Raw genomic sequence first — 57,671 nt, forward strand, 5'->3', positions numbered from 1 at the left:
TGGTGAAAAACTATTTCCTGACCAGCGAAAGAACTTTCAAAAGAAAATACAATGAATTCATCATGTCGATCTTGTTAGAGTCGCGCTTTAACAAAGACGAAATTCTAGAGACTTACCTGAATGTCATCTACATGGGACAAAATGGTTCGTTCCAGGTGCGTGGCTACGGAGCAGCGGCACGTTACTACTTTAATAAAGAAGTTTCCGATTTAGATCTGTCAGAGTGTTCTTTGTTAGCTGCCATTGTGAATAGCCCGGGCCTTTACAATCCGTTCAAAAAACCCGCGAACGCAGAACGCCGGCGCCACCTGGTTTTGGATAAAATGAAGGGTTTAGATTATATTACTGAAGCACAAATGACGGCTGCGGATCACATGCCTTTGCCAAGCGCTCCGATCACACTGGCGACAGAAACAGCTCCGTACTATCTGGATGCCGTTCGCAAACAATTGGACTCGTTAAAAATTCCAGTGGAAGGACTGCGCATCTACACCGCTTTGGATCTGGAAGCCCAACAAGCGGCGCAAGAATCTTTGCGCAATCATCTGGATGGACTTGAAAAGACCAATAAACACATCAAAAGCCTGAAAGAAAAAGGCAACAGCCTGGAAGGCATTGTCTTGGTCGGTGACAATCGTTCTGGCTTGGTAAATGTGGTGGTTGGCGGTCGCAATTATCGCATGACTCAGTTCAACCGCGCGATCGATGGACATCGTCAAGTGGGCTCGACCATGAAGCCCTTCGTTTATTTGACGGCGTTGATGAATGAGACCCCCGAGGGGAAACCTTACTCTCCGATCACGCTGCTAAATGATGAAAAGCAGCAGATTAAGTACGAAGGACAAACATGGGCCCCGGAAAATTATGGCAAAAAATATTACGGCCAAGTTCCGATGTTCTATGCTTTGAAAAACTCCATGAATGCGGCAACCGCCAATCTTGGCATGCAAGTCGGTATCGGTAACATCGTCGATATCGCTCACAAATTCGGGATCGACTCGGAATTAAAAGCCTTCCCATCTCTGACTTTGGGTGCATTTGAAATGTATCCCCGCGAAGTTTTACAAAGCTATATGACTATCGCGAACATGGGACTTCGTCGCGATATTTCCTTTGTTCGCAAAGCCGTGAATGCCGAAGGTAACGAAGTTTACACTTTCGATGCGCACGAAAGACAAGTGGAAGACCCTGCCACGGTCGCAAGCCTGATCAGCATGATGAAACAAGTGATCGTATCGGGTTCGGCGCGGGCGATTCCTTTGAATGGATTTACAAATCCTGCCGCAGGAAAAACCGGCACCACAAATGACAATAAGGATGCCTGGTTCAGCGGTTTCACACCTTATCTGACAACGATTGTGTGGGTTGGATATGACAACAACCTTCAACACAAATTGACGGGTTCAAGTGGTGGCGTTCCAGTATGGACTGACTTTATGAAGAAAATTGGAAGTCGCTATCCGGCAGATGATTTCGCTTGGCCAGAAGGCACCGTGAAAGTGACTTTGGATGAAGAAACACTAAAAGCCTTGAACGCTGTTCAAGCTCCCTTCGATCCGACTTCAGTTGAATTGATCTTCAGAAAAGGTACCGAGCCATAACTCCTAAAGAACGACTTCCAGTCCTTCGTGGGCGAAATCCCAAGAGACATTCGGAAGAGTCTCGTTGTTCGCAGCTGAGGCACGAGCCACCGCTTCATAGTATTCCCGAGTTTGACGACGCAATTCCAAAACATGATCCGTGCGAGCGCCCGGGTCATGATGCGCAAATAGAACTCGCTTGATGCCTTCACGGAATGCGATTTCTAATCCCACTTGCGCGGCACTGTGCCCCCAGTTGGCCTTTTCCGCCAACTCCGGCAACGTGTACTGCGCATCGAAATACATCAAATCGATATTCTGATACAGAGGCAAATCCGCACCCAACTCTTCTTGAGTCACCCGCGTGCCTTCTGTATCCACACAATGTGCATAGGATTTACCATTCGCTTGAACTTTGAAACCCCAACAAGGATCTGGATGGTCGAGCTGATAAGGTGTCACCTTGAATTCGCCGACTTGAATCATTTTGCGCGGCTCTAAAACATGGAAATGAATTTTCGCCTGCAAGGCTTCAAACGGCACCGGGAAGTAAGGTTTTTTAAACAAACCACGAATCAAAGATTCCAGCTCCGGCTGCACAGCATAGTAGTGAATTTCTTCGCCAGGAATAAAATGCGGAACAAAGAACGGCAAACCGATCACATGATCCCAGTGAAAATGAGTCATGAAGATATGATAAGGACCTTTTTTGCGAGTCGCTGTGCCTTTAAGAATTCTTTCGCTGATCGAACGAATGCCGCTGCCACCATCAATGATAATTTGATCATTGCCATAGTTCAGCTCCACACAAGTTGTTGCGGATCCGTAACCACCAACAACAGGCTCTTCCATTCCCCGAATGTACATGGAGACCTGATCGGCACTGCGATGACCAGCAGTGAAAAAGTTCTGAAGAACTCCCTCAATGTGTTGTGCCCAAACTGATGGTGGTGGAGACGATGGCAAAGAGCCACGAACGCCCCAAAATTTTATGGAGAATGACATACCTTCTAAGGATGCCTCAGAATAAACACGAAACAAATTAATATTTTGTCCCGGGACCGACCTAGGTAGGTGACCCTCACTAAATTGGAATAAATTCGGGTAAATACAGAAGTTCGACTTAGATATCGCAACCATTCTAACGGTGTCATCGCGCCCTCTCGAGTAAGGATTACTCGAATGGCGGTTCCTTTTGCACCCACCTATAATACGTCGCAGCCAAAAGTGGTAACGTAAGTAGCTGAAATTACTTAAATAATTTTATATATCTGGGGCTTTGAATTGGTACGCCTATTGCTTACTTCTGCAGTATGGAAATTCGGAGACAAAATGACATCATTGCTTTTCGTGCGCCTGGGGAAACCCCAGTGGCTTTTCATGCGCGAAATCTAGAGGTCGCCGACATCTCCGAAGAACTTTGGGGCGAGATGACCCAAGCGTCCAACGACTCCCTTCAGTCCGTGTTGACTGACTGGAACAACGAAATCAACCCCCAAACAACAACGACAGTTCCCGGTAAAGAAATTCGCGCGCTGACCATCAACGTTACGCAAATTTGCAATTTGAAATGCACATACTGCGCAGCTGGTGGCGATGGGACCTACGGTGCTGCTCAAACTAAAATCTCGGTTGAAAAAACCCTACCGCAGCTAAAATATTTCCTGGAGAAGGTTTCTGATTCAGGAACATTCCGCATCGGCTTCATCGGTGGCGAACCCCTGCTTTATCCAGATGGTATTCGTGCCATCGCAAATTATGTGAAATTGATGACGGCAGGAAAAAATATTCGCGCGCAGTTTTCTATTGTGACGAATGGAACTTTGCTGACGGATGCAAACATCGCTTTGCTTGAAGAAATCAAATGCAATATCTCCGTAAGCATTGATGGCCAAGCTAAGTACAACGATGCGGCTCGCCCTATGAAAAACGGTCAAGGCAGCACCGCTGTTGTCGTTGAAGGCCTTAAAAAACTTTTTGCTCGTAAAGAAAATTTCGGTTCCATCACTTTGCATGGTGTTTTCACAGCTGAAAACATGCACGTGGCGGAGGCTTATGAGTTTTATCGCCAATTCCCAGCGGATGCGTACGAATTCACTTACAGCGTTTCTGATTTGAATCAGGAAGCCAGTGATACTTTCACGCGCGAGATGCGCTTGATCGCGGCCATGGCTTACTCCCAAGGTGGCGAGACTGCACTTCGTAAGATCAGCTTTTTTAATCGCATTTTCTCGGCGTTGGATGAACAACGTCGTACGGAAAACTTCTGTGGCGCCGGGAAATCCTTCCTGGTCGTTGATGCCCGTAACAACCTCTTTACCTGCCCTTGGGACGTTGGCAACAACGCCATGAAAGTGGGTCAAGGCACAGAGGTTTCCGAGGCCGCATTAGAAGAGTACTCAAGCCCCCTGATTGAACAAAACAACTGCCAAAGCTGCTGGGCCAGATTCCTTTGCGGCGGTGGCTGTATGTATGTTCACAAGGAAGCTACGGGTTCAAAACATCAAAAAAACGGTCAATTCTGCGAAAGAACGCGCAGCTTGGTCGGAACAGCAATTTTATACTTTAAAAAAAGTCGTCAGACTGATATTCAAGAGGACAGTGACTATGGAAAACACTAAAAAAACTACGACCCACATCAAGAAAGTAAAGCCTCGTGGCAACGTGCTTTCTGCCGTACCCACAGCCAGCGAATGCATCCCCGTTAAATAACCAGCTAAATAATCTGGAGCTATCTAAAACTATATGAAACTGCCAAGTCCATTCGAGGAAACAACGAACTCCTCGAAACCAGTGCAATACCGCGTTTACGCGATCAGAGCTGTATTAGCTATGATCATGGCGTTCCTTATTGCGCAAATCAATTTGGACTATGTGGAATCATGGCTTTACGACTTCCGCATCCGCTCGCAGCTCTTCCAAAGAACTTCCGAAAAAATTGAGCTGGTTTATATCAAACCCTCAACGGTTCAGGCTTTCAAAGGCCAACCTAACGCCAAGGACCAGACGGCTATTCTTTATAACCTGCTTGCCGCTCACCCGCGCGCCGTGGTCTATGACTTTGCAATCGACGATGCCCAAGGCAGCGAAGAAGACAAAGCTGAATGGGCGAACCTGATCGTTCAAAGCACGAATGTCTATGTGGCCACTCCCGACACCCCATTAAAGGGCGAGGAGCGCAGCCTCTATTTACCTCTGCCGTTTGATCATGTGCGCATGGTTTCGGCTCCTAAGACTTCTGATACCATTAACTTTGCCAAAGACCGCGTCACTCGCCGTATGCTTTTGTCTTATCAGGATTCATTGATGCTTCCTGTGACTTTGGCGGGCTTTTATAATCCTGATGTTTTAGATTTCAGAAATATCCGGGGTTATTTTGATTTCTATGATACCAAGCAATCCTTTATCGACTACCGTCGCCCCGGCTCGTTCCCGTCGACCGTATTTGACGATCTTGCCAATGGCAAAGTGGATTGGACTAAATTCGAAGATAAGATCGTTATCATCGGCACTGATTTAAATATCAGCGAGTCGGACTATATTCTGACTCCCTACAGCCGTATTCCTTCGGCTATGACCCGCATTGAAATGCAGGCAAATATTATCGATACCCTGATCCGTAATTCCAGCCCGGTCAGAATGCCCACCTATGTGAATTGGATTCTGCTGACTTTGATTTCCATCTTGGCGATTCAAATCGTCCTGAGCATGAGCCCAGCAATGGGTTTGGTGATTTTAGTGGGAACACTAACAGGATTTTCGGTTATCTCGTTCACGCTGTTCTGGTTATTTGGCTGGTGGATCACGATGGCCGCTCCGCTGCTGGCGGGTTTCCTGGTTTACTATTTCTTTATCCCTTACCGTCTGATCATCGAAAACCGTCGTAGCTGGGAATACTATCAAAAGAATAAACTTTTAAGTCAGGTGGAAGAGCTTAAGACGAACTTTATCTCGATGATGTCCCATGATTTGAAGACGCCGATTGCGCGTATTCAAGGGATGACGGACGTGATCCTGGCGGATCAGGTGCAATTGAGCACGCAACAGCGTGAAGCCGTTGATACGATCAAGCACTCGTCGGACGACCTATTGAAATTTATCAGCTCGATTTTGAATTATGGAAAAATTCAAAGCGAAGGCGTGGAACTGCACATGCAAACCAAGGACATCAACAATGTCCTGCAGGAAGTCATCCGTAAGCATGAGTTCCTGGCAAAAGTAAAACGCATCCAAATCGTGTCAGAGCTTGAACCACTGTTCCCTATTCGCATGGATCCGGATTTGATGCGCCAAGTGCTTTCAAATCTGGTGGAAAATGCGATCAAGTACAGCCCGGATGACACGAAAATTCTGGTTACCAGCGAGGAAAAGGATGAACGAGTTGTCATCCAAGTTTCTGACCAGGGACCGGGAATTCCAGAGGACGAACTGAATAATATTTTCATGAAGTTCTTTAGAAGCAAAAACGTAAAGAGCACGCAGATCAAAGGCTCTGGGTTGGGCCTTTACCTGGCTAAATATTTTACAGAACTACACAAGGGACGCATCTTTGTGGAGTCGAAAGATGGAAAAGGTTCCACATTTACGGTAGAACTGCCGATGGAACAAGGGGGCGTAAATGCTTAAGGTTTTGGTAGTAGACGACGATCAAGGGTTAAGACTGTCCGTTAAAACAGCTCTTACAGCCAACCAACGTTTTGACGTCGACGAAGCATTCGATGGCATCAACGCCATGGAAAAAATTAAAGCCGGCACGACGAAGTACGACCTTGTTATTCTTGATGTCGACATGCCTCGCTTGAATGGTCTTGAAACTCTTCGCGCCATCAAAGAATACGACTCTGGAATCATCGTGATGGTCATGACAGCGCACGCGACTTTGAATGATGCTGTTCAAGCAGTTAAAGACGGCGCATACAACTATCTTTCCAAACCAGTTGCGGGTGATGAGTTACTGGCTTTGATCGACAAAGCCGTGAACGCCCACAACTTGATTTCCAATATCGCATTCTCTGCACCGGTGATGGTAGAAGAAGGTCGCAAGATCATTGGTCACACATCCCAAATGCAAAAAGTATTTAACATCATCCACCGCCTTGCCAAAGTGGACACTCCGGTTTTGATCCGTGGCGCTTCGGGTACGGGTAAAGAGTTGGTCGCAAAAGCGATCCACTTTAACTCTGCCCGCAAAGACGAAAAATTCGTGGCAATCAACTGCTCTGCAATTCCAGAGAACTTGTTTGAATCTGAATTGTTCGGTCATGAAAAAGGGTCCTTCACAGGCGCTGACCAACGTAAAATCGGTAAATTCCAATTCGCTGAAGGCGGCACTTTGTTCTTGGACGAAGTGGGTGACATGCCCCAGCTGATGCAAGTTAAAATCTTGCGCGTACTTCAGGAAAAACTATTTACGCCAGTGGGTTCGAACCGCGAATTCGCCAGCAACGTACGTATCATCGCTGCGACAAACCGTCCTTTGGAAGACATGATCAAAGCGGGAACTTTCCGTGAAGATTTGTTCTATCGCCTGAACGTCGTACCTATATTCTTGCCAGCTCTTCAAGAGCGCAAAGACGACCTTGAGCACATGATCAACATCTTCATTAAGAAGTTCAATCAAGCTCAAGGCAAACGCATCAATGGAATCACTCCGGATGCCATGGCGGTTCTTAAAAAGCATTCTTGGCCAGGAAATATTCGTGAGCTTGAGAACGTGATTGAACATGCTTTCGTTCTGGAAACGAGCAACCTCATCACTTTGGCTTCATTGCCAGAGGCTTTGTTGATCGCAACAGGGACTAACTTAATCGACCTTTCACCGTTTGAAACGGCTCAAAATGTGGCTTCTGCTGGCATCGTTAAGGCAGCAAAGGCGCATGTGAGCTTGGGTGAAGACGATGAAAACGCTGGCAGTGATATCGACTCCGAAGACCTTGAGGGTGAAGAGATCGTTCCTTACTCTGGCGAGAATCTTGATTTCAACGCGCAAAAAGAAGCGTTCGAAAAAGAATTCATCATCAAGGCACTTAAAACTTTCCGTGGTCGCATCAATCAAACGGCACTTCACGCGAACATTCCGAAAAAAACTTTGCTACGCAAAATTGAAAAATACGGAATTATCGCCAAAGACTACGCAAACTAAATTCATTCTTTTCAGCTCCAGCAAGGCCTTCCATCCCCGGAAGGCCTTTTTTATTTCCGGCTGATGCACGATAAAAATAGGTGCCTAACTAAAAGTGTCTGCCCTGAATGCAAGTGAAAGTTATCAATAAAAAATCGGTTTCTGCATCGCCTCTAGTTATTTAATCCAAAAACAATCACCAGATCTAGTGTTGCATGTTTTTTAAGCACAATTTGTTTAAGAATCATGTCGACGATACATTGACTCGATGTTGTGAAATTTGTAACGTCAGCCCCTCGACCCCGGAGAAATTCAAAGACATGACCATGAACCCCTTGCCACCGCAGGCTTACACAAAAGAGACGCTGCTGAAAGCCTACCAATGGCTGATGTCGCAAAACTCTAATATCAAGGAGATCGCAACGACTCCTGATATGCTGGTAAGTCTTTATCTAAAATCGGTGCGTGATGGTGAAAGCGCTTTGGAGCGCCCAAGTATCAAGAATTTCAAATCCGAATTAAAAAGCTTGTCAGCAATGATGGGCGAGTTGGATCGTCCTAATCAAAATCACGGAACGGGCGCGACTTATCATCAGCAAGCTCCACAGCCTCAACCTCAAGCCGTCCAGCAACAGCCCGTTCAACAGGTTTTGCACGCTCAACCGATCCTGCAACCGGCTTCGCCGATTCAAACTGCTGTCCAACCACAGATGGTTCAGGTGGCGCCGGCGATGGTTCCTCAAACTCAAGTTTCTTACACAGAGAAGACCCTGACCACGACCACTCAAGGTTCCGACGTCATGGAGCTTTTTGATTGTGGGACTAAATCAATGATTCAGGAAGTCAAAGACGAGTTCAATTTGAGTTCTGAACTAGAAGCCTTGCGCATGCTCGTAAAAATCGGTTATGTGAAGTCTAAAGGCATGCTAAAATAGTTTAAGAGGCCCACACATGAACAAAAAATACATCTGGCTGGCAGCGATTGCAGGCTTTTTGGTCGCTTTAGACCAAGTAACGAAACTCTACATTCACACACACTTTCACTTGGGTGAATCCGTTGTTGTGATTCCAAACTTCTTTAATTTTACTTACGTTAGAAACTTTGGTGCGGCGTTTGGATTTTTGGCTGAAAGCCATCCCTCTTTCCGTGAATTGTTCTTTCTAAGCATGCCACCGATCGCTTTGATCATCATCATGGGGATCTTGCGTGGAGTGAAAAACGAAGACACGAAACAAATCGTCGCTCTTTCCAGCATCTTTGGTGGCGCGATCGGGAACTACATCGACCGTATCCGCTTCCGCTACGTGATCGACTTCCTGGACTTCCATATCTATGGAAAGTGGAGCTGGCCAGCGTTCAATATCGCTGACATGGCGATCGTGGGCGGTGTGGGACTCCTACTTCTGTTAATGTTCCTAGAGAACAGCAAAAAGAAAGAATCAGAAAAAGGCGCTTAAAGGCGCCTTTTTTTTGCTCGTTAACTTTACGGATTCAGTATTTGGCAAACAGGACTAGACCTGGCCCTAGACATATTTCTTTTCCCCGCCGAAAATTTATTTATGAAAATAAGTCGTTTTTTGGTGGCGCTCGTTTCATTACTTTCAATAATTTGTATCGCCTACGAGGTGGATAACTTCACTCTTCGCTATAAGTCCTTGCCAGACTCTAGGGATGCGATGAACGACGAAGTGAATCGCATGCTTCAAGAGGCTCAAGCAAAGCTCGAAGGCAAGGGCTGCAGCCCAGACAAATTGGTCACAGCTGTGCATGACACATTAGGTGGCTGGGTGGTGGGTAAACTGGAAGAATTTGCTTCGGATTCAGATACCGTAAAAAAGCATCAATCCCCTTCTGACAATATTTATTCAAAACGAAGTGCGAAATCAAAACTCTCAGGCTTCATGATGACCTTTGCAGGTCTTAATGACTCTGTGAATTTGAATGGCCAATATGTGGGTGCTGACAAGTTCGGTCACTTTATCGATCAGGGTTGGGAATACTATAAAGAGTATGAGAGCAGACCATCCCCAACAGAAGGTACTGCGGCTGCCTTGAAGTATGGAGTCGGCCTGGAAGAAGGCGGATTCGGCTTAAAAGCGACGGGAGTTAAATCCCACGGCGATCTTGCTGCGAACTATTCTGGATTTCGTTTTTGGTTAAACCTGCATAAAGGTGATGTGCCATATTTCAAGTGCGAGAACGATCAATGGACGCAAGTTCGCCAATTTGATTTTATTGATTACGTAAATCCAGCTTGGGATGAAGCGATTAACTGTAGTGATTTTAAATCGGATGACATGGCAACTTCGGTTGTCGAGCGTGCCACTGAACTGGAAGAAACAGCCTCGAAAAATGGTAAAACTCAGCGCTATGTCTGCCCAGTTTCTCCCAATGATTGTGTGAAAATGAAAAAGTACTATGGCGACAAGGCTCCGATGATTCTTTCTGAGAAATGCTTGAACGCAAAACCAGAGGCAGATAACACTCGTCACTCGGCTCAAGTTTCTGCTCAAGAACTTGGTACATCCAAATATAGCAAACGCGCACCTAAAACAACTGAAACGCCTCAACCTACACAGGGGACACGATGAAACACGTAATTCTTATCTCTCTTTTGATTAGCCAAGTGTCTTTCGCGGTGACAATGAAACCAGCGCCAAAGGCAGCACCAACTAAAAACAGAATGACAGCAAACACGGAATATTCTGCGGAAATTAAAGTGCTTTCGTCTCTGATTGGCTGTGTGAAATCCGGGACGAGCCCCGAGGGCATCCGTGCCTGCAGCAAAGACTTGCTTTCTGAATCTTTGAAACAGAAACACCGGGATTTGGTTTTAACTTGGTTCGAGCAGCAAGTGGAAATCAGCTATCCGGCAGCTTGCCCAGCGTCTGATTTGGAATTCATCGATAAAGCAGTTTTAGCAAAATCCAAAGCGACTTTGTGCTCGAACTTTTCTCGTGGAGATCAGACCAGACAAGTCATGTTCTTTATCAGCGAAGAAAAAGGCCAACCGCGCCTTTTGAATCTTAAAGAAAGATAGAATTAAAAAGGCGCTTAAAGGCGCCTTTTCTTATTTATTGGGAATGTTCTTGCGAAGCTTCCGTTGCAGGCTCTGCCTGTGAAGTCCCAATTTTTTTGCGGCTTGAGTGATATTGCCGTTCGAAGTATTCAAAACGTAATCAATATATTCCCGCTCCATGCGCGCCAAGGAAATCTCGGATTCATCTTTAGGTGCTTCTGAAACCTGTTCCTCGGTAAAAGCACGAACAATCATATCTGGTGTCACTGGTTTTGCCAGGAAGTTTTCAGCTCCCAGCTGCATGGATTTTACCGCAGAAGCCACCGACCCAAAGCCACTCATCATCACCACGCGAGCTCCAGGAAATTTTGCCGTCAGCAGCTTAATAAAATCTAAACCGTTGTCGTTACCGACACGCAGATCCAGCAAAACTCCATCGGGCGGAATCACACGGTCCAGATCAGGAAGCTCGCCATAACTTTCCACGTTGAAATCACGTTCTTCCAGTTCCTGATGCAGAACTTCTCTTAAACGAGTATCGTCTTCGATCACTAAAAGGTTTTTTACGATTTTTTTCATTTCGACTCCTCGTAAGGAATCGACAGACGCGCCGTCGCTCCTTTGGCGGGACTGTTATTGCGAAGGCTGAACTCGCCCCCCATAGATTGCGCCGTCATCATGGCAGAGTAAACTCCCAAGCCATTGCCGTTTTGTTTGTTCGTATTGAACGGCTCACCCAAGCGTTCGATAATTTCTGCAGACACACCAGAACCTGCATCGACCACTTCGATCACGATCTCACCATTATTTTGATAGACGCGCAGGGAAATATCGGTGACGGAACCGGAAGCTTCCTTTGCATTATCCAATAGATCGAAAACTGTTTGCGCAAAGGATAGCGGCTGCAGACGGCAAAAAAGTTCACCGGGCGCCCATTCTTTATTCAGGATGATTTTATTGTCGGCTTCCCAGGATTGTACAATGTCCTGCAAAACAGAATGAACATTGAGTTTTTGCAAATCACCTTCGGCAGATGTAGCAAATACGCCCACCATTTTTTGAAAGATCGAAATACATTCATCCAAAGACAACTGTGCCTGTTGAATTTCGGCGTGGGCTGCCACGGGATCACCCAGCTTGCGAACGCCACGATCCAAACGCAGCTTAAGCGAGTTCAGCGGAGTCGCCATCTCATGGGAAAACCCTGCAGCCAAGGCCCCCAAAGATTTCAGACGATCAGCGCGGTGTTGGCGGTTTTGCAAACTGCGAATACGCTCTTCTTGTTTTTCCAACAAGACGGAAAACAAACGCGCGACAAACCAGGCCCCAACAACAACGACCCATTGAAATAGAAAATGGAAAGCCATTTCTTTGCGATCCACATTCAACGTCACTGCAAGATCTTTGTTCGTCTCGCTTTGCAAGATTCCCAACAACCCTAAAAGAATCACGGCAAATAAAAGACTGCGTTTATTTATAAGAAGCATGCCTCCTAAAAACGCATGCAGCGTGAGTACTGCGATGAATGGATTCGCAGCTGATCCACTGACAAATAAAAGTCCCGCGACGGCCAGCAAATCCACCAACAGCTGAACAAATAACAGGGACTGCTCTTTGGCGGCGGAAGTTTTGCTCCAGATACCTTGAGTAAGGCCATTGAAAACCGCAAGCAATGCCACCACGGCCATAAAGTAAAAAAGCTGCTCTTTTAATAAGTATCCAGATTCCAAAAGAGGAACTGTTCCAACCATCATGAAAATGATCGCGATCCATCGGAAGCGCACGATTCCCTGAATCAGGGATGTATCGGGCCAAAATGATTTAACGACAGAGGATAACATGGGCCTTTCATAGTCCAGAGAGGCAGACACAGCAAGCTCTTGCGTATTTCCGCAACTATCCGCTGCACTGACGCACCCGCGAAAATCATTTGGGTTTCTAATTGCAAATTACTTGCGTTTAAGAAAGGTCCACGTTAAACGCTATTGCAGATAGACCCTGGAGGAATTGAATGAAGAGATACCTTTTGCCTTTAGCATTGTGCCTGGCAAGTACATCGACTTATGCCCAAACAACCTCACCTTTGGTGCAAAACTTAAATTTTTCTGCGGCGATTGATGCCACCGCACCAGTTAATTTTGATGATTCTTCGGAAAACCAATTGGGAATTCGTTCGGCAGAGCTGATGCTTTACGCCCCTGTTGATCCCACCTTTGATGCCATGATCAACTTTGCGGCTCACAATGAAGACGGCGAATACCATGCGGAACTTCATGAAGGTTATATCTCTTCTTCGAAATTAATTCCGAATTTGCGTTTTAAAGTCGGAATGTTTTTCTTAGGCGTGGGTCGACTGAATCAATTCCATCAACATGATTGGGCCTTTATTTCTGCACCGAAAGTACAATCTGAATTCTTTGCCGACGAAGGCATTCACGATACGGGAGCTGAAGCGACATACATTCTGCCAACAGATCACTATTTTGATGTCACAGTGGGCGTGACTGATGGTTACAAATGGCATGAAGACGATACGCCGGAAAGACCCAAGGCGCCGGTTCACTATATCCGTCCGTCGACGTTCTTTAGTATCGGCGACAATGGCGGCCTGCAAATCGGCTTGAACTATTTGGGTCGCACCGATGCCGCGGGACTGCAAACACAACTGACAGGCCTTGATTTGGTCTATAAGCAAAAAGAAGGCAAATTCAATCGCTGGTTGTTCCAGTCAGAAATTTGGAATCAGGTGCAAAACAGTGATCTGACAGATCGCTCGAATAAAATGGGCGCGTATTTTTATCCAGAGTATGGTTTCAATGAACGTTGGTTCCTGGGACTTCGCCTGGATGCATTTACTGATATGAGTTTGAAGTATGACGACGGAGATCGCCGAGACAATCTGGATTACGCCTTCGTACCAACGATCACTTTCAGAAATTCAGAATTTGTGACTTGGCGTTTGGCTTACACACATGAAGTAAATTATGTAGCTATGGAATCAGACCAAACAAACCGCGTACTTGAATTGCAATTCATCGCGATTCTTGGCGCCCACCCTGCCCACGCATTTTAGAGGTGATTATGAATAAATTGATTTCTATCCTGGTACTTTTTGTTTCTGTAAATGCCTTCGCAAAAATCAAAGTCGTTGCGACGTTGCCAGATATCGCTGAAATCGTGAAGGCGATTGGACAGGATAATGTTGAAGTTTCCTCTTTGCTTGCTGGTGGGACAGATCCGCATTTTGCAGATGCTCGCCCCGACTATATTTTGAAAGTGAACCGCGCGGATGTGGTTTGCTCAGTGGGTCTTGATTTGGAAATTGGCTGGCTGCCAAAAGTTCTGGAAAAAGCCGCAAATGCCAAAGTCCAAGCTGGTGGCACGGGCTTTTGTGAACTGGGTGATGCGATCAAGCCTTTGGAAATCCCAACGGGCGTGATCAATCGTTCGTTAGGCGATGTCCATCCTCATGGAAATCCGCACTTTACATTAGATCCTTTGAAAGTGGCTGAATCCGGCGCTGAAGTCGTTCGGGTGCTGTCAGCTGTCGATGCGGGAAATGCGGCTGTCTACCAGAAAAATTATGATGCATTCAAAAAACAGATGGAGACTTTACACACTCAGCTAAAAGCAAAAGTTAAAAAAGCAAAAGTGATGGAGTACCACAAGGAATTTACGTATTTCTTTAATTCCTATGGTTTGGATTCAGCTGGTTCTTTAGAAGAAAAACCGGGAATGCCACCTTCTGCGACTCGCATTGCTCAGGTGGCTCAAGCCGCAAAAGCGAACAAGGTCCAAGTTTTGTTTGCGACGGCTTCCGCTCCCCATCAAACATTGGAACGCTTCACAGAACTTTCAGGAATTCCAGTTGTCACTGCGCCTTCCTATATTCAATCATCAGGTGACGCAAAGACCATTGAGGCTTTGCAAAACTTGTTGGTAAAATCTATTCCATGAACAAGCTTTTAAGCGTTTCCAGTCTGCAGGCCTTGAGTAAATCAGGCACACAACTTTCCCCTGCTGTGAATTTTGAACTTCACGCGGGGGATATTCTTTTTCTGCGCGGAGAAAATGGCGCTGGCAAAAGCACGATTTTGAAAACGCTGCTAAAGCTGCATGCTTACTATTCCGGTAAGTTTGAGTTCAATGTTAAGAATGAAGAAATTGAATATCTGCCTCAGCTGGGAAATTTAAATTTCCATCTGCCACTGACATTGGCGGATATGTTGGGGGAAGCGACGACGTCTCCCTTGCTGGCTGGTCTTGATCTGAATAAAAAATGGAATACGGCCAGCGGTGGCGAACGTCAGAAGATTTTGTTTTCTGCTGCTTTGGCGAAAAAACCCAAAGTTTTGATTTTGGATGAGCCCTTTAATCACGTCGATAAAGATGCCGGTCTTTTACTGGAGCAGGGACTGCTGCAATTCTTAAATGAAAATCCGGAAAGTGCGTTGATATTGGTGTCTCACCGTTCATTGACGCAAAACCATGCCCGCATGCGTTTCCTGGAGATTCAATGACGGCATTCTTGTCTTTATTAGGAATTTATAAGTGGTCTCTTCCAGCCAGCACGTTGATGGCGGGAACTTTGTGCCTGATTGGTGCGCAGTGGACGGCGCGTGAAAAAAGCTCACAGATCTTCGTTTTGGGACAAGGTTCCTCCCTGGGTATCGTCTTAGGGTTGGTTTTAAATATTCTATTGGGAACTGATTTTCACTGGCTAAGTCTGGCGGGTGGATTAGGCGTAGGTGCACTTACTTTGATTCTTTCCGATCTTTTGATTCAAAGAAAGTCCGATCGTAACCATGTGTATCTGACCTTATTTGTTTTGTTCCTGTCTTTGACTTATCTGATGTCTTCGCTCACTCCGTCACTTGAAAGCCATATGGCGGCAGCTTACTTTGGTGATTTGGCCGTTATGAGTGATACGGCGGCAGCGATTGCGATGTTTGCAGCGGTTCTATTCATGGGTTTCATTTTGATGAATTGGCGAATTTTGACTCAAATCAGTTTTCAACTGGTGAATCAAAGCTTGATTCACCGTCACTGGAAAAATCGCCTCTTTGATGTGGGAACACTGGTAATCACGACAATTGCCATTCAAAGTATGGGCTATTTATTCACCATGGGCTCATTGTTTATTGCGACAAGCTTTGCTTCGCAGCGAAGCCGTAATTTGAGCAATTACACTCAAAGAGTGTTAGTGATTTCTATCGTGGGATGCTTATTGGGTTTCTTGGTTTCCCTTTTGTCTACCAATCTGCCCACAGTTCCATGCGTGATGCTGGGACAGATTGCAGTGGGAATTCTGACTTACATGAAAAAGTAATGGAAAGACGGTTGAGCCAGGCGCTTTTGACCGTCCAAATTGAACAGACAAATCACTTCCGTGCGCACACCTTGTTTCACATTGAAAATCGTCAAATCTGAATTCTCGATAATCTGGTGAAGACCGCGACCTGCGCCACCCTTTGTAGTGTTCAAGCTGCCGGCTGTTCCATTGTAACAAGTTTGCAGATAATCGATAATCACGTCTCTTTGCAGAGCGCCAAATGGATCAACCACGGCAACTGCCGCCATCACCCCATCCGTCGCATATCTAAAGACGGATTGTTGGTGAGTTTCCAATTGCACTTCTTGTTTGCGGCTGACGTGATTAAAGATAGCTTTGCCATGGGAATCTACAGGTGCATCATAAATCGCGTTCATCAGCATCTCTTCAGCCACCGTATTCACACGATCGATAACCGACGTGCGCACACCCGCTTTTTTCAAGTAAGTACACATATCATCGCGCAACTGTTCACGCTGCCCTGAATGTGTGACCACTCTTTTTTGAATATCGACCCCCCAAGTAAGGTACTTGTCGATACCAAAAAGGTCTTTGTTCAAAAGTTTGCCTAAGGCAGTCAACACAAAGCGAATTGTCGCATTTTTATCTTCCGCATCGCGGGAGATAATGTTTTTGATGAAACGATTCGGAACCAGAATCCCCAGGTTGCCCTGAACATCATGACTGGTTAACAAAATCACATTCGGACTTAGCTTTTGTTCTTCAACTTTACGAAGCACATCAACGCAGCTGTCTTCACCGACAACGACATCGTATTTGCCACCTTTTAAAAGCTCTTCAGCTTGGGCCGCATCACTCGCGATATCCAAATGAACACCCGTACTGCCCAAAGCCATACGCAATGGCATTTGCTGCTTTTTGTCTGGCTCGATCAAAAGAACACGTCCACCGGCGCCACGTTGCAAAGCATTTTGGGCTTCATGCAATTCGCGGTTCAGGATTTCAAACAAACGAGCTTTTTCGTTCGTTTTAATCAGGCGCTCGGTCAAAATCATACAGTAGATTTGATAGAGCAATGCTTGAAAGCGGTCTTTGTCTTTAGGGTGAACGTGGGCAAAGTCTTCATCTTTGATCACATAGCACGTCACTTCTGTGATTGCGCGGACCGATGTGGAAGCTGGATTTGATGTGATAACACTCATCTCTCCCCAAACTTCACCGGGAGTATCAAAAGAGGCAAGCACTTCACCAGCCAAAGAAATTTCCAATTTTCCAGATCTTAGAAAGTAAAGATTGCGATTGGTTTGGCCTTCTTTAAGAACCACTGTCCCAGCAGGAAACACTTCATTGTGCATCATCGCTGCTACTTGCAGTAACAGGTCGGTGCTGAATGATTTAAAAAAGGAGTAGCCCTTAATTTCCTGAACTATATCTGCTGGGTGCATTTTCATATGCTACAATTATGTAGTCAGACATCTGTATATGGGTAGTTTCGCTTGAAAATTCTTCGGAATTTTTTAAAAATTAAGTCTATCGTCGGTGTCAGGAGTACTGTGTTTCCAACGATCGAAATCTCATCTGAAATCCACGTTCCCACATATTATCTTGTAATATGTGTTGTGGTCGCAATTTGCCTTATCTGGGTCACACGACGGAGTCAGCAACAGAAACTTTCTGTCCCCCACACCCTCGACCTAAGTCTTCTGATCATGGCGTTTGGTTTCATTGGTGGACGCCTGTTTCACGTATTTTATGAAAGTTTCAGCTATTACCAAAACAACCTGATGCGCATCCTTTATTTCTGGGATGGTGGTTTTGTATTTTACGGAGGCGCTTTGTTAGCAGCCTTCGCTGGGATGACGTACCTGTATTTCAAAGCGCACGATCAGCTGGAAAATTACCTGGATTTGCTCGCTCCTGTTTTAGCCTTGGGTTACGGCCTGGGGCGAATTGCCTGTTTTCTGGCGGGTTGCTGCTATGGGCGCGCCTGTGACCTGCCTTGGGCCATTGCCGGAAAACATCCTTCGCAGCTCTATGCAGTTTTGTGGGAATTGGGCGTGGTCATGGTCCTCCTCGGCTTGGAAAAATCCCGCCGGCCATTGAAGTTCTTTCGAACTCCAGGAAGACTCTTTTATGTATGGATGATCCTGCATGGAAGCGGCCGCCTTATTATGGAGTCCTTCCGTGATGACTTCCGCGGTCCTACTGTGGGCTTTTCAATCTCCAGCTGGATTAGCTGGGGGATCATTGTTCTCGGCTTAACGCTGCTTTCAAAAAAGCCCGTGGATTCCAAGGTTTAAAGTGTCTCATGTTGAGACTTTAGACAAAAGGTGACACAAATTGGCGAAGTGTCTAAAGAGTTCAACACCCTCACCCCTCTCAAATCGTAAATAACAAATCTCTGCGCATAGTTGGCTGTGGCACGTCCCGTGTATTGCATCTGTAGTGAAGAAGCTTATTTAATGAGAGAGGTATTTATGAAAAAGCTCATCCTACTATTAGTAACGACGGCATCGATGCTGACGTTTGTTGGTTGTGGCAACAATGACAGTGGCGGAGGCGGTGGAACCGTAATCCCAACATGTAATTACGGCTCTACATGGAATGGCCAATACTGTGTTACTTCAAACGGTAACATTGTTAGCCCTGGTGTAACGACCATGCGTTTTGGTGACTATAAATATTGGTTCCAGATCGACTATTACACACGCATGCCGGTGCAAGTCGTAACAAGTGAAACAGGTAACCTACAAATCACGAATACGACTGTGTATGCAAAATTCCTTAAAGAAGCGATGGCTGTATGTGATCGCACGATCTGGGGTTGGAACACAGGTTACGCGAATTGCAGTTCTTGGACGACAGGTTCTTTGATGGTGCAACTTGATATGAGCAACAGCTTGAAACCATCTTTGTACTTCACGGCGATTCCATCTCAGCAGTATTTCAGCTTTAACATTGGTATCAACGGTGGCGGCATGGCTTACAACCCACTGGCTTTGGTTCAAAATACGACTTACAACTTGATCAACCAAAACAAAGGCTTTGAGATCCGCACCAATGGATCTTCCATGAACGGTGGCGGTTTGCACTTGATCCAACTTCAAGTACCAAACGGTTCCATCAACGACAGCCAAGTGACTTACCAACTTGCTTATCCAGATGCTAACGGTAAAGGCACTGTGTTCGCGACAGGTGTCTTGAAAAAGTACTAATAGTTAATGAAATGAATTTTAAGCAACCGATTGACGTAACTTCGCAAGTCGCATGGCGGAGTTGCACAATCGGTTGATCTCGTTTCAACTCTGCGCAATTATCCTACCATGAGTGAATCAGAAAAACCCCAAGGTAAAATGGTAAAGTGTCCACAGTGTGGCAAGCCTGCTTTGTACTCACCTGAAAATCCTGCGCGCCCTTTTTGCTCTGAACGCTGCCGCCTGATTGACCTTGGTGAGTGGGCTTCTGAGGGATATCGCATTCCTGTGAACAATCAATCTTCAAGTGATTCTTTAACTTCCATCGACGATGCATACGATGATGAAGATGGCAGCAACGACCCACGACACTGATGCGCACATTATAAATCTGTTTCGTGAAAATGGCTGTGCGAGCGTTTTTCGTAAATAGCCGTTGACGAAGCAGCGTTTTTAATTTGTTATTTGAAAGTCATCGGAAGACGAGAATTTATCATCAGGATTTTAAACAACTGAGACACACACATGTGTCACTAAAGAGGAGTTCAAATGAACAAGGCTCAATTGATCGAAAAAATCGCTGGCGAAACTAAAGTTTCTAAAGCTCAAGCTGAAGCAATCCTTGACTGCGCAGTAGAAAACATCAAAAAAGCAGTTAAAAAAGGCGACGACGTTAAACTTGTTGGCTTCGGTACTTTCACTAAAGCTAAACGCAAAGCTCGCACTGGTCGCAACCCACAAACTGGTAAAGCAATCAAAATCCCAGCTGCATGGGCTCCAAAATTCCGCGCTGGCGCTGAATTCAAATCAATGGTTAAGTAATTAGTTTTACAACTAATCACTGATTTAAAAAGGCGTTCGCAAGAACGCCTTTTTTTATTCTCAAAACCACTCCCTCATCTCCCCCCAAAAAAAACTCCTTGTTCCCCCAAAGACTCCAAAAAACGTACTCACACCGTACACACCACAGGATCTACCACCAACGCAGGAAACAACACCCCGCTCCAAATCTCTTATGAATTTGTCATAGTAGTTTAGCACTGAAGAGGAAATTTCAAAGGGAATCCCCTGTGGAGCGTGAGTGCAGCAACCTCCGGTGGCGCCCGGATGGCGCGAACTCGCCGAAGGCGAGCACCGGTTGAGCCACGATGGCGTGTTGCGGAACACACGCTCCACAGGGGATTCCCTTTGAAATTTCCGGCTCCCAGAGCTAATCTTCCCTTCATGGCAACTTTCAATAAAAAGATCAAAAGATTAGGTGTGTATACAAGTGGTGGCGATGCGCCGGGGATGAATGCTGCTCTAAGAGCGGTGGTTCGCGCAGGTATCGCAAACAAACTCGAAGTTTTCGCGGTCATGCAAGGTTATGTGGGCATGATTGAAAATCATATCGAATCGATCGATCAACGTTATGTTGCCAACATCATCCAGCGTGGTGGAACTGTTATTAAAACAGGTCGCTCGACTGAATTTACAAAACCTGAGGGTCGCGCGAAAGCTGTCGCGAATTTGAAAGCCCACGATATCGATGCTTTGGTTTGTATCGGTGGTGATGGTTCTTTCCGCGGAGCCCATGCTTTGTGGGAAGAACATCAAATTCCTATCGTCGGTGTTCCGGGCACCATTGATAATGACGTTTATGGGTCTGATAAAACGATTGGTTTCGACACGGCTGTGAACACGGCTCTAGAAGCTATCGACAGAATTCGCGACACGGCGGCTTCTCATGACCGTTTGTTCATCGTTGAAGTGATGGGCCGCAACTCTGGCTTTATCGCTTCTGCTGTGGGTCTTGCGGGTGGAGCGGAAGAAATTTTCGCACCGGAATCATTGACGACTGTTGATAAAGCTGTGGACCGCATCAAAGACGGTATTGCTCGTGGCAAAACTAGCTCTATTCTTGTGACAGCCGAAGGCCAAAAACCAGGCCGCGCTTATGATTTAGCGGATGCTATTCGTAAGAAAACCGGCTGGGATGCAAAAGTTTGCATCTTGGGTCACCAACAACGTGGTGGCTCTCCGACTGCTGCTGACCGCATTCTTGCAAGCCGCATGGGCGCCGCCGCTGTGGATTCATTGCTGAAAGGTCATTGCGACATCATGATCGGCACTGAAGGGGAAAAATTGATTGAAGTTCCTCTCGATATTGTAACGAAAAATGAAAGAAAAGCGCATCTTGACTTGATCAGTCTTGCAAGTGTTTTGGCCACTTAAAAACTCTTGACCTCTTTTGTAGATACTTGAATTCTAAACGCTATTCGCGTTTTAGAATTACAAAAGAGGTCAACATGAAACGTCTGGTACTTTCCCTATTACTAGTACTTCCTTTACTAGCGAGCTGTACAAAAAAAGAAAACGAAATCGTGATCGGTGAATACGACTCCTTGTCTGGAAGCGATGCCACTTTTGGCTTGAGCTCTAACAAGGGTGTTCGTTTGGCATTTGATGAAATCAATGCTGCTGGCGGTATCAAAGGTAAAAAAATCGAATTAAAAACGATGGACGATCAAGGTAAGAACGAGGAAGCCGCTGCTGCGACAACTCGCTTGATCACACAAAATAAAGTTGTTGCGATTATCGGTGGCGTTGCCAGCGGTCGTTCTAAAGCAGCCGCTCCAATTGCTCAGGCAAAAGGTGTTCCTTTTGTATCCCCGGCTTCCACAAATCCTGATGTGACCAAAATCGGAGATTACGTTTTCCGTATTTGCTTCATCGATCCGTTCCAAGGTTCTGTGATGGCGAAATTTGCCAGCGAAAATCTTAAGATCAAAAAAGTCGCTATTCTTCGCGACGTTAAAAATGATTACTCAGTAGGTTTGGCTGATGCCTTCCTGACTGACTTCAAAAAACGCGGTGGCGAAATCGTAGCTGATGTTTCCTACCAAGCGGGCGATATTGATTTCAAAGCGCAATTGACTCAAATCCGCTCTAAAAACCCTGAAGCACTTTATGTTCCCGGTTATTACACTGAAGTTGGTTTGATCGCACAACAAGCGCGTCAATTGGGTATCAAAGCTCCATTGATGGGTGGCGACGGCTGGGATTCTGATAAACTTCATGAAATCGGAAAAGAAGCTATCAACGGTAACTACTATTCAAATCACTACACTGTTGAATCAACAGATCCTGCTGTGACTGAATTTATCAAAAAGTTCAAAGCGAAATACAACGAAACTCCGGACGCATTGGCGGCTTTGGGTTACGATGCCGCAAAAATCTTGGCTGGTGCAATTGAGCGCTCTGCAGACTTGTCAGGCAAAGCGATCCGTGATGAACTGGCTAAAACTAAAGATTTCCCGGGTGTGACGGGTAAGATCTCCTTGAATGAAAACCGCGATGCTGTGAAAAGCGCTGTGGTGATTCAAGTGGACGGACCAAATCGCAAGTACATCACGACAGTGACACCATAATAGGTCACTAACGAAGGACAGACATGCAGGATTTCGTACAACATTTGATTAATGGTATCAGCCTTGGCTCCATCTACGCATTGATCGCCCTCGGCTACACCATGGTGTACGGAATCCTGAAAATGATTAACTTTGCCCACTCGGATGTTTACATGGTGGGCGCCTTCGGAGCTTTCTATATCGCCCGCGCATTTGGAATCGAAGCAAATCCTGGCGTCGGTTCTCTTGCGATCCTTCTGATTTCCTCCATGCTTGTGTGCAGTATCCTGGGTCTTTTGATTGAAAGACTGGCCTACCGCCCTCTTCGTAATGCACCAAAACTAAATATCCTGATCACAGCCATCGGTGTGAGTTTGTTTTTAGAATATGGTGGCCAAGCTTTGTTCGGAGCCAATCCCAGAGTTTTTCCTGAAGTCATGAAAGATTTTGTGATTTTCTCCTTCGGTAACGTCGAGTTGAAATCCTTCGACGTCACAGTTCTGATCGTCAGCGTTCTGGCGATGTTGGGACTGCAATATCTGATCTATAAAACCAAACTAGGCAAAGCGATGCGCGCTGTCAGTGCCAATGCATCGGTTGCAAGTCTTTTGGGAGTGAATCCCGATAAGATTATCGCTTTCACTTTTATCGTCGGCTCCGCACTTGCCGGTGTCGGCAGCGTTCTCGTGGGCATGAAATATCCAAAGATCGATCCTTTGATGGGAATGATGATCGGGATGAAAGCTTTCGTTGCTGCAGTTCTTGGTGGTATCGGAAATGTTCGTGGCGCCGTTCTGGGCGCATTGATCATGGGTCTTTCAGAAGAAATGGTCGTGGCCTACTTGTCTTCGACTTACCGTGATGCTTTGGCTTTCGGTATTTTGATTGCGATTTTGATCTTTAAACCTGCCGGCTTGCTGGGCAAATACTCTGTGGAGAAAGTGTGATGATTCGCGCGTTCAAGAATCCTCTTTTATCTTTGCTTGGTGTTTTAGCGGTCGGTGCGATCTTCCAATTTGCATTTGATGAATACATTCAGTTGATGGTTTTATTCATCACCGTGAACTGCCTGATGGCGATGAGCTTGAATCTGGTAAATGGCTACACAGGTCAGTTTTCACTGGGGCATGCAGGCTTCATGGCGATCGGTGCTTACTTTACGGCTTACGCCTCCACTCATTGGAATTTTCTTCCGGCAGAGCTCCAAGGCGTGTCCTTCTTTATTTTTGCTATCGGCAGCGGTCTTGCGGCGGCTTTGGCGGGTTTCCTGGTCGGCCTTCCTTCCTTGCGATTGAAAGGTGACTACCTGGCGATCGTGACTTTGGGTTTTGGTGAAATCATTCGTGTGTCCTTGCTGAATATGGATGTTTTGGGTGGCCCTCGTGGTTTCGCAAACATTCCTGGGTTTTCGAATTTCTATATGTCTTATTCGTTCGCTGTTTTGTGGATTTTGATCTGCTTCTTTACAATTTGGCGTGTGATGAAATCTTCCTGGGGCCGCGGCTTCCTGAGTGTTCGTGAAGATGAGATCGCTGCAGAATCTACAGGTGTTAACACCACCGGCATGAAAGTACGTGCTTTCGTTCTTTCCAGCTTTTTCGCCGGTGTGGCAGGAGCTTTATTTGCGCACTTTACGAACTTCATCAATCCTTCCTCGTTCACGTTCTTGCAAAGTGTGAATGCCGTGATCATGGTTGTTTTAGGTGGTATGGGTTCGATGACGGGTTCAATCATCGCCGCTATTTTCGTAACATCCCTGCCTGAAGCACTTCGTCCGTTGCAAGAATGGACGGGCGTTGATTTGCGTATGGTTATTTATTCTTTGTCCCTGATTCTTGTGATGATCCTTCGTCCTAAAGGTATCATGGGTGAACTTGAGATCACTGACTTGTGGAGAAAATATGTCCGACGTTCTGCTAGAAGCTAAAGGTATCACTATGCAGTTCGGCGGACTTAAAGCCGTCGATAACTTGTCCTTTCAAGTTAAAAAAGGCCAATTAGCAGGTTTGATCGGTCCCAACGGTGCCGGCAAAACTACAGCCTTCAATATGCTGACCGGTGTATACCAACCCACAAAGGGTGAAGTATGCCTGGATGGTCATTCTGTTCATGGTTTGAAACCTTGGCAAATCTCTCAAAAAGGCATCGCACGTACTTTTCAAAATATCCGTCTTTTTAAAAATCTGACGGTATTGGAAAACGTTTTAATCGCGACTCATCAACACGTGGAATACGGCTTGATGGATGCTCTTTTTCAAACCAAACGTTTTATCAAATCTGAAAAAGATATGACCGAAAAAGCGATGGCCTTGTTGGAAGTGTTCTCCCTTCAATCCAAAGCTCATGAAATTTCCAGCAGTCTTCCCTATGGTCAACAGCGTAAGCTTGAGATCGTTCGTGCTTTGGCTACGGATCCTAAGATTATTCTTCTGGATGAACCGGCTGCCGGCATGAATCACTCGGAAACCCATCAATTGATGGAAACAATCGCCGAGATCCGCGCGAAGTTTAATCTGACGGTTCTGTTGATTGAACATGATATGAAACTGGTAATGGGTATTTGCGAAAACATCGTGGTTCTGGATCACGGTGTGAAAATCGAAGAAGGCACCCCTAAGCACGTACAAAACTCCAAAAAAGTGATTGAAGCTTACCTGGGCGTTGAGGAAATTCACTAATGAGCACTCCGATTATCTCTGCAGAAAACCTGAATGTTTATTACGGATCTATTCAAGCTTTGAAAGGCATCACCTTTCATGTGAACAAAGGCGAGATAGTAAGTCTTATCGGCGCAAACGGGGCTGGTAAAACGACGACCTTGCGTGCTTTGTCGGGCTTGGTTCCCGCTCAAGGTAAAATCGAACTTCACGGAAAAGATCTGACGACGGTTCCAACTCACCAACGTGTGACATTGGGAATTGCCCAGTCCCCAGAAGGCCGCGGCGTTTTTCCGCAAATGAGCGTTCAAGAAAATCTGGAAATGGGCGCTTACCACCGCTCTGACAAAGCTGGAATCAAAAAAGACTATGACATGTGTCTGGAACTTTTTCCGCGCATCAAGGAACGTCTGTGGCAAATGGCCGGCACATTATCAGGTGGAGAGCAGCAAATGCTTGCGATCTGCCGAGCTTTGATGTGCAAACCGGAAATCCTGCTTTTGGATGAACCATCTTTGGGCTTGGCACCTTTGATCGTGAATCAGATTTTTGAAATCGTCACAAAGTTGAATCAAGATGGCATGACGATTCTTTTGGTAGAGCAAAATGCTCGCCTGGCTTTAAGAATTTCTCACCGTGCTTATGTTTTAGAAACAGGCCGCGTGGTGATGCAAGATACAGGTATCAATTTGTTGAACAACGACGAAGTTCGTAAAGCTTACCTTGGTGTTTAGTTCGTTTACATCGACAATTTAAAATAAAAAACCCGCCTTCACAGCGGGTTTTTTTTATTTGTTCTCTTCCGCGGGCTGTTGTTCGTGGTGCCATTGCTCCAGATAATTAGTGCTGGTCTTATTCTCTGGGTACTCGTGGTATTCTTTATAAAGCTGCAAAACCTCGCGGTGGAAGTTTGATTTATACGAGTGAACACGACTGCCCAAGGCTCCGAAGGTATCAAACATACAGAACACGAGGAACACGCTCGCAAAGATCCAACTGAAACGTTTAGCTGGCATTTTATCACGCAATTTATGGAAGGCGATAGTGATCAGCACAGTCACGATCGGGAATGCCAAAATCAAATGCCAGTGATTGAATTCCACCGGGGAAAGGCCCGTCGCAATCAACATCGCAAAGAAAAAGTAAAACGCGTAAAGATAAATCCCCTGCTCGCCACGAATCGCCGTGCGATCGTCACCGCGTCTGAACGGATGACCTTGCTTCCAGATATCGCGAAAGATGCGCCATTGAACCACAGCACTGAAAACCACACTCACCGCCGTGAAGACATATTTCATTGAATGAAACGCGCCACTCACAACTTTTTGGACAGTCATGTCTTGAATCCACAAGAAATTGATTTCACTAAAGATATGTCGGCCGTATGAAATGGCGCCATAACGAATCCAATAAGAAATCCCTTTTAGAACCGGATACACCAAGACAAAGTTTTTTCCGATGAACGTACCGGATTCTTTACTGACAGCCACGGCCAATTCACGATGAGCCAAGTAAGCCATAAACCAAGGCAGCAAGCTTAGGCCGACTACGGCGCTCCCCGCGACAAATCCCCACCAATTCACTTTAAGGTATCTGAAACCCCAAAGGCCCAATGATAAAATTCCCAACATCAAAACGGAAAAGTGAACCTGAACGCAAAAACCAATCGTCAGCACGTGAAAGAACGTCATCCAGAAACTTTTCTTGTTCATGTGATAGGCGGTATAGAAATGAACTGCCGAAAATAAAAACAAGTACGCTGGATTATAAAGCTCGGTCTGTTCCACACGCCAAGGGCTTAACCAGTACAGCAAAAGAAAATCGACCAGAATCAGCGATTTGAAATTTTCTTTTAGAACACTTGCGAACAGAAGATACGAAATCACATGGAATAAAAGAATCACCACCAATGCGGAATACGGCGAAAAGTAAATCTGCATCGGAACTGCAGACACCGCCGTCAGAAAACTCCCCGGCAAAAATCCCATTCCTGTCGTGGCATTACCAAAGTGCGACCACTGGCCTTCGTCGACAACGCGGAAAACTTTCAGCAACATCTGCACATGATCATTATGCATCGTCAGTTTTGTAAAAAACAAAATGCTAAAGAAAAGTCCCAAAGTAAAAAGGACTACTTTGCTCACTCGTTGGCATAAAATGGTATCATTATTCTTAGGCATAGGGTTACTCTCGCACAAAAATAAAAAACCCGCATCTCTGCGGGTTTTGTTGACGCCATATAGACACAGAATCTATGTCGTTCGGTATTTAAGCCATCTTTTGCAGAGTGATTTCCATCTCCGTTCCGCGACCGTCTTTAACCGGGCTTTTGATATTCACTTTGCCATCGTGGGCTTCCACGACCGCTTTTACAAACGTCAGCCCCAAGCCCATCCCATATTCAGAACGGCTCTTGTCACTGCGGTAAAGCTTTTGCCAGATCAGACCATGCTCTTCCGGCGCAATACCAGGCCCAGAATCCGTGACCTTTAAAATCACGCTTTCTGTTTGATTGATCGTTTCAATAATCACTTCACCACCTGGTGGAGTATATTTATGCGCATTATCCAAAAGATTTGCGATCACTCGGCTGATCAATCGAGGATCCACCATCGCCCAATCATGGGTATCCAGCTTCTGCGTGATTTTGATGTTCTTTTCCTCGAACGCCATCTCATACAGATCCATGATTTCACGCACCAGATCACTGATGAATTTCTTTTCGATTTTAAGCTTTTTACTGCGGTTTTCGGCCTCTGTGATATCCGTCAGAACCTGCAGGAAACTTAGAATCTTATCTGAGTTTTCAAAACAGCTTTGCAAAGCTTCGCGGTAAGACTCAAGGTCACCTTCGCTGGTCAATGCGATTTCCGCACGTCCACGCAAACGAGTCACCGGAGTACGAATATCATGGGCCAAATGGTCAAAGGCCTCTTTAAGTCCATTCACCAGATTTTCAATTTTATCCAAGGCCTTATTGAACAGAAGCTTCAGTTCTTCCAATTCGTCATCGCTGCCACCGATCGGAACACGAGTGGAAAGTGATCCCCGCTCGATCTTTTTCATCGAGTTGATCAAGTCACGCACCGGGCTCAGTGTGGAATTGGACAGGAACAAGCCCCCCAGGAATCCAATCAATGCCACCGGAAGCAAAGACCACCAAAAAAGCTTTTGCAGATAACGGAGCTGCTTGCCCATGCCGGCGGTGCTTTTTGCGATAATCAGCCGTTCGCCACCTTTCAAGTTACGACCCAAAACCAAAACAGCCTCGGTGGAGGAAGCTTCGGGTAAGGAGAACTCAAAGGACGTTTCGCCATGACGATTCAGCTCGTTCAGCAATAGGTCTTTATTGATATCAAAGGCTGGAGTGGGATTGTGCGCGAACAGCAATTCGCTGCGACCGCTGTAAATTTCCACTAATAGGGAAGCATCTCGATCATAATTGCGCAGCAATTCAAAGTACTGCTTAAAGTCGGCCATGCCGTTTACTTCAATACGATTCGCAAATTCTTCGGTTTTGGATTCAAGAATAGCTCGCTCCTGGTTTTGGAGCGAGTGAGTGATCTGAAAGTATAGAAAACTAAAGATCAGTGTCGAGCTAAGAATCAGTACCATGGAGTACGCGAGCGTAAGCTTGGTACTGATTCGGAATAGCGTGGGTTTAAGTCCCTTTAAGAACATAACCTACACCTCTGACTGTATAAATAAGTCGTGTAGGGAAATCTTTTTCTAATTTGTTTCTTAGGCGGCATACCAATACGTCTACCACATTCGTTTGTGGATCGAAATCATAATTCCAAACTTCCTTCAGGATCGTTTGTTTACCGATGATTTTATTGGGGTTGCTCATGAAAAGATCCAAAAGAACGAACTCGCGCTCTTGAAGATCCAATTTACGACCGGCACGAACCACATCACGGTTCAGACGGTTCAGACGGTTCAATTTCAAATCCTGGAATACCAGTTGAGTCACTTCAGAAGCTTTTTGAGCACGCTTCAAAAGGTTTTTCACGCGGATTTGCAGCTCAGCCATGGCGAATGGTTTCGTAAGATAGTCATCGCCACCCATGCTGAGACCTTTCAATCGGTCATCAAGCTCGCGCAAAGCGCTTAAGATAAGAATTGGTGTGTTGATTTCCTTTTCGCGCAAAGATTTCGCGAAAGTGTAACCATCCATTTCTGGAAGCATTAAATCCAGAACGATGATGTCATAATGATTCGTCAGAGCTCTTTCGTAAGCACGTCTTCCGTTGGATTCAACTTCGACTTCACCTTCAAGCTCTCCTAAACCTTGCTTTACTATCGTTGCGATCTCGTTGTCGTCTTCAACTACTAAGCATCTCATGTACTAAACCCCTCAGGACTGATGATTAAAACTTGCGCTAGTGTATATCAGGTTTGTTTCTAAACAAAAGGAGCAATTTTAATAAACATTGCTAAAAAGCCCATTATTACACACATTTAATCGCTGTTTTTGGGGCATATTGCCCAAGATTGCGGGCTTTTAAAACTTCTGTGGGGCATTTAGGGTTGACCGACTAAAAAAGAAAACAGGCCCGGGGTCACGGGCCTGTTAGACATGGATTATTTGTTATTTAGGGGGATTAACGTTTCAACTGAATCACTTCGTTAAGAAGTTCATCTGTCGTCGTGATCGTCTTCGCATTGGCTTGGAAGCCACGTTGATTTTGGATCATGTTTACGAACTCAGTTGCTAGATCCACTGTAGATCTCTCAAGAGATTTCGCGAACAACTTACCGCGACCAGCTGCGCCCGGGCCACCCACTGAAGCTGTGCCTGAATCTCTGGATTCTTTCAAACGGTTGTTACCAACTTTGAAAAGAGCTTCTGGATTTTCGAACTTAGCAAGAGCGATTTGCGCCAAGTCTTGAGCCTGACCGTTTGAGTAAACTGCCGTCAAGATACCATCGTCATTGAAGGACAAGCTGTTGATTGTACCAGCAGCCGCACCGTCTTGATGCCAAGAGATAAGGTCAGAGTTTTTACCGTACTGTTTAGTACCGTCCAAACCTTTACCACCGTCTTTGATAGCATCACCGAAGTTCATTTTGATTTCTTGACCTTGAAGAGCGCCGCCTTTGAAGTTGAAGCTCGAAGAAGTCATTGTTTGGCTGTCAAGTTTACCGTCTACTGTAAACTCAAGTTTACCAGCTACAACTTCAGAAAGTTTACCTTCTTCGCCGCCAGTCACTTCTTTACCGTCAACCAAGCCTTTGTATTCCCATTGTCTGTCAGCCACTTTATTGAAGAACATGCTCAACAAGTGCTTATTACCTTGAGAATCGTACATCTCAACACCTGTAGAGTAGTGAGAAGTGGAGTATGGATCTTTGATATCAAACTTTTTAGTTGGCTCCATACGAGAATCCAAGTTCAGATCCAACTTAACTTCTTTAGTTGCTTTCGCTGGAACTAGAGCACGAGGGAATTTGATATCAGTCATTTTGTTCAGGATGTTACCTTTTTCGTCAGTACCGAAACCTTGAACTTTTTGATTGTCGTTTGTAACCAGGTAACCTTCGCGATCAAAGTGGAAAGAACCGTCACGAGTGTAAGACTCGCCATCAGAACCTTTAACTTTGAAGTAACCGTCACCAGAGATAGCAAGGTCAGTTACTTTTTCAGTCGCGTCTACGTTACCTTGAGTAAGGATTGGATTTACGGCACCGATCTTCACACCACGGCCGATTTGGTTACCACCAAGAACACCTTTTAAGCTTTTAGAAATGATATCTTGGAATTCAGCGCGAGACGCTTTGAAACCGACAGTGTTTGCATTCGCGATATTGTCACCGATAACGCCAAGGGCTTCGCCCTGTGCAGTCATACCAGACACACCCGTGTACAATGAAGAAAGAATACCCATGTGACCTCCATGTCGTTGGCAGTTCTATTCGAGAACCACCGTTTGGAGGGCCTCCTCTACGAGGACCAGCCCTAATATTTAGTTTTTAAAACCAACCTCAGACACATTCTATGTCCTCGGTGCTTTGTACTTTATCTGTCTCTTCAGGACAGCTTCGGTACGTTTTGCGGTTAAATAACCACTGTAGAATCGATGTTCGTGAACACATTTTCTTTCAATGCGGTCTTGTCCATCACTGTTACCACAGTATTATTCTTCACGCTGACAATCAGTGCCGAGTCATTCATCAAAATCAATGAATCCTTGGAACCTTTCGCCGCAGCTCTCGAAACTGCATCATTCAGCTTAGTGATATCGTCGGGGCTGTAATTAATCCCGCGAGTACTCATTCGCTCAATCGCATGATTCGAAAACTTCACTCCTTCAACAGGCTTTGTAAAGCCCTGCGGATTCACTTGTTTCGCTGCCGGGGTCGCAATCGGCCCACCGAGCTTATCAAGGGTTTCCTTGAAGGAAGGACCCGTTCCAGCGCCAACTTCAGGTTGAACCTTTGGCTGCGTCTTGGGGACGAGTTGTTCGAATGTCTGTATCTTCTTTAAGTCTACCATTTTACTTCGCCATCTCCTTCGCGATCTTATCCATCATGTCGCGAGATAAACCCACCGTATCCATGATCTTAGATTTACCCATAGGAGCTGGCTCAGTAGTAGAACTTTGTTGAACTACATTCGCCTCTTTCTTAGTTTGTCCCGTGGCATCATCTTTTTTCAAGTCTAGGTTGGTGACATCATTTACATTCTGGTCGTTTCTCATAAGACGTGGGTCTGTGATCTTCTTCACGTCTCTGAAGCGGATTGCCTGATTTCCTACGTTAAGAACCGGGCCTTCAGAAGAGTAACTGACACCAGTGATCAAACCATCAAAGTCAGTTTTGATTCCTAATTTTTTTCCGTCAGCAGTTTTTGCTTCTGCGATGAATTGATATTCGCCCACAGCTGCTTTCATACCCTTTTCGTCTTCACCATTCCAAGTGAGCTTGTTGTCTCCTTGTTTCAGACCTTTCAAGTTGTATGTTCTTACCACAGCGCCATCCGCATCGCGAACTTTCACTGTGACTTCCTCTGCTGCCATTGGAAGATTAAATTTGAAATCGTGTTCTTTATCATTCAAGCCGCGCACGATCTTAGATGAATCACCCGCCACCGCTTTACCAATTAAGTTCAACGCCTGGAAATTTTCAGAAGGCTTTTGTGCATTCTTCAACTCCTCAAGTGTTTTGTTCATGTTCTGCATTTGCTCGAGTGACGAGAAGTTCGCCAATTGAGCCGCCATTTCATGGGACTTCATCGGATTCGTTGGATCTTGATTTTTCATCTGAGCAAGCATCAATTTGAAGAATGCATCTTTGTCCAAATTGGGATTACCTGTCGTACGAACTTTTTTAGTGGGATCCGTCCAATTCGGGTCAGCAAGTTTATTGGCAACGGCGCCAAGATCTTCTTCGCCAACTTTCGCTTTGTCTTGAACGCTGAGGTTAGTTGGAGTTCCAACAGTGCTTGTCGGTTTGTCTTGTGTCGCACCGAAAGCATTTACTCCTAATTTCGCATTAACCATTGTCATTCAAATTCTCCCTTAAAAATTTAAGCCTACGCCACCAGGTTAAGTCCGCTGCCTTTGCCTTCTACTGCGCGCGGAGCTGCTTTCACAGATGCGCCGTCAATAGGTTGCAATGGATCACGACGTTTACCAGCATAACCACGAAGCGGTTGCATCTCAGTAAAGGCTTCACGGCGGCCTTGGTTACCAAAGCTTTCGTTGAAGTTATTCCAGAACTGACGCGCATCACGCTGGCCACCTTGGCCATTCGTATTATTATTTTGGTTTTGTGTCGCAGTATCTGCGGAAGTCGTGTTCACAACATCCACTTTAACATTTTCCACAGACAATTTGTGAGCAGCAAGACTGTTCTTCAAATCAACTAGACTAGACTCGATCGACTTCTTCGCCTCTTGAGAGTCCGCTTGCATTTGAAGATTTACTTTTCCGTCCTGAAGCATCACTTTCAAGTGGATCGTTCCCATGCCCTCGGGGGTCATTTGAACTTTCACTTCACCGCCACCTTGCTTAATCAGGTATTGGGCTTGATTCATCAATTGCTTCACGTTGGCTTCGTTTTGCGCCTCTGTTGCCGGTGCTTTCGGGGCCATCGCTGCCATTGCCGGGTCAAACTTCAAAGTTTCACCTTTCAACGGTTGCGCTTGCAAACCTTCAAGTCCCATCATCTCTGCTTTGAATTCCGTAGCTTTTGTTGTCAGCTTTTCTTTCGCCGCATCTTTATCCTGAGCTCCACCTTGTTGCGTGAATTCATTTGCGGAATCCTGCATCATGGACTGCTCTTGACCTTGCTGTTGTTGGAAGAATGACTCCGGAGTGACTTTACCAGCCACTGCTTTGTTCATCATATCTGCTTGCTGTGGCTTCTCTCCTCGAGGAGCCTCCAGAGCTTTAGTGAACTCGTTCGTCAATTCAGACGAAGAATCTTCTGTCACAGCACCTTCAGCTTTTTGAGCTGCCGCTGCGGCTTGTTTCGCTGCCAATGCTGCCAACAATGCTGGAGACATTGTCTCTTTCATTTGTCCTTGCAAATGAGGAGGCAACTTATCCAACAGGCTTTGCTGATTTATAGCTTCTGGAGCAGGAGCTTCCATACCTGGCATTTCTGCCAACGGAGCTTCCGCCAAAGCGCTATCATCCATCATCATGCGTGATGCAAGATCGCCCTTTAGATCCGGCATAGCTGTCGTTTTCATCGCAGCATCCGGTTTCATCCAGAATTTTTTATTAACGCTATCTGCAGCAGCACCCAATTGGGTCTGCTTTTCCTGAGCGGCTGCCACACGCATCTGCATGCTCTGTTGAGACATACCAGCGCCCACGGACATTTCTGTCATTTCTTTAGGCGTTTGCTGTTGTGGCATCTGTTGCAATTGCGCCAACAAACCTGCATACATGGCCGCGGCTTTTTCTGCCTGGTCATCGTCCAAGTTCAATTGGTCAATTACAGCATTCGCTGTTACTTCCGGGGATTGTTTGAGCTGGCTGTCATCCAGTTCGGCCATCGCTTCCACAAGTCGTGTGGGAGGGATTTCAAATTCACTCTCGAATGAGTCCATGAATTCTTTGATTGCCTGCTGTCTGTTCGCCGCCCGTTTTTCTTTCCCATCGTTAGTGCTGACCTTGCGTTCTGGCTTTGCATCCTTCGCTGGAGCTTTGTCGTCTCTGGTCTCTTTCGAGTCGTTAGAGTCTTTGGCTCTGGCTTCTTGCCTTTGCGATTCTTTGGCTTCTTTCGGGCTTTTCAGATTAATTTTATCCTGAAGAGCTTTATTGAAACCGGAATCTGCACCGGAACCCTTGAAGTCTTTCTCCTGAAGTTTATCAGAAGCTTTAGGCTTCAATTCGGTCGCACCCACCATTGGGGGGCCGACTATATTTAACAAAACGATCCTCCTTCCTAGAGAATTGCTGTTACTAACTTTTATTTTTCAGATGCTGGAGCACGTTTATAACCGGCATACTTCTCAGAAATGATCTGAGCTTTCTCCGGTTTTAATAAATTCATGATATCAGCAGCATTTTTCTTTTTCATACGACCAAGTATCTCGACCACCAAATCCTCGTCCATCGTCTCAAAGACTTTGGCCGCTTGCGGGGCTTTCATATTGGTGTACATCTGTACCAAGGTATCGACTTTCTGGTCGTCAGCCTTGACGCGAGTTTCAAGCATGTTGGAAATTTTCCCACGCATGTCTTCAAGCTCTTTCAAGCGTTTATCAAGTTCTACCTTCTGCGCTTGCAACTCTGTCTCTTGACGATTGAGTTCTTCTTCACGCGCATCCAATTCTTTTTTTCGGTCATTTAGTTTCGTCAGATGATCAATTTCATCAGAAGACAAAGCTGCAGCTTTAGTTTCAGTTTCTGCAGCGGCCTCTTCTTTTTTCTCGGCGGCTTTGGCGGCTGGTTTTGCCGGAGCTGTTTCTGCGACAGCTTCACCGGTCATAGTGATTTCCACACGTTTCAAAATATTGTCGATCTCTTCGTGATTTTGAAATCCCACAACTGCCAAGACCAATCCCAAGAATGAAAATCCGGCCATTTTCCAATGAACGCCAGATTTTTTCTTTTTCTTTTTCGGGGCTGTCATTTTCATGCGGCGACGAAGTTGCTGTTCAACGTCTTCAGAGGATAGATCCAGATGCAGGCGTGTCGATGATGGATTTTTGGTGAATTTCACAGGAGATGCTCCACCATTTTCATCAGCGACTTTGCGAGCATTCTTAAAGAACTGATCGTATCCCGTTTTCATCGATTTCCTTCATCCTTGAAGTGCGCCGAATATCCTACTCAGCAATTTTTTTGAAACGCAAGATGGCTTGTTCATCCATCTCTTTTTGATCTTGGATCTTACGTTCGGCTTTATATTCCTCGAACTTATTTTCCCGGACCTTCTCCATAATTTTATATTCTAGAGCGGCTTGTCGCAAAATTTCTCTCTTGTACTCGACTATTTTCTCGATCTCTTGAATTTTTTGCTCTTGCTGGAGAATGCGAATCTTTTGACCTTTAAGGAATTCGTGAATTTGGGACAGGGCTGGACCTTGGGCGCCCCCGGCCTGAACGAGGCTCCCCGCGCGGGCTTGGGCTTCCAGGATCTCTTGATTCATATTATCTAGCTTCGCCTGGAACTCGTTTAAAACGGCTACTGCGTCTTGAAAATCCTTCTGCGCAAGGTTTTCCACAACCTTGCGATGCTCAAGAACCTTTTGCATGGGGAATTTAAATCTCATGACTCTCCCCTAGGTTAGGCATTCATCAGGATCTGTTGGAGCATACGAACTGTATTATTGAAGTTCGTTGGGTCCTCGACTCTTTGTTTTAAGAAGTCGTTCACTTGATCGATCACTTTCACAGCTTTATCAATCTTAGGATTGGAACCTGGCTTGTAAGCACCGATATTAATCAAATCTTCAGCGTCTTTATAAACTGCCAGGACTTCTTTTAGTTTTTGCGCAAGCCTCACGTGTTCTGATGAAGCCACGGCTTTCATAACACGCGAGGCACTTTGCATCACATCAATCGCAGGATAGTGACCACGTGCTGCCAAGGCACGGGAAAGCACGATGTGTCCGTCCACGATAGAACGAACAGAGTCCCCGATCGGGTCATTCATGTCATCACCCTCTACGAGAGTGGTATAGAACCCAGTGATACTGCCTTCGCCTTCAAAATTTCCGGCGCGCTCCAAAAGTTTTGGCAGAGTCGCAAATACCGAAGGCGTATAACCTTTTTGCGATGGTGGTTCGCCTGTCGACAAACCGATTTCACGTTGAGCCATTGCAAAACGTGTGACTGAATCCATCATCAATAAAACATTCTTACCTTGAGCACTGAAGTATTCTGCCATGGCTGTGGCCACATAGGCGCCACGCATACGCAACAGAGGAGACTGGTCACTTGTCACACAAACGACGACAGAGCGAGCCATACCTTCAGGTCCCAAATCGTGTTCAATAAACTCACGCACCTCACGACCACGTTCACCGATCATCGCAATCACGTTAACATCGGCACTGGTGTTACGAGCCATCATCCCCAATAGAACGGACTTACCCACACCCGAACCGGCCATAATAGCGACACGCTGGCCTTGGCCCGCGGTTAATGCGCCATTGATCGCACGGATACCCACATCCAGGGGCTCACGAATCGGCTGTCTATCCAAAGGGTTACGAATTTCGCTGTACAAAGGAACTTCACGGAAGTTTTCGATCTCGCCTTTGTTATCCAAAGGACGACCCAAACCATCCACCACGCGGCCCAAAAGCTCATCGCCAGCGCGAACAGTGGCAATTTGACGGGAAAGAATGATCTTAGAACCTAAAGCGACGCCTCGCATGTCATTCAGAGCCATCATCAGAACGTGCTTGTCTTTAAAGCCCACCACTTCCGCAAGGAAAGAGCGCTCAAGACCCGTCGGATTGATTTGCACGATACTGCCAACGCTGGCGCCAGGGAGATACCCCTTGATCAGCATTCCGTTCACCTCAGTCACTTTACCGCTATCGCGGGTCAAGTGGATCGAGTTGACCAAGTCAGAATACTTATCCAGATCAAGAGACATTTCGTCGTTCATTAACTAGCAACCTTGTCTTTAACTTTAGGCATGTTTTCGGAAAGAACAGACCAAAGCTGTTCCAGGCGTTGCTCGACACGAGCATCCACTTCGCCATAATTTGTTTCCACGATGCAACCACCAGCCATAATTTCTGTGCTTGGTTCAAAGCGGATCTTTTTCGTAAATTCCAGATCGCGGCCGGTTTCTTTTTTAAGCTCTTCCAAGAATTCGAATTGCTCTTGAGAAACATGGACAGTGATTTGTTCTTCGTCTTGCGCCAGGCTGACAGCATCACGCAATATCTGAATCATGGCATCGTTATTAGTCTGCAACTCTGCCTTCGCCAAGCGACCCGCCATTTTATAGGCCAAAGTCACCAGATGGTTTTCATTGAAAGCTGCGAGATCTTTTTTCAACTCTTTCACGCCAAGCAAAAGCTCATCCAAGCCTTGCATGCGGGCTTGGATTTCAGCAGAAACTTTCTCGAAAGCTTCTTTACGGCCTTCTTCCAGACCCAGGTTGTAAGCTTCCTGATAAGCCTGCTCCTGAATTTCTTTTAGCTTTTCCAGGGCTGCGGCTTCGATTTTTTCTTCTTCATCAATGCGTTCCACTTGATCCACACCCGTTTGAATACGGATGGCATCATTCATTCGGAAATCAGAACCACGTTGTTTCTGAATCAGATACTCATGGGCTTGAGCGGGAGTGCCCAGCTCAAATTTAGCTGGGACAAACTCCAGAACGGTCTTTTCAGCCACGTCCTTTTTAAGAACTGCTTTTGTATGGGCGCCCACGCCCTGTTTACTAGACCATTGCATCTTCTGAACCACCTCTTGCGATCATAATCTTGCCTTCCGCTTCTAGGCGGCGAGCTGCATTGACGATCTCTTGTTGTGCGCCCTCGACGTCTGACAAACGAGAAGGTCCCATGTTCGATAAGTCTTCGCGCAACATCTCGGCCGCACGGGCAGAAATATTTTTGAAGATTTTGACACGGATCTCTTCGCTTGACGTTTTGAGTGCCAAAAGAAGTTTGTCGTTCGGTACTTCTTTGAGAAGTGCCTGAATACCACGGTCGTCGATTTTGATGATGTCGTCGAAGACAAACATAAGTTTGCGGATCTCTTCGGCAAGAAGAGGATCTTTTTCTTCCAAACGGGACATGATCGCCGTCTCTGTGTTTTTGTCCATAACGTTGAGCATTTCTGCCACCGGTTGAACACCACCCAAAGCCGCTTGTTCGACTGTCGCTGTATTAGATAATTGATGTTTCAATACGCGGTCGATCTCGCCGATCAACTCTGGATCGACGTGCTCCAAATTCGCCATACGCAGAACCACTTCGGCCTGAAGAGCTTCTGGAAGACGTTTTAGAACCTCACCTTTTTTCTCTGGCTCCAAGTGAGCCAAGATAACTGCAACTGTCTGAGGATGCTCATTCACCAGGAATGTCGCCAAAGACTTCGCATCGACCATTTCCAAAGATTCCAGTGAACGCGAGCCACCTGTCGTGATGTTCAAACCACCCAGGATACCTCTGGCACGTTCCTCACCCAAAGCGTCCACGATAGTTTCCTTCGCAGAGATCGTTTCAGAGAAGATGTAATCTTCAGTTTCAGAAATCATTTCATAGAACTCTTCAAGAACACGTTTTGTCACGTGCACAGGAACCACGCGCAATTTACTCATTTGATTAATAAGCTTGCGGATGTCTGCATCGTCCATGCGACGCAAAAGAACCTTAACGGCATCCTTACCAAGATAATTGATAAGAATTGCTGCCTTGTCGAAACCTTTGAGCTGTTCGTACTCAATATGATCGGCTCTTTGCAGTTTCATTAAGAATCCTTCCTTACCAGCCACATACCAAAGGCATTAGCGGCTTTTTCTTCATCACGACCCATGGTCGCCATAATACGGTCTTTCAACAATTCAGATTCAGCTTTCTCAGGGTCAATAGATTCCTGCAGAACAGGAAGAGCGGTCGACATACCTGGAAGCGTGTTATCCACAGATTGCAATTCTTCAAGTTCCTCGATCGTACGTGGCAGCATTTCCTCAACAGAGTCTTGGAAGCTGTCTGTGATCCATTGCATAAATGGACGAACCACGATGAAGAAGAACAGAGCCAAAGAGAAACCCAGAAGAGCCCATTTGAACAAAGCGTGGATCAACTTTTTACGCTCAAGCGTCGTCAGGATCTTTTCTGCTTCGGAGAAGTCTTCTGGTTGGAACTGGATCGTTTCAACTTTAACTGAGTCACCACGAGCCGCATTGAAACCAACCGCACCTTTGATCAGGTCTTCATATTTTTTAACTTCTTCAACAGAGCGAGGTTGCCATTTCGTTTCTGATGTTCCGTCCTGATTTTTTGTCGTAACGGCTACACCATCAACCACTACCGCGATACTGAGGCGCTCAAGGTTACCCGCTGTTTCACGGATATTGCGCACTGTTTTAGGAACTTCATAGTTAATTGTTTTAAGTTCTTTTTTAACGTCTTGTTTAAAACCCACTTGGCCATTGTTGTCTTCGGCACCCGGGATGTTGGAACGGGAACCTGGAACACCAGAAGGATTCGTACGAGCCCCATCCAAAGATTCCTCTTCAGATTGTTGGGAACGAATTGCTGTTTTATCTGGATCCACAAGTTCTTCCACAGAAGAAATCACACGGTGATTCAAAGTGGCGTCAACTTTAGCAACAACTTTGGCGTGACCCACTACTTTAGAAAGGATGTCTTCAATTCGATCTTCAAAATCTCTTTCAACTTTAGCTTTTAGATCCAAAAGCTCATTGGAACCACCAGTTGAGCCATCTGAAGTACGAGTCAAAACTTTACCGCGCTCATCAAGAACCGCGACTTTATCAGCGTCCATACCTTCAACTGCGTTCGCAACCAGGTAACGGATACCACGAACTTGATCAGGCGTAAGTTCTTTACCTGAATGAAGCTCAACGACAACGGAAGCCGATGGCGAGCCACCTTCTTCCAGGAATGTTTTCTTATTTGGCAATGCCAGGATCACTTTAGACTGCTTGACCGCGGTCAAAGTGTTGATAGCTCTCATCAACTCCCCTTGAAGGGCACGTTGATAGTTAATTTTTTGAGCGTAAGAGTTCACACCGAAATCTTGCTTGTCGAAAAGCTCAAGTCCGATGTTCCCCATTTTTGGAGAACCGATCTCTGCCATCAACGTCATTTGCGTTGAGTGCAAAAGCTCTTTTGGGATCGCAACGGTTTTACCGCCGTCACGCAATTGGAATGGAATATTTTTTTCGTTCAGCTTAGCTACGATCGAAGAAACTTGTTCAGTCGGGATGTTTGTGAATAGAGGAACATAGTCTTTACCAGACGCCATGAACATCATCGTCAACAAAGCCACTACCGCAATAAGAGTTACGGCAACAACTGAAAGTCTTTTGGTTGGACCCAGATTTTTAAAGAACTCGCGAAACTGGACAACCAATCCACCAAAAATTTTGTTCAAAGAATCCCTCCGGGGCTTTTCACTTTGGCTCCGCCAAAGCACACGATCTAACTAAACCTGTACCAGTGATTATAATCTAAAAACTAAACCTGCATCTTCATGACTTCTTGATACGCATCGATGATCTTGTTGCGCACCTGAACCATCACACGCAAAGCGATATCAGCTTTTTCTGCGGCAATCATGGCACCAGCGACGTCGTCCGTTTTTCCTGTTGCAACGTTTTGTGCAAATTTATCCGAAGACTTTTGCAATTCGTTCACAGAGGAAACGGCTTCCTTCAGAGTGTCAGCAAAGCTCTTACCCGATTCTGATGTATTACTGAGTGGTGTCGTCTCGCCCGAGATAGACAGTGACTTTGAGTCACGCAGATTTCCAGATTCCAGAAATCTGTTTGCATTTGATACTGTAAAACCCTCCATGGCTTCACTTCTCCTTGTACTCTATAAAGTGTATTCTAAACGTTCTTAAATTTCCTGCTTTTTCAACCTAGTCTAGGAACTATCTTCCTATCTCTAGAGCGCTCATGGCCATATCTTTTGACGCCTGCATCGCCGATACGTTGGCCTCGTAGGAACGCGACGATTGTATCATATTGGTCATTTCTTCCATGAGATTGATATTCGGATAAGCGACGTAACCCTCTGGATTTGCATCAGGATGATCCGGCTCATATTTCATCAAAGGAGCTTTTCGATCCGAGACAACATCAGTCACCTGGACCCGTTGCATATTCCCCATAGGGTCTGTACCTGTCACGATTTCGCCGAAGTTCTTAGCGTCGGGCATCGACTCGAAAACCACGTCCTTACGGCGATACGGACCACCCTCAGGGGTCTGGGTTGTATTGATGTTAGCGATGTTGCTGGCAATCGTATTCATGCGCATTCTTTGCGCCGCCATACCACTGCTACTAATTCTCATACCCGTTAAAAAATCAGCCATGACTTACTCCTGAACATCCTGTTCTGGATTTAAAATTATCTGCCTTCGGAAGCTGCGTACTTCAGAGCCGCCATTTTTTTATTGATCAGCTGAAGCGCAGTTTTGTACATGATCGCATTCTCTGACAGCGCCGACATTTCTTTTTCCAGGTCCACAGTGTTGCCGTCATTGTTCACAGCACCCTCTGGATTTTCATAAATATCAGGTCGAGTTTTAGCCACCGAAACACCACCCAGCGCGAAATGCTCGCCGCTGCTGGTGCTAAGGGCGTTCATGCCATCCATATTTAAGGAACGAGACAATGCCTCTTCGAAATCCATCTTTTTTGCGTGATACCCTGGAGTCTCCGCATTAGCGATGTTAGAGGAGGTTACATTGTTACGCATCTGGCGCATACGCATCGACGTCGCCAGCGCGTTCGTTGTTTTATCGAAAATATCACTCATGCGACACCTTCTTCCCTGTACTCGTTAAGTTTGTTTCTTAAAGTTCGGATACTGATTCCAAGCATTTGCGCCGCGCGCGTGCGGTTCTGGGCCGTCAGTTCCAGGGTCTGAAGAATCAGACGCTTTTCCACCGCAGAAAGGGACATTCCGGGAGCAAAATCTGCCGCCGTATCATCCTGGATGGATTCAAATTGAATAGAAGCGACTTCGATGGTCTGGGTCTTAGCCAGAACCACGGCGCGTTCTATAACATTTTCAAGTTCGCGGATATTTCCTGGCCAGTTCCAGCTGGTCAAACGGGCATAGGCATCCGTTGAAAAATGCATGCCTGAACGGCCATGCATAATCTGAGTAACTTCCAGGATAAAACTCGCAATCGTATTGAAATCGCCGGTGCGATCTTCAAGACGTGGAACTTCCAAATGAATCACTGCAATTTTATAAAACAAGTCCTGTCTGAATTGTTCCTGCTTCACCATCGCGCGCAAATCGCGACGGGATGTGGAAATGAAACGTGGCTTTGTGCCATCCGTTCTTTCCGCAAGCTTCATCAACTCCGCCTGAACGTGAGATGATGCGCAATCCAAATCCTCAATTAGTAAAGTGCCGCCATCAACTTTATCAAAGTTAAAACCACCGGCGTTTTTGCATTCCAAAACCTGAAGCTTCCCCGAACGGCTTTTAGAGTAAATGTAACGAGCCAGACTGGTTTTACCCACACCGGCTTCACCAAGCACCAAGAGACTTGCTTGTGTTGCTGCCAACTGCAAACCCAACTGCTTTGCTTCGTTCATTTTTCTGTCTTCGATGTTCAAAGCATCAAAATCAAAATACGACATCCTGTCTTTACTCCTACTTGCTTTCCTGCTTGTCCGCTGCCATTGCGGGAATTCTTTGAATATACTTTTTATAACCGTCTCGCCATTCGGAGTTCTTCAGCTGCTCTTGTGCGAGATTTTTCCAGAATCCACTTTTTTGACCCTTGAATTCGTTCCAAACCTCAGCAGCCTTTTGAACTTCGCCGCGATTAAAATAAATCTGACCCAATTTGTATCTGATGGAAGAAAGAGGTCTTGTGTCCTCGTACTGTTCCAAAAGATTTTTATAAGAGCCAATCGCTTTGTCTTTCTGACCGGCTTCCAGGTACACATTCCCCATCATTTCCAAAGCTTTGGCATGAACCACCGCTGGAACCTTTTGAGAATCGGTTTTCAATTTATCGATCATTCCCAAAGCCTGAAGAGCTTCGTCTTTTTTACCTTGCTTCAATTGAAGTTCTGCAAGTTTCAAGTAAGGCTCTGCCACCAACTCCGGCTGACCTTTCCAGGTTCTTAGCAACTCTCCCAAATAACGAACCGCGGAGTCCGTGTCACCACGACGCTCTAGCAAGCGAACTGCAATTCCCACGCGCTCGATCTGATCGTTTTCAGAAAGCTTCTCTGGATTTTTGATATTCTTAAGGTACTCGTAAGCTTGATTGTATTTTTGCTCATTCGAAGAAACTGCCGCCAGACGTAAATTTAATTCTTCGATAGAAGGAACTTCTTCCTTGACGCTGATCTCTTTGGCCTCAGGAGTGCCTTGCAAAGCATACACACGATTCAACACTTCTTTGTAATAGCGTTCAGACTCTGCCGGAGTTCCCGCCATTTCAAAAGCGCGACCGACATTGAATTTTGTATCCAGACGGTTAGAGTTTTTCAACCAGTTGTCAGCATATTGACTGTGAGTTTTCAAGGCACCGATGAAATCGCCCTTTTCAACTTGATCGTCCAATTTACTGTTGATGTTGCCGATAATTCGACCGGTCAACAAAGGAGCATCGACAGAACCTGGATGTTCCTTATAGTACTTCGATAAAAGATTTACGGACTTATCAAACTCTCCACGTTGAGAGTAACCATCCGCTACCATCACAGTCGCAAATTGCTCCATGTTTGGCAGATCCACTTTCTTCGCAAGTTCCATGATTTCTTTAACGGCGTTGGCTGTTTCTTTGGGTTTCATGCCCTTCATACGAGCACTCAACAAACGCAAACGCGCGATCACCGCGCTGGGCGTTTCGCCATAGCGGAAATATGTTTCAAGATAAGCACCCATCACGCGGGATTTGTCAGCACCCAAGATATCCAGCAACTCCCCAAGGCGGGTCATCGCATAAGGAGCATGGTCACTGGATGGGAATTTTTTAACAAACTCACGGTACATGTCCAAACTTTGGGGATACATTTTCAACCCAAACATGGATTCAGCCTGGTTGTAAAAAGCATTCGGATAAATATTTTGACCCTCTGGATATTTCTTCAAAGAGTTTTTGTATTCATCAACGGCCTTCGCGTAATTCTTAGCGCGAACCCAGACGTCACCACGACGGTAAGCGGCTTCCACTTTCAAATCACGGTTTGTAGAGTTTTTTTCAATCTCATTAAACTGCGCAACGGCATCGTCCCATTTATTTAAACGCATGAAAGCCAAGCCCGTGCCCATACGAGCCAGGTCTTTGGACAATGATTCTTTTCCACCGAAGTTTTTATTTTCGATATGCTCTTTGAACAGACGAAGGGCTGCCAAATTATCGCCACGATCCAAAGTCAAATAGCCAACCTTCAATGACGTTCGTTCCGCCAAAGGAGATGTTGGGTATTTTTCAATCGCTTCTTTATATTTCTGAACGGCTTCGTCAAAGTATTCCATTTTTCCGCTTTGTTTGTACAAAGCAAGATTCACGTCGCCCGTCATGAAGTCGATGATTTCGTTGTATTCAGACTTTGGATACTTTTCGCGGAACCATTCACGAGTTTTCAAATAGACGGCGTAACGTTCTTTTTCAAAAAGAGTCAAAAGCAGACGCGCCTGCTTGTTTTCTTCAGTTCCTTTGGGAGTGATCTCGTAAATAGTTGGAGTGATTTTTAGTTTTTCCCACTGGGCCACCGGAGTTTCCAACATAGGAAAGGAGATATAATAGTTATCTTTGGCACGAATGATCGAGTCTTCCTTAATATCATAAGGTTTGATCGAAAAACGTTCATAGTTGGGATCCCCACCATCAAAGATACCGGATTGGATCTGATCCGCTTGCGCCACCACAGTTCCCGAATCCTTGATTGCCAACGCATCTGAAGTAGCTGGCTTGCGGTTTGTAGTTTTAACTTTCGCAATTGTTTTTGCAGACTTAGGCGCTGCCTCTGTCGTTACCGTTTCATCTTTTTTAGCTGGAATTTTTTTGGCTGCTTTAACCATATTGGGATTTAAATAGAAATCCATGATCAAGCGGGAAGGTTGGTCAGTCAGATAATCAAAAGTATCAACGCTTTCACCAGCCAGTGTGAAAGAGATCACAGATTTACCATCCGTGCCCTGAGCATCCACTGTTACTTTGGTAACCATGTCACTTTTAAATGTGTTGAGTGACTTGATCGTGGATTCATCAAGAGCAGGGACAGTCATACGGACGATGGTCTGGCCTTTGTCATCCAAACGCTTCACATCGTAGTCCCAATTTTGTTGGCCCAATAACTCCAAATGCACAGTATCGCCCTGGAAGTTGATGAAGCCATTTACTTTGTTATTTGCTGCATTGGCGACTAGACCAAAGCAAAGGCATCCTGCCAAAATTACGTTGCGCAAAGTGTTCACTCCTCGAACCCCTTTTCCCCTGCGTTATGCATTTGCACATACGATGCCAGCCTTGCAAAGGTCTATTGGCAAATATGTTCAAGATGGGCAAAATGTTTCATAGAATTATTGTCAGGCCTGACAAAGCGATGACAGCGACGTTGGTCTGGATTGAATTTGTAAGACTGAATTTTCCGTCAGAAAATTCCGATAGATAGGCGATATGAAAAACCACTTTAAATACATCATCATGAGCTTACTTCTTGGCAGTTGCGTATCGGTGGAACTCCCTGGTGGCAAGGTAACGGCCGCTAAAGACGTGGAGTTTTCGGAGCCTGGCGGAGACTATTCCAAAATTAAAGCCAAAGGTGCGGATCGCGCATGGCAGAGTTCTAAAACGGGAAACACTATTTCCTATATCTCTGAGTGCGGCGGTAATACCGACGCGAGTTTGCAGACTTTGGAAACAGAGTCGTTGAGTGCATTGAATAAATTGGAAGTTTTAAAAACGGAAGAAAAGCTTTTTAATGGACGTGCTTCCCGCCAAACGACTTCAGTAGGTTCCATCGATGGCGTACCCGTAGCACTTTCTCTGGTGGTCTTTAAAAAGAACGGCTGCAACTATACCTTGAGTTATGGTGGCGTTGAGAAACAATTCAATTCGGAACTTCCCGTATTTGAAAATTTCAAAGCAAACTTCAAGGCACCATAAATGTTACAAGCCCTTTTACCTCTTACTAACTTCACGATAGAGATCTTCCACTTCCTGGGTGGTATTGGTCTTTTGACTCGTGATATTTTTCGCGAGCTGACGTCCAGCAAACTTTACTGGCGTCTGTTGGGCGAGCAAATTTATCAAGTCGGCATTCGTTCTGCCCCCCTGATCGTAGTCACAGCTGTGACTATCGGTGCGGTGATGTCTTTGCAATTTGGTCTGGGCTTGGAAAAGTTCGGTGGTAAGATGTATGTTCCAAAACTCTTAGCCGTCACCATCTTACGCGAAATGGGCCCTATGTTCACAAGCTTGATGCTGGCGGCCCGCGTGGGCGCCGGCATTGCCAGTGAAATTGGTTCGATGGTCGTCACTCAGCAGGTGGATGCTATCCGTGCCTTGGGTACTTCCCCGATTCGTAAAATTGTTATCCCTCGCGTATTAGCCTGCTTGATTACTTTACCCATTCTTTGCGCTGTCACCAACGTGGTGGCGAATGCGGGTGGCTTGTTCATCGGGGCCGTTGAATTGAATCTGGATCCAAGTTTTTATCTTTTGAAAGTTTTGTCCACGTCCTCGGTCGGCGACTACGTTTCTGGCTTCGGAAAAACGTTCTTCTTTTCTTTATTCATCTCAATCCCCGCTTGTTACTTTGGATTGAATGTTAAAAACGGAACGAAAGAAGTCGGCATCGCGACGACAAAAGCGGTCGTGGTTTCTTCTATTTTGATTTTGATTGGGGATTTCTTTCTTTCGAAACTATTCTGGATTGTGGAGAAAATCTTATGAGTGACAAACCACAAGCCTTTATCGAAGTGATTGATTTCCATAAATCCTTTGAGGAGAAAAAAGTCCACCAAGGCGTGAGCTTCTACGTCCGCAAAGGTGAATGCCTGGGGCTCATCGGGGGATCTGGTACGGGTAAATCCGTTCTGTTGCGCACATTGGTGGGCTTGGAAAAACCCGACAAAGGGCAAGTCATCGTGGATGGAACTCCGATTCATGGTATGAACGAAGCTCAATTGGTCGATGTTCGTAAAAAAGTGGCCTATGCATTCCAAGGCGGTGCTCTTTTTGACTCGATGACGGTTTATGAAAACCTAGCATATCCTCTTCGCGAGCATTTTAATTTCTCTGAAAAAGAAGTCGAAGCCCAAATCAAAGCTCAATTGGAAGAATTCGGCCTGGCGCCGGGAACTGAAAAGCTTTACCCGGGAAGTCTTTCCGGGGGCATGCAAAAACGTGTGGGCTTAGCCCGTGCGATGATGATTCATCCTCAAGTGGTTTTATACGATGAACCAACGGCAGGCCTGGATCCTTATAATACCAAAAAAATTCAAGAATCTATTTTGAAATTAAAATCCAAAGGGATGACTTCGATATTGGTCACCCATGATATGCCGACCGTGTATGCTGTTTGCGACAAAGTAGCTTTGCTGCAAAATGGTCGCATCAGCGAACAGTATACGATCGATACTTTGAAAAAAGAGCCGAGCGGCGCGATGACAGAATTTATCAACGGAGAGAGCGCGTAATGGAATCATCAAACAGCACCCAAGTTAAAGTTGGAATCTTCCTGGCGATCGGAATTGTGATCATCTTAGGATCGATCTTTTTCATCGGCGGCGAAAAATCCATCTTTAAATCCTATATTAACCTGCATGCGCACTTTGAACAAGTTCAGGGTCTGGCAGAAGGCAGCGTGGTATCCCTTTCCGGCATCACGATCGGCAACGTGCAAAAGATCAATTTTCTTTCTGACAAGAATTCTTTGGACGTAGTGATGAGAGTCGACAAGGAATTCCTTCCGCGCATTCGCGAAGGCTCTCAGGTCGAAATTCGCACTCAGGGTGCCTTGGGCGATAAGTTCGTCTTTATTATTCCCGCAGACCCTCGCAACCCCGAAGTGAAAGACGGCACAATCCTGGAAGTAGCCAAAGCCACTGACCTGATCGGTGTGATCTCTGAACGTGGCAGCGAGGCTGGTAAGTTGTTTGATATTATCGATGAAATGCACAAGATCGCGAAATCCATGAACGATGGCAACCGCCTGGGGAAAATCATGGCCAACTTTGAATCCACGTCGGCTAACTTAAGCAAAGTCAGCGGTGACGCTTCTAAAATGATGAGCCACTTAAGTGACGGTAACAGCGGTGAGAAATTGAAAAATACTATCAACCGTCTGGATGCGATCGTAGCGAAAGTAGATCGCGGTGAAGGCACATTGGGTGCTTTGATCAATGACCCAAGCATTCACAATCAGTTGAAGGCACTTTTGGGCGGGACTCAACGTAAAAACAACGTTAAAAACCTTCTTCGCACATCCATCGAAAAAGAAGATTAATCACCTCCTATACATCTAAATAGTTAAATCCAAAGAGGGCTCAAGAAGCCCTCTTTTTGCATTATTACTCCTTGTCGTGATCCAAAAGTTCCCAGGAGGAATATATGCCAGCTCAAAACCCGACAGGCAGCGCCCGCCGTCATAGTGTCTTAAAATTAGACACGGGTCTGCGTTTGGCTATGGCTTTGATTATCCCCCTGGTGACATCGTTATCCGCCCAAGCCCAAGTGGTTTCGTGTGGGCAGGTCTTTGCCACCACGGCCCGTGATGAACGCGCTCCGTACTATGACGAGGCTTTTGAGCGCGCATTGACTAAATCCATCCGACTTTTTAGCGATAAAGAAGGCCTCTCCGCCAATGACATCGAATTGCTGGTGGAAAAGGTTTACGCCAAAGAAGAAGGTCCCCTTTATAAAGCCAAAGATTATCTGACTCTTTCGCCGCGCGAGCGCACATTTAAAGCCCTGACTCGTCAGATGGCTGAAAAAGTCACACGCGATGGTCTGATCGCTTACTTTCGCGAGAACGGAATTTTACTGGATAGCTCAAAGCTGCTGACGAAACTGATTTTTATCAATCGCGCAGGCATCACCAACGTCGGTTCCGCAGGACTTGCCGTTTATGGTTTAACCAAAGGCCGACTGCCGATCCTGCTTCCTGATGTGTTTTCGAAAATCAAGACGGACGACATGAATGTGCTGTTATTGCGTGGCCTGGAATCCAAAGAAGGCCGCGAGATTTTGGAAAAGTATCACTCTAAGCAGGAAATCCTGCGTGGCTATACGATCTTTAATCGCAACTATACGCGCATTGCTTTGGCCGTTGTGATCGCCGTGCTTTGGGATAAGGGCGACGATTTCTTTAAAGAAAAGCACGATGATATTTTCAATGATCTCTGGGTGCGTATTTTGGAAGAACTAAAATTGGTGAAAGGAAAATCAGCATGAGAAAATTTCTTTTCCTTCTAAGTTTTTTATCGCTCGCAGCCTGTCAGGATGGTGGCTTTCACAACAACCAATCCGTGCCCCATCCAAATGTAAAATCCAATGTTGATGACACCATCATCGGAGGCCATGAAGCCAAGTCCGGGAGCGAGATTTCCAAGCTTGTTTTTTCCTTTAAATCTTTGGTGGAACCATTAGAAAGTCAAACCGGCAGTCATAAAGTAGCTGTCACACAATGCTCGGCCTCGGCTTTAACCCGACGAGTGATTTTAACAGCAGCTCACTGTATTAACGGCGAGAATCCGAGCTATATTGAAATCATGCAAGGAGCAACGGTGACTACGATACCGGTTGTTAAGACTGTTATCATAGATGACTATAAAACAGATTCTTTTGCAGATCTGGCTCTTGCCGTATTGAAAGACGAACTACCGGCAGACACGATGACAGTACAGATTCCCAACCCCAATATGGAAATCGATTTGAAAAAGTTGGATTTGATTTCTGCGGGTTATGGTAAAGATACGGAAACCACGGGCGAAGAAGTTAAAGACGGCTTGGGCGTGTTGCGCGTTGTTTTGCTAAAAATCTCTGGTTATGAATTTGCTGACAGCAAATTTCTGGTCGATCAATCCCAGGGCAAAGGTTTTTGCCAAGGCGATTCAGGTGGCCCCGGTATGTTTCAAGTTGATGGCAAGTACTACGTCATGGGTGTCGCTTCTAAAACAGTTTTCCCAGAACAACAGCAAAAGGAATCTGGAGACACACCCGTGTGTAGTTTCCGCGGTGCTTACGTGAATCTGGTGAAATTTAAAAATTGGATCGAAGGCACAACTAAAGAATTGATGGCTGAAATTGAAGCCATCGAAGCTCCGATTGCATCTTCTGCCCCGAATGCTGATCAAACTGGAATCAACTAATCTTCAGAATCCGGCGCGAGTCTTTGAATCATCTCGCGAATGCCCGTTTGATCGTCTTGAGGAACCTCATGGCGATCCAGGGTGAATTTGATATAGCGAACAAAGTTATTCTCGAACTTCTCGTTGATAGTGTCGCGGATCTGATCCTTCAGAAAGATCATCTGCTGCATCCATGATGAATTTCGGACCCAGACGTACAACACGCCTCTCTGGAATCCCACGGGCTCTGCATTTTTTGCAATGGTAGGACCCACGACCTCTTCCCATTTCGCCCATAATTTCCAGCGCATGAACTGTTCTGACAATGGCGACTTGCCATTTTCAAAAAGACTCTGTAGGACTTCGGATCCTAGAGTGAGCTTGCGCTTTTTATTTTTAGGGTGGCTTGGATCGTTTGAATTCATTTGCCCCCAAGTTAGCAAAGGATTTCCAAAAAGATGACCAATTTCACGCAAAATCAAAAAATTACTGTCGTTGGCGCGGGGCTCGCGGGCTCTGAGTGCGCGTTGCAGCTTGCTGATATGGGTTATAAGGTCGTTCTGTGCGAGATGCGCGATAAAACCATGACACCAGCGCACAAAACCCACAAGTTTGCGGAACTGGTTTGCTCCAACTCCTTTGGGACTTTGAACGAAATCTCGGCCCCAGGGCAATTGAAATGGGAAGCCGAATTGAATGGCTCCCACATCCTAAAAATCGCTAAAGAATCCGCAGTTCCCGCGGGTCAGGCTTTGGGTATGGACCGCGAGGTTTTCTCCCAACTGGTGACTGATAAAGTTAAAAGCCATCCCAACATTGAAATTCGCAATGACGTGATCAAGTCCTTGAACGATGTTCCCCGCCCAGCAGTGATCGCCACAGGCCCCTTGACTCACGATGAATTGGCAGAAGATCTGCGCAAGCATTTCGGCGACGAGTTCTTGTACTTCTTTGATGCGATAGCACCGATTATCGATGCGGAATCCATCAACACCGAAATCGCCTGGAAAGCGGATCGTTGGGGCAAAGGTACCAACGATTACTACAACTGTCCGATGAACAAAGAAGAATACAATAACTTCATCCAGGCAGTGACTGACGCCAAAAAAATTGAACCTAAAGACTTCGAAAAAACTGAATTCTTTGAAGGCTGCATGCCGATTGAAGTGATGGTCGAGCGCGGCCCTCAGACTTTACGTTTTGGTCCTATGAAACCAATTGGCCTGGATGATCCTCGCACAAACCGTTACCCTTGGGCCGTCGTACAACTTCGCCAGGACAATAAAGAAGGCACCGCTTACAACATGGTGGGTTTCCAGACTCGTATGGCTTATGCCGATCAGGTGCGTGTGTTCCGTATGATCCCTGGTTTGGAAAATGCGGAGTTCTTGAAATTGGGTTCTATCCATAGAAACCTTTTCATCAACTCTCCAAAACGTCTGAATAAAGATCTTTCCAGCAAGAACGATCCTTGGTTGTTCTTTGCAGGACAAATCACCGGTGTTGAAGGTTATTTTGAATCCACTTGTGTGGGCTTGATGGTGTCTCGTTTCATCAATCAAAAACTGAAGGATCAAACTTTCAATCCACCGCCAAGAGCCTCTGCATTCGGCTCGCTGTTGGAAGCCATCACAGATGAATCCCGTGCCGAACACTTCCAGCCGACGAATATCAATTTCGCGTTGTTGCCTCCATTGGCTGAAAAAGAACGCGACAAAGAGATTCGTAAAAAGAAGCAAATCGAAATTGCCCGCAATGCAGCTCAAGAATGGGTTCAAACTCACTCTTAATCCGCTGCCCCATTGCTTAAAGACAGCTGGGAGCCTTTCCCAGCTCAGGGCAAAATAGGTCCATGATCTTTCTGGGGGCATTTCTTTCGATCTTTTTATTTGCGCATCAGGCGAAGACAACTCCCTGTCAGGGTTCCTATCGAGTTGCGGTCAACGAATCCGAGCCACTCTATTTTCAGGACGGAGGCAGCAAACGTTATACGGGCGTCAGTTTTGACACTATGGAAGAGTTGGCAAAACGCACGACATGCAAGTTTACAGCGGTGCCCCTAAACCGCACCGTCATTGCAGGCCGCCTATCAATTGCTAGTCAGGACACCCCGGGCCGCAGTTGTGCAGAATGAATTTGTACATGAATACTTTAAAAAGGAAAGATCGCGAACGATATGGTGAAAGACGGAACTTGGGAGCGAATCACTAACACTTACACGAATTACAAAAAACCCACTCCCCGATCGAAATAAAAGCTATTTTTTGCAGAATTGATCCGGCTTAATGTTTGTTCCCGGCACACACATATCCAACCATTGATTGTTTTTGTTAGTGGAGTAACCATAGAACCAAACCAATTCATCATTTTGTGATGTAAAAGAAACTTTATGTGGCATCGCCAACGGCACTTTTCCGTTCACTGAATAGCACCAACCATAAGCGCGCATCAAAGTGTCAGAAATCACCTCGACCGCATCCAATCCCACCGGAGAATCATTTACAGAGCTGATGCCCTCTTCAACACCGTAGTATTGAACTTTATTGGCATCAAAGATTTGAATCGTATTTGCGCCCACGGATTTACCCAAGTCTGCCGTGGCAGTGCCTTGATAAAGTGGAGTTTCAGAGCAAGCTCCTATCACTTTCCAAGTGATAGCGTAAGATGACAAAGGGGCCAAAACCAACAAAAGTGCGATTATGTTTTTCATAAGGAACTGACTAAACCGGTCGCTCTCTGGATGCAAGGAATCTGTGTTCAAAGACACCTGACTTGCAAAAAATTGAATAAGAACCCCGTCCCTAGCTACAATAATTTCATGTGGACGGCGTCGATAAGTCTCCTTATTTCCATTTTATTACTCAACACTCCGGCAGCGGCAGAACGCCCTCCTTGCGGTGTCAACTTTAGAACATCTGTGAATGAATCACCTCCCCTTTATTTTCCACCCGAGCCAGGGGGAAAACCCAGGGGTATTACTATTGATATTATCGAGGAGCTTAGAAAACGTACGGGATGCGAGTTCACCATCACTTCTATGAATCGGTCTCGAACCGCTCAAAGCTTAAAGAGTTCTTCCCTCGACCTGGTACTGTTAGATTCTCGAAACATCACTTATGATAAACATGCCAAATTCATTCTCCTGCGACACTCCGCCAGAAAGTTTCTGGTCAACTTAAAAACTCCGCCAGCAACTCCACTGACTGTGGATGAGCTTATGAACAACCCCAAATTCAAATTTATTATCCAACCCGGCGGCCTGATTTTCTTTAAGCAAGACGAAGCCACCAAAATCGAAAAGCAGCAAAGATTCATTACCATGCCAAATCTTCCCGAGTGTTTTAAAAAATTAAAGACGACAGAGAACGCGGTGTTCGCTTCTCAAAGTACGTTGATTAATTATTACTTGGGAGACCATCCAGAATTCACGTTGGTCGAAGATAACGTGAATGTTTTTGATAGCGGTGCCTACTATGTTCCTCGAAAGGGCATTCAAGCAGGCATCGTTCTGATAGAAAAAGCCTTGGCCGATCTGGTGAAAGACGGAACCTTGAACAAGATTATCGATCAATACCTAAGAAAGCCTAAATAGAAACTTCCGTCGTCTCTTCTGTGCGACGTAATTTGAAATCCAAAGTCGGCAAATCCACGACAGGCTTAAAGTGAGAACGGCAACGAGCTTCGTAAGCTTCGTGAGTACCGACCTGAACTTGACCGTCGCCACCCGCAGTTCTTTGCGTGCGACAAGCCGGAGCTCCACACACAACACACACGGCATGTTGTTTCGTCACGTTTTCGGCAATCGCCATCAAAGTCGGCATCGGTTCGAAAGGTTTTGCCTGCCAGTCTGTATCCAAACCAGCAATGATAACACGCAAACCGCGCTCGGCCAGATCCTGAGCCACCTGAACCAGGTTGCCAGAAAAGAACTGACCTTCATCAATCCCCACCACTTTCGTTTCTGGCTTTAAATGCTCCCAGATCATTTCGGCGTCTTCGATTGGTTGGGAATCCATTGTTGTAAAGTTATGAGAGGTCACGGCCATTTCGTTGTAGCGCTTATCGATCACAGGTTTGAAAACCTGAACCTGCAGACGAGCGAATTCCGCACGACGCAAACGACGGATAAGCTCTTCCGTTTTCCCGCTAAACATAGAGCCGACAATCACTTCAATCCAACCGCGGGTCACAACATATGAAAATTCAGACACGAAACATCCCCTCAAAATGAACCGCCCAAAGCATCGGATGGGGGCGAAATAGTGTCAAATGATTGCGTTGCATTAAGAAAATGAGGGCGAGAAGCTTTGTTTCCCGCTCGCATCAAGGGCTTGCGGATATTGAATATTTTTCTGAAATCGAGCCAAAAACGGCAATCTTTCACATTTAAAACCCCAATTCGGCTGCTTATTGCTTGCGCAAGCAGCGCGCCATAAGTTACTCAGCCCGAACACTATGGGTGGCAATTTAAGATTTAGACAGAAATTCAAACAGCTTTGCGTGGTCAGTGGACTAGCGGCAATGACGTTCATCATGAACGGTTGCGATGCTATCTATTGGGACGAACAGGAAAGTTTGGAGAAAGTCCAAAAGCAGGGCGAGATTACAGTCCTGACCACACAAAGTCCTCTTATATATAGTCAGCGTAAAAAAGGTGAAGCCAGCGGAATCGATCACGATCTGATCCAAAACTTCGCTAACCACTATCACCTCAAAGTAAAGTTCGTGGTGATGAAAGACGAAAGCGCTATTTTAAGAGCTCTTTCCAAAGGCCAAGGCGATGTGGCAGCAGCTCGCATCCGAACTCCTGAAAATCGCTCAGGGTTTTTAACGGGCCCGGCTTATGAAGACACCACATTAAGTCTTTACTGCCAACGCAAGTCCCAGATCAGCAATATTCAAGACCTCGGCGGCAAAAGTGTCGCCCTCCTTAAAAAAGACAACTATCAGGGTTTCTCACAACGCCTGACACAACTGACCCCGACGACTAAAATTGAATTGCTGGAAAACACCCGCACTCAAGATCTGCTGTCTCAACTGAACAATAAAAAATTCGACTGTGTGATTTCTGAAAACGTCAGCGGCGATTTCTATGTTCGTTTCCATAAAAACATCGAGAAAATCACTTCGTTGACGGATTCTTACTCTTTGAGTTGGCTCTTGAGTCCCGACAGCCAGGACCTCGCGCGCTTAATGCAAGCTTGGTATCAGTCTGCCAGCCGTGAAGACAGCGTCATGCGTATCATGGACCGCTATAAAACGACCTTGAACCAATTGGATAAAGCCGACATTTCGCGCTTCTTCCGAAATATCGAAGACATTTTGCCGACTTACCGCCAAGCTTTCAAAGACGCAGGCAATGAACACGGTCTTCCTTGGCAGCTGATTGCCTCTGTTGCTTATCAGGAATCTCATTGGAATCCGGATGCTCGCAGTTTCACGGGAGTTCGCGGCTTAATGCAATTGACGACAGACACAGCAGACCATGTCGGCATCGATGATCGCACCGACCCTTTGCAAAGCATTTGGGGTGGTTCGAAATATTTGAAATACCTATTGGATAAAATGCCGCGCTCTTTGAACTCAAAAGACCGCATGGCTTTGGCTTTAGCTGCTTATAATGTGGGTTATGCCCATCTTCGTGATGCGCAGAAGTTGGCCGAGAGCATGGGACGCGATCCATATTCTTGGCGCCATATGAAAGAAATTTTGCCATTGTTGGCAGATCCAGATTACACAGAAAAATTGGAATACGGTTACGCTCGTGGGTACGAAACTGTTGAGTTCGTTGAGCGCGTGAAGTCTTTCTATAGCTTAATGTCCGCGGGTTAAAATTCACTCTCTCTTTTCAAGAAATCTTGTTAAGGTTTTTTGGAATGATAAAAACTTTTCTTCGCAAATTTATTATTTATCTTGCTGTGCTCTCCACAGGCTTGTTTGCGGGATTCACATCATTCTTTTCATTAATATTCGGTCCCACATTAAAAGAGCTGCCACCTTCGACATTTCTGGAGTTCTTTCGTTATGATCGCGAGGCCTTTGATAAAAACGTTTTGTATCTTTATCTGTTGATGTGTTTGTCCACTGGCATTTGGCTGATTATGTGGCGACGACGTTATCGCATGGTGGATTTCTATTTTGTCTTGGGTGCATTTCTTTGCGTGCTTCAGGAAGTATTTCTGTCTTATCTGGGACACTATCGTATCAATGTCATTCTGCGATCTTTTGCAGAAAACCGCGTGGTCGGCAGCGAGATCTATGGCTTACGTGAAGAGTGGGCTTACTTTATGAATTTTCACTTTGCGACGAATCTTTTGGGATTCTGTCTGGTGTTGGCAGCTCTTCGTCGCGCGAGCTCGGGACGGGATGCTCCCCGCAATAACTTCTTGGCACCCACACATCATAAAAAAACCCGTGAGATCATCACGGGTTATGGACAGTAAAAATCTAATTTTTTAAACTATTCAACAGTCACGGACTTCGCAAGGTTGCGTGGCTGATCCACGTCGTAACCCAAGCTTGATGCTAAGTGATAGCTCATCAATTGCAACGGAATCACTGACAAAATCGTGTTCGTTGTCCAGTGAGCTTTCGGCATTGCCAAATAGTATTCACTGATACCACGAAGTTTTTCGTTTTCACCTGTACCGATAGAGATGATTTTACCACCACGTGCACGAGCTTCTTCCAGATTGCTGATCGTTTTTTCGTACCAGTGATCTGTCGGAGCCACCATCACGATCGCCATGCGCTCATCGATCAATGCCAAAGGACCGTGCTTCATTTCGCCGGCAGCATAGCCTTCAGCGTGCATGTAAGCCAATTCCTTCAATTTCAAAGCACCTTCCATCGCGATTGGATAGCTTGTGCCACGACCCATGTACAAGAAACCACGGAACAGCTTCAATTTAGCCGCGGCTTCGTCGAAGTACTTGTCATAAACCAAGACGCTTTCCATCTG

General features: G+C 45.8%; 58 protein-coding genes (2 of these 58 cut by a window edge). 32 read left to right on the forward strand and 26 right to left on the reverse strand.

Going from position 1 to position 57,671, the window contains the following annotated elements; all coding sequences use genetic code 11:
- Positions 1–1,601, forward strand: the 3' portion of a protein-coding gene (locus HW988_RS16565) for a transglycosylase domain-containing protein (protein ID WP_255490080.1). The gene continues 661 nt to the left of window position 1, outside the view; the window shows 1,601 of its 2,262 coding nt (coding positions 662–2,262); its start codon lies beyond the left edge, outside the window; its stop codon occupies positions 1,599–1,601.
- A 3-nt stretch (positions 1,602–1,604) separates the two neighbouring features.
- Here the strand turns inward: HW988_RS16565 and HW988_RS16570 are convergent, their stop codons facing one another.
- A complete protein-coding gene (locus tag HW988_RS16570) occupies positions 1,605–2,585 on the reverse strand; it encodes an MBL fold metallo-hydrolase (protein WP_181605267.1) in 981 nt (326 codons plus the stop codon).
- Positions 2,586–2,950: 365 nt separating this feature from the next.
- Here HW988_RS16570 and HW988_RS16575 point away from each other — a divergent pair, with 365 nt between their 5' ends.
- The 7 genes from HW988_RS16575 (at position 2,951) to HW988_RS16605 (ending at position 10,742) form a co-directional block, all read left to right on the forward strand.
- Positions 2,951–4,201 carry a radical SAM/SPASM domain-containing protein gene (locus HW988_RS16575; RefSeq protein ID WP_255490081.1) on the forward strand — a complete coding sequence of 417 codons (1,251 nt, stop codon included), beginning with the start codon at positions 2,951–2,953 and terminating at the stop codon, positions 4,199–4,201.
- Positions 4,202–4,325: 124 nt separating this feature from the next.
- A complete protein-coding gene (locus tag HW988_RS16580) occupies positions 4,326–6,206 on the forward strand; it encodes an ATP-binding protein (RefSeq protein ID WP_181605269.1) in 1,881 nt (626 codons plus the stop codon).
- Positions 6,199–7,722, forward strand: coding sequence for a sigma-54 dependent transcriptional regulator (locus tag HW988_RS16585; protein ID WP_181605270.1), 1,524 nt, complete (start codon positions 6,199–6,201; stop codon positions 7,720–7,722). The genes HW988_RS16580 and HW988_RS16585 overlap by 8 nt, the downstream gene beginning before the upstream one ends.
- 299 nt (positions 7,723–8,021) lie before the next feature.
- On the forward strand, positions 8,022–8,636 hold the full coding sequence (locus HW988_RS16590; RefSeq protein WP_181607858.1) for a hypothetical protein: 615 nt from the start codon (positions 8,022–8,024) through the stop codon (positions 8,634–8,636).
- A 16-nt stretch (positions 8,637–8,652) separates the two neighbouring features.
- Positions 8,653–9,159, forward strand: a complete 507-nt coding sequence (gene lspA / locus HW988_RS16595) for a signal peptidase II (RefSeq protein WP_142701563.1) — start codon at positions 8,653–8,655, stop codon at positions 9,157–9,159.
- 102 nt (positions 9,160–9,261) lie between these two features.
- Positions 9,262–10,293 (forward strand): hypothetical protein, encoded by a 1,032-nt coding sequence (locus HW988_RS16600; protein ID WP_181605271.1) that lies wholly within the window; start codon positions 9,262–9,264, stop codon positions 10,291–10,293.
- Positions 10,290–10,742, forward strand: coding sequence for a hypothetical protein (locus HW988_RS16605; RefSeq protein WP_181605272.1), 453 nt, complete (start codon positions 10,290–10,292; stop codon positions 10,740–10,742). Before HW988_RS16600 ends, HW988_RS16605 begins: the two co-directional genes overlap by 4 nt.
- Before the next feature lie 30 nt (positions 10,743–10,772).
- Here the strand turns inward: HW988_RS16605 and HW988_RS16610 are convergent, their stop codons facing one another.
- Positions 10,773–11,300 (reverse strand): response regulator transcription factor, encoded by a 528-nt coding sequence (locus HW988_RS16610; protein ID WP_181605273.1) that lies wholly within the window; start codon positions 11,298–11,300, stop codon positions 10,773–10,775.
- Positions 11,297–12,592, reverse strand: coding sequence for a sensor histidine kinase (locus tag HW988_RS16615; protein ID WP_255490082.1), 1,296 nt, complete (start codon positions 12,590–12,592; stop codon positions 11,297–11,299). Before HW988_RS16615 ends, HW988_RS16610 begins: the two co-directional genes overlap by 4 nt.
- Positions 12,593–12,732: 140 nt before the next feature.
- On the opposite strand from HW988_RS16615, the gene HW988_RS16620 reads away from it, so the two are divergent.
- Genes HW988_RS16620 through HW988_RS16635 form a run of 4 tightly spaced genes read left to right on the forward strand, consistent with a single transcriptional unit; the run spans position 12,733 to position 16,050 of the window.
- A complete protein-coding gene (locus tag HW988_RS16620) occupies positions 12,733–13,794 on the forward strand; it encodes a hypothetical protein (RefSeq protein WP_181605274.1) in 1,062 nt (353 codons plus the stop codon).
- A gap of 8 nt (positions 13,795–13,802) precedes the next feature.
- Positions 13,803–14,678 (forward strand): metal ABC transporter substrate-binding protein, encoded by an 876-nt coding sequence (locus HW988_RS16625; RefSeq protein WP_181605275.1) that lies wholly within the window; start codon positions 13,803–13,805, stop codon positions 14,676–14,678.
- Positions 14,675–15,241 (forward strand): ATP-binding cassette domain-containing protein, encoded by a 567-nt coding sequence (locus HW988_RS16630; protein WP_181605276.1) that lies wholly within the window; start codon positions 14,675–14,677, stop codon positions 15,239–15,241. The genes HW988_RS16625 and HW988_RS16630 overlap by 4 nt, the downstream gene beginning before the upstream one ends.
- Complete coding sequence (locus tag HW988_RS16635; protein WP_181605277.1) at positions 15,238–16,050, forward strand: metal ABC transporter permease; 813 nt, start codon at positions 15,238–15,240, stop codon at positions 16,048–16,050. The genes HW988_RS16630 and HW988_RS16635 overlap by 4 nt, the downstream gene beginning before the upstream one ends.
- Here HW988_RS16635 and HW988_RS16640 read toward each other — a convergent pair.
- The gene (locus HW988_RS16640; RefSeq protein WP_181605278.1) at positions 16,035–17,465 is read right to left on the reverse strand and encodes a cyclic nucleotide-binding domain-containing protein; all 1,431 of its coding nucleotides are present in this window, start codon (positions 17,463–17,465) and stop codon (positions 16,035–16,037) included. The genes HW988_RS16635 and HW988_RS16640 overlap by 16 nt on opposite strands.
- Positions 17,466–17,567: 102 nt before the next feature.
- Between HW988_RS16640 and HW988_RS16645 the strand changes: the two genes are divergently transcribed.
- The 10 genes from HW988_RS16645 (at position 17,568) to HW988_RS16690 (ending at position 25,988) form a co-directional block, all read left to right on the forward strand.
- Entirely contained in the window at positions 17,568–18,314 is a 747-nt protein-coding gene (locus HW988_RS16645; RefSeq protein WP_181605279.1) for a prolipoprotein diacylglyceryl transferase, read from the forward strand.
- Positions 18,315–18,491: 177 nt separating this feature from the next.
- Positions 18,492–19,229 carry a hypothetical protein gene (locus tag HW988_RS16650; protein ID WP_181605280.1) on the forward strand — a complete coding sequence of 246 codons (738 nt, stop codon included), beginning with the start codon at positions 18,492–18,494 and terminating at the stop codon, positions 19,227–19,229.
- Between the two features lie 108 nt (positions 19,230–19,337).
- On the forward strand, positions 19,338–19,583 hold the full coding sequence (locus HW988_RS16655; RefSeq protein WP_220128765.1) for a DNA gyrase inhibitor YacG: 246 nt from the start codon (positions 19,338–19,340) through the stop codon (positions 19,581–19,583).
- A 174-nt stretch (positions 19,584–19,757) separates the two neighbouring features.
- A complete protein-coding gene (locus HW988_RS16660) occupies positions 19,758–20,030 on the forward strand; it encodes an HU family DNA-binding protein (RefSeq protein WP_142701575.1) in 273 nt (90 codons plus the stop codon).
- Between the two features lie 402 nt (positions 20,031–20,432).
- On the forward strand, positions 20,433–21,422 hold the full coding sequence (gene pfkA / locus HW988_RS16665) for a 6-phosphofructokinase (protein WP_220128864.1): 990 nt from the start codon (positions 20,433–20,435) through the stop codon (positions 21,420–21,422).
- 74 nt (positions 21,423–21,496) lie between these two features.
- On the forward strand, positions 21,497–22,618 hold the full coding sequence (locus HW988_RS16670; protein ID WP_181605281.1) for an ABC transporter substrate-binding protein: 1,122 nt from the start codon (positions 21,497–21,499) through the stop codon (positions 22,616–22,618).
- A 23-nt stretch (positions 22,619–22,641) separates the two neighbouring features.
- The gene (locus HW988_RS16675) at positions 22,642–23,544 is read left to right on the forward strand and encodes a branched-chain amino acid ABC transporter permease (protein ID WP_181605282.1); all 903 of its coding nucleotides are present in this window, start codon (positions 22,642–22,644) and stop codon (positions 23,542–23,544) included.
- Entirely contained in the window at positions 23,544–24,524 is a 981-nt protein-coding gene (locus tag HW988_RS16680) for a branched-chain amino acid ABC transporter permease (RefSeq protein ID WP_246845728.1), read from the forward strand. Before HW988_RS16675 ends, HW988_RS16680 begins: the two co-directional genes overlap by 1 nt.
- Positions 24,499–25,275, forward strand: a complete 777-nt coding sequence (locus tag HW988_RS16685; RefSeq protein ID WP_181605283.1) for an ABC transporter ATP-binding protein — start codon at positions 24,499–24,501, stop codon at positions 25,273–25,275. The genes HW988_RS16680 and HW988_RS16685 overlap by 26 nt, the downstream gene beginning before the upstream one ends.
- Positions 25,275–25,988: an ABC transporter ATP-binding protein gene (locus HW988_RS16690; protein WP_181605284.1), complete on the forward strand. Its 714-nt coding sequence runs from the start codon at positions 25,275–25,277 to the stop codon at positions 25,986–25,988. The genes HW988_RS16685 and HW988_RS16690 overlap by 1 nt, the downstream gene beginning before the upstream one ends.
- Positions 25,989–26,042: 54 nt before the next feature.
- Here the strand turns inward: HW988_RS16690 and HW988_RS16695 are convergent, their stop codons facing one another.
- The 18 genes from HW988_RS16695 to HW988_RS16780 all read right to left on the reverse strand — a co-directional run bounded on the left by HW988_RS16695 (position 26,043) and on the right by HW988_RS16780 (position 45,832).
- Positions 26,043–27,434 (reverse strand): hypothetical protein, encoded by a 1,392-nt coding sequence (locus HW988_RS16695; RefSeq protein ID WP_220128766.1) that lies wholly within the window; start codon positions 27,432–27,434, stop codon positions 26,043–26,045.
- 88 nt (positions 27,435–27,522) lie between these two features.
- On the reverse strand, positions 27,523–28,935 hold the full coding sequence (locus HW988_RS16700) for an ATP-binding protein (protein WP_181605286.1): 1,413 nt from the start codon (positions 28,933–28,935) through the stop codon (positions 27,523–27,525).
- Complete coding sequence (locus HW988_RS16705; protein ID WP_181605287.1) at positions 28,916–29,599, reverse strand: response regulator transcription factor; 684 nt, start codon at positions 29,597–29,599, stop codon at positions 28,916–28,918. Before HW988_RS16705 ends, HW988_RS16700 begins: the two co-directional genes overlap by 20 nt.
- A gap of 259 nt (positions 29,600–29,858) precedes the next feature.
- Positions 29,859–31,142, reverse strand: coding sequence for a flagellar hook protein FlgE (locus HW988_RS16710; RefSeq protein ID WP_181605288.1), 1,284 nt, complete (start codon positions 31,140–31,142; stop codon positions 29,859–29,861).
- Positions 31,143–31,312: 170 nt separating this feature from the next.
- Entirely contained in the window at positions 31,313–31,750 is a 438-nt protein-coding gene (locus tag HW988_RS16715; protein WP_181605289.1) for a TIGR02530 family flagellar biosynthesis protein, read from the reverse strand.
- A 1-nt stretch (position 31,751) separates the two neighbouring features.
- On the reverse strand, positions 31,752–32,762 hold the full coding sequence (locus HW988_RS16720) for a flagellar hook assembly protein FlgD (RefSeq protein ID WP_181605290.1): 1,011 nt from the start codon (positions 32,760–32,762) through the stop codon (positions 31,752–31,754).
- 26 nt (positions 32,763–32,788) lie between these two features.
- The gene (locus HW988_RS16725; protein ID WP_255490085.1) at positions 32,789–34,639 is read right to left on the reverse strand and encodes a flagellar hook-length control protein FliK; all 1,851 of its coding nucleotides are present in this window, start codon (positions 34,637–34,639) and stop codon (positions 32,789–32,791) included.
- A 38-nt stretch (positions 34,640–34,677) separates the two neighbouring features.
- On the reverse strand, positions 34,678–35,505 hold the full coding sequence (locus HW988_RS16730) for a MotE family protein (protein WP_181605291.1): 828 nt from the start codon (positions 35,503–35,505) through the stop codon (positions 34,678–34,680).
- 34 nt (positions 35,506–35,539) lie between these two features.
- Positions 35,540–35,986, reverse strand: a complete 447-nt coding sequence (gene fliJ, locus HW988_RS16735) for a flagellar export protein FliJ (RefSeq protein WP_181605292.1) — start codon at positions 35,984–35,986, stop codon at positions 35,540–35,542.
- Between the two features lie 14 nt (positions 35,987–36,000).
- Positions 36,001–37,332: a FliI/YscN family ATPase gene (locus HW988_RS16740; protein WP_246845730.1), complete on the reverse strand. Its 1,332-nt coding sequence runs from the start codon at positions 37,330–37,332 to the stop codon at positions 36,001–36,003.
- Positions 37,332–38,132 carry a FliH/SctL family protein gene (locus HW988_RS16745; RefSeq protein WP_181605293.1) on the reverse strand — a complete coding sequence of 267 codons (801 nt, stop codon included), beginning with the start codon at positions 38,130–38,132 and terminating at the stop codon, positions 37,332–37,334. Before HW988_RS16745 ends, HW988_RS16740 begins: the two co-directional genes overlap by 1 nt.
- Positions 38,119–39,153 carry a flagellar motor switch protein FliG gene (gene fliG, locus HW988_RS16750; RefSeq protein ID WP_181605294.1) on the reverse strand — a complete coding sequence of 345 codons (1,035 nt, stop codon included), beginning with the start codon at positions 39,151–39,153 and terminating at the stop codon, positions 38,119–38,121. The genes HW988_RS16745 and fliG overlap by 14 nt, the downstream gene beginning before the upstream one ends.
- Positions 39,153–40,805 carry a flagellar basal-body MS-ring/collar protein FliF gene (fliF, locus tag HW988_RS16755; protein WP_181605295.1) on the reverse strand — a complete coding sequence of 551 codons (1,653 nt, stop codon included), beginning with the start codon at positions 40,803–40,805 and terminating at the stop codon, positions 39,153–39,155. Before fliF ends, fliG begins: the two co-directional genes overlap by 1 nt.
- A gap of 83 nt (positions 40,806–40,888) precedes the next feature.
- Positions 40,889–41,227, reverse strand: coding sequence for a flagellar hook-basal body complex protein FliE (gene fliE, locus HW988_RS16760; RefSeq protein WP_142701594.1), 339 nt, complete (start codon positions 41,225–41,227; stop codon positions 40,889–40,891).
- A gap of 79 nt (positions 41,228–41,306) precedes the next feature.
- Positions 41,307–41,750: a flagellar basal body rod protein FlgC gene (gene flgC / locus HW988_RS16765; RefSeq protein ID WP_088615645.1), complete on the reverse strand. Its 444-nt coding sequence runs from the start codon at positions 41,748–41,750 to the stop codon at positions 41,307–41,309.
- A gap of 35 nt (positions 41,751–41,785) precedes the next feature.
- The gene (gene flgB / locus HW988_RS16770; protein ID WP_181605296.1) at positions 41,786–42,196 is read right to left on the reverse strand and encodes a flagellar basal body rod protein FlgB; all 411 of its coding nucleotides are present in this window, start codon (positions 42,194–42,196) and stop codon (positions 41,786–41,788) included.
- On the reverse strand, positions 42,193–43,035 hold the full coding sequence (locus HW988_RS16775) for a sigma 54-interacting transcriptional regulator (RefSeq protein ID WP_181605297.1): 843 nt from the start codon (positions 43,033–43,035) through the stop codon (positions 42,193–42,195). The genes flgB and HW988_RS16775 overlap by 4 nt, the downstream gene beginning before the upstream one ends.
- A gap of 13 nt (positions 43,036–43,048) precedes the next feature.
- Positions 43,049–45,832 carry a tetratricopeptide repeat protein gene (locus tag HW988_RS16780; protein ID WP_181605298.1) on the reverse strand — a complete coding sequence of 928 codons (2,784 nt, stop codon included), beginning with the start codon at positions 45,830–45,832 and terminating at the stop codon, positions 43,049–43,051.
- A 202-nt stretch (positions 45,833–46,034) separates the two neighbouring features.
- Here HW988_RS16780 and HW988_RS16785 point away from each other — a divergent pair, with 202 nt between their 5' ends.
- From HW988_RS16785 to HW988_RS16810, 6 genes are all read left to right on the forward strand, one after another.
- Positions 46,035–46,523, forward strand: a complete 489-nt coding sequence (locus HW988_RS16785; RefSeq protein WP_255490087.1) for a hypothetical protein — start codon at positions 46,035–46,037, stop codon at positions 46,521–46,523.
- A complete protein-coding gene (locus HW988_RS16790) occupies positions 46,524–47,312 on the forward strand; it encodes an ABC transporter permease (protein ID WP_181605299.1) in 789 nt (262 codons plus the stop codon).
- Positions 47,309–48,058, forward strand: a complete 750-nt coding sequence (locus HW988_RS16795) for an ABC transporter ATP-binding protein (protein WP_181605300.1) — start codon at positions 47,309–47,311, stop codon at positions 48,056–48,058. The genes HW988_RS16790 and HW988_RS16795 overlap by 4 nt, the downstream gene beginning before the upstream one ends.
- Complete coding sequence (locus HW988_RS16800) at positions 48,058–48,867, forward strand: MlaD family protein (RefSeq protein ID WP_181605301.1); 810 nt, start codon at positions 48,058–48,060, stop codon at positions 48,865–48,867. Before HW988_RS16795 ends, HW988_RS16800 begins: the two co-directional genes overlap by 1 nt.
- 104 nt (positions 48,868–48,971) lie before the next feature.
- Positions 48,972–49,814 (forward strand): hypothetical protein, encoded by an 843-nt coding sequence (locus tag HW988_RS16805; RefSeq protein WP_181605302.1) that lies wholly within the window; start codon positions 48,972–48,974, stop codon positions 49,812–49,814.
- Positions 49,811–50,731 (forward strand): trypsin-like serine protease, encoded by a 921-nt coding sequence (locus HW988_RS16810; protein ID WP_181605303.1) that lies wholly within the window; start codon positions 49,811–49,813, stop codon positions 50,729–50,731. Before HW988_RS16805 ends, HW988_RS16810 begins: the two co-directional genes overlap by 4 nt.
- On the opposite strand, the gene HW988_RS16815 is transcribed toward HW988_RS16810, so the two are convergent.
- A complete protein-coding gene (locus HW988_RS16815) occupies positions 50,728–51,135 on the reverse strand; it encodes a DUF721 domain-containing protein (RefSeq protein WP_181605304.1) in 408 nt (135 codons plus the stop codon). The genes HW988_RS16810 and HW988_RS16815 overlap by 4 nt on opposite strands.
- 33 nt (positions 51,136–51,168) lie before the next feature.
- On the opposite strand from HW988_RS16815, the gene trmFO reads away from it, so the two are divergent.
- Complete coding sequence (gene trmFO, locus HW988_RS16820) at positions 51,169–52,500, forward strand: methylenetetrahydrofolate--tRNA-(uracil(54)-C(5))-methyltransferase (FADH(2)-oxidizing) TrmFO (protein WP_181605305.1); 1,332 nt, start codon at positions 51,169–51,171, stop codon at positions 52,498–52,500.
- Between the two features lie 467 nt (positions 52,501–52,967).
- Here the strand turns inward: trmFO and HW988_RS16825 are convergent, their stop codons facing one another.
- Positions 52,968–53,420 carry a DUF4430 domain-containing protein gene (locus HW988_RS16825; RefSeq protein ID WP_181605306.1) on the reverse strand — a complete coding sequence of 151 codons (453 nt, stop codon included), beginning with the start codon at positions 53,418–53,420 and terminating at the stop codon, positions 52,968–52,970.
- A 108-nt stretch (positions 53,421–53,528) separates the two neighbouring features.
- Here HW988_RS16825 and HW988_RS16830 point away from each other — a divergent pair, with 108 nt between their 5' ends.
- On the forward strand, positions 53,529–54,302 hold the full coding sequence (locus tag HW988_RS16830) for an ABC transporter substrate-binding protein (protein ID WP_181605307.1): 774 nt from the start codon (positions 53,529–53,531) through the stop codon (positions 54,300–54,302).
- Here the strand turns inward: HW988_RS16830 and HW988_RS16835 are convergent.
- Complete coding sequence (locus HW988_RS16835) at positions 54,295–54,921, reverse strand: thymidine kinase (RefSeq protein WP_181605308.1); 627 nt, start codon at positions 54,919–54,921, stop codon at positions 54,295–54,297. The two genes, HW988_RS16830 and HW988_RS16835, sit on opposite strands and share 8 nt — an antisense overlap.
- Positions 54,922–55,120: 199 nt before the next feature.
- On the opposite strand from HW988_RS16835, the gene mltF reads away from it, so the two are divergent.
- Both mltF and HW988_RS16845 read left to right on the forward strand, forming a co-directional pair.
- Positions 55,121–56,542 carry a membrane-bound lytic murein transglycosylase MltF gene (gene mltF / locus HW988_RS16840; RefSeq protein WP_255490088.1) on the forward strand — a complete coding sequence of 474 codons (1,422 nt, stop codon included), beginning with the start codon at positions 55,121–55,123 and terminating at the stop codon, positions 56,540–56,542.
- A gap of 44 nt (positions 56,543–56,586) precedes the next feature.
- Entirely contained in the window at positions 56,587–57,153 is a 567-nt protein-coding gene (locus tag HW988_RS16845) for a DUF1772 domain-containing protein (protein ID WP_181605310.1), read from the forward strand.
- Between the two features lie 17 nt (positions 57,154–57,170).
- On the opposite strand, the gene glmS is transcribed toward HW988_RS16845, so the two are convergent.
- Positions 57,171–57,671 carry the end of a glutamine--fructose-6-phosphate transaminase (isomerizing) gene (gene glmS, locus HW988_RS16850; RefSeq protein WP_181605311.1) on the reverse strand. The gene runs 1,386 nt beyond the window's last position, so only the last 501 of its 1,887 coding nucleotides appear in the window; the start codon falls outside the window, past its right edge — the gene reads right to left on this strand; the stop codon is at positions 57,171–57,173.

The organism is Bdellovibrio sp. KM01 (assembly GCF_013752535.1).
GTDB lineage: Bacteria > Bdellovibrionota > Bdellovibrionia > Bdellovibrionales > Bdellovibrionaceae > Bdellovibrio.

Coding starts and splice junctions, on each gene's coding strand:
- HW988_RS16570 (WP_181605267.1), bottom strand. CDS start 2,585: ATGTCATTCTCCATAAAATTTTGGGGCGTTCGTGGCTCTTTGCCATCG.
- HW988_RS16580 (WP_181605269.1), top strand. CDS start 4,326: ATGAAACTGCCAAGTCCATTCGAGGAAACAACGAACTCCTCGAAACCA.
- HW988_RS16585 (WP_181605270.1), top strand. CDS start 6,199: ATGCTTAAGGTTTTGGTAGTAGACGACGATCAAGGGTTAAGACTGTCC.
- HW988_RS16590 (WP_181607858.1), top strand. CDS start 8,022: ATGACCATGAACCCCTTGCCACCGCAGGCTTACACAAAAGAGACGCTG.
- lspA (WP_142701563.1), top strand. CDS start 8,653: ATGAACAAAAAATACATCTGGCTGGCAGCGATTGCAGGCTTTTTGGTC.
- HW988_RS16600 (WP_181605271.1), top strand. CDS start 9,262: ATGAAAATAAGTCGTTTTTTGGTGGCGCTCGTTTCATTACTTTCAATA.
- HW988_RS16605 (WP_181605272.1), top strand. CDS start 10,290: ATGAAACACGTAATTCTTATCTCTCTTTTGATTAGCCAAGTGTCTTTC.
- HW988_RS16610 (WP_181605273.1), bottom strand. CDS start 11,300: ATGAAAAAAATCGTAAAAAACCTTTTAGTGATCGAAGACGATACTCGT.
- HW988_RS16620 (WP_181605274.1), top strand. CDS start 12,733: ATGAAGAGATACCTTTTGCCTTTAGCATTGTGCCTGGCAAGTACATCG.
- HW988_RS16625 (WP_181605275.1), top strand. CDS start 13,803: ATGAATAAATTGATTTCTATCCTGGTACTTTTTGTTTCTGTAAATGCC.
- HW988_RS16630 (WP_181605276.1), top strand. CDS start 14,675: ATGAACAAGCTTTTAAGCGTTTCCAGTCTGCAGGCCTTGAGTAAATCA.
- HW988_RS16635 (WP_181605277.1), top strand. CDS start 15,238: ATGACGGCATTCTTGTCTTTATTAGGAATTTATAAGTGGTCTCTTCCA.
- HW988_RS16640 (WP_181605278.1), bottom strand. CDS start 17,465: ATGAAAATGCACCCAGCAGATATAGTTCAGGAAATTAAGGGCTACTCC.
- HW988_RS16650 (WP_181605280.1), top strand. CDS start 18,492: ATGAAAAAGCTCATCCTACTATTAGTAACGACGGCATCGATGCTGACG.
- HW988_RS16655 (WP_220128765.1), top strand. CDS start 19,338: ATGAGTGAATCAGAAAAACCCCAAGGTAAAATGGTAAAGTGTCCACAG.
- HW988_RS16660 (WP_142701575.1), top strand. CDS start 19,758: ATGAACAAGGCTCAATTGATCGAAAAAATCGCTGGCGAAACTAAAGTT.
- pfkA (WP_220128864.1), top strand. CDS start 20,433: ATGGCAACTTTCAATAAAAAGATCAAAAGATTAGGTGTGTATACAAGT.
- HW988_RS16670 (WP_181605281.1), top strand. CDS start 21,497: ATGAAACGTCTGGTACTTTCCCTATTACTAGTACTTCCTTTACTAGCG.
- HW988_RS16675 (WP_181605282.1), top strand. CDS start 22,642: ATGCAGGATTTCGTACAACATTTGATTAATGGTATCAGCCTTGGCTCC.
- HW988_RS16680 (WP_246845728.1), top strand. CDS start 23,544: ATGATTCGCGCGTTCAAGAATCCTCTTTTATCTTTGCTTGGTGTTTTA.
- HW988_RS16685 (WP_181605283.1), top strand. CDS start 24,499: ATGTCCGACGTTCTGCTAGAAGCTAAAGGTATCACTATGCAGTTCGGC.
- HW988_RS16690 (WP_181605284.1), top strand. CDS start 25,275: ATGAGCACTCCGATTATCTCTGCAGAAAACCTGAATGTTTATTACGGA.
- HW988_RS16695 (WP_220128766.1), bottom strand. CDS start 27,434: ATGCCTAAGAATAATGATACCATTTTATGCCAACGAGTGAGCAAAGTA.
- HW988_RS16700 (WP_181605286.1), bottom strand. CDS start 28,935: ATGTTCTTAAAGGGACTTAAACCCACGCTATTCCGAATCAGTACCAAG.
- HW988_RS16705 (WP_181605287.1), bottom strand. CDS start 29,599: ATGAGATGCTTAGTAGTTGAAGACGACAACGAGATCGCAACGATAGTA.
- HW988_RS16710 (WP_181605288.1), bottom strand. CDS start 31,142: ATGGGTATTCTTTCTTCATTGTACACGGGTGTGTCTGGTATGACTGCA.
- HW988_RS16715 (WP_181605289.1), bottom strand. CDS start 31,750: ATGGTAGACTTAAAGAAGATACAGACATTCGAACAACTCGTCCCCAAG.
- HW988_RS16720 (WP_181605290.1), bottom strand. CDS start 32,762: ATGACAATGGTTAATGCGAAATTAGGAGTAAATGCTTTCGGTGCGACA.
- HW988_RS16730 (WP_181605291.1), bottom strand. CDS start 35,505: ATGAAAACGGGATACGATCAGTTCTTTAAGAATGCTCGCAAAGTCGCT.
- fliJ (WP_181605292.1), bottom strand. CDS start 35,986: ATGAGATTTAAATTCCCCATGCAAAAGGTTCTTGAGCATCGCAAGGTT.
- HW988_RS16740 (WP_246845730.1), bottom strand. CDS start 37,332: ATGAACGACGAAATGTCTCTTGATCTGGATAAGTATTCTGACTTGGTC.
- HW988_RS16745 (WP_181605293.1), bottom strand. CDS start 38,132: ATGCAATGGTCTAGTAAACAGGGCGTGGGCGCCCATACAAAAGCAGTT.
- fliG (WP_181605294.1), bottom strand. CDS start 39,153: ATGAAACTGCAAAGAGCCGATCATATTGAGTACGAACAGCTCAAAGGT.
- fliE (WP_142701594.1), bottom strand. CDS start 41,227: ATGGAGGGTTTTACAGTATCAAATGCAAACAGATTTCTGGAATCTGGA.
- flgC (WP_088615645.1), bottom strand. CDS start 41,750: ATGGCTGATTTTTTAACGGGTATGAGAATTAGTAGCAGTGGTATGGCG.
- flgB (WP_181605296.1), bottom strand. CDS start 42,196: ATGAGTGATATTTTCGATAAAACAACGAACGCGCTGGCGACGTCGATG.
- HW988_RS16775 (WP_181605297.1), bottom strand. CDS start 43,035: ATGTCGTATTTTGATTTTGATGCTTTGAACATCGAAGACAGAAAAATG.
- HW988_RS16785 (WP_255490087.1), top strand. CDS start 46,035: ATGAAAAACCACTTTAAATACATCATCATGAGCTTACTTCTTGGCAGT.
- HW988_RS16790 (WP_181605299.1), top strand. CDS start 46,524: ATGTTACAAGCCCTTTTACCTCTTACTAACTTCACGATAGAGATCTTC.
- HW988_RS16795 (WP_181605300.1), top strand. CDS start 47,309: ATGAGTGACAAACCACAAGCCTTTATCGAAGTGATTGATTTCCATAAA.
- HW988_RS16800 (WP_181605301.1), top strand. CDS start 48,058: ATGGAATCATCAAACAGCACCCAAGTTAAAGTTGGAATCTTCCTGGCG.
- HW988_RS16805 (WP_181605302.1), top strand. CDS start 48,972: ATGCCAGCTCAAAACCCGACAGGCAGCGCCCGCCGTCATAGTGTCTTA.
- HW988_RS16810 (WP_181605303.1), top strand. CDS start 49,811: ATGAGAAAATTTCTTTTCCTTCTAAGTTTTTTATCGCTCGCAGCCTGT.
- HW988_RS16815 (WP_181605304.1), bottom strand. CDS start 51,135: ATGAATTCAAACGATCCAAGCCACCCTAAAAATAAAAAGCGCAAGCTC.
- trmFO (WP_181605305.1), top strand. CDS start 51,169: ATGACCAATTTCACGCAAAATCAAAAAATTACTGTCGTTGGCGCGGGG.
- HW988_RS16825 (WP_181605306.1), bottom strand. CDS start 53,420: ATGAAAAACATAATCGCACTTTTGTTGGTTTTGGCCCCTTTGTCATCT.
- HW988_RS16830 (WP_181605307.1), top strand. CDS start 53,529: ATGTGGACGGCGTCGATAAGTCTCCTTATTTCCATTTTATTACTCAAC.
- HW988_RS16845 (WP_181605310.1), top strand. CDS start 56,587: ATGATAAAAACTTTTCTTCGCAAATTTATTATTTATCTTGCTGTGCTC.